Here is a 55,504-nt window from a genome sequence, read left to right as displayed (position 1 = left end):
TTCGCCATCTCCGCCCCGGTGTACGGGCCGGCAGGGACGTGGCGCGGCGTGCTGGTGGCCACCATCGCCTCCAACTCCACGCTGGGCTCGCTGCGGCTGGACGACCCGGGCGGCGTCAACCGCACCGCCATGCTGGTGGCACCCACGGACCGGCCCGCGCCGGACGAGGCAATTCCCTCGCGCGACACGTACACCGTCGTCGTCCACGAGCGGCTGGGGCGTGGAATGCCCGTCGCCCTGGGGGCGGAGACGGCGCGGCAGCTCGCGCGGGCCCTGCCACCGCCCACCGCCCACGAGGAGGAGCAGTTCCTGCTGCCGTCCGTGGAGGGCCGGGTGCTGGAGGGCTACCGGGACCCCGTGTCGAGCGAGCCGGGCACCTGGCTGGCGGCCTTCGCGCCGGTGGGCAACACGGGCTTCGCCGTCATCGTCCAGTCGCGGGAGAAGGCGGTGCTGGCCGTCAACGCCGTGCTGGCGCGCCGCATCGCCTGGTGGAGCCTGCCCTTCGCCGTGGGGGGCGGGCTGTTATGGCTCCTCTTCTGGCGGCTCCGCCAGCAGGCGCTGACGGAGGGGAAGGCCTAGGCCCGAGCGCCCGGCTTCAGGGCTCGTCCCACCGCACGTGCAGCGTGTACCCGCTGGCCTGGCGCTCCAGCACCACCACCTCCGGCTTCACGCGGGTGCGCCACAGCACGCCCTCCACCACGCCCGCCACGAAGTCCGGCAGCGGGTCCGGGTCCACGACGCGCACCCGCCACTCGCGCGACTGCACCGGCTCCAGCAGCATCTTCATGTCCTCGCGGCCCGCCCTGAGGTACGTGGGCAGCCGCGTCAGGCTGCGCTCGGCGCCCAGCAGCGGCGCGGCGGTGGCCAGCACGCGCCCCACCAGCGTCTGCGAGAAGCCCTCCACGTACCGGTGCCCCAGCGCGCGGTTGGCGGCCTCGGGCGGGTACCCCGCGAACACGAAGCGCCGGGCCACCCCCAGCGCCGCCCGCCACACCGACAGCGGGTATGACTGCTGTGAGACTTCCCCGTCGTAGCCGATGTCCTGGAGCGACTGGGCGAAGGCCCCCGTGGGCTTCAGCGCGTGGACGAACAGCCCCTCGAAGTTGCGTCGTGGCACCTGCACCGGGCTGGGAGGTGACTCCCGAAGCTCCTTCACCGGCTCGCTCAGCCCCCGCCATTCCATCGATTCCCCCCTCCGGCCCACTGGCAGACCGGGTCCGGCAGCCAGTGTAACAGCCCGAGGGGCTACCGATTCCTCCTCCACCGCGGATTCCTGCGGCCCCCCGATTCCTCCGCCACCGGAGAAAAGCTACGTCACTACACTTTTACAACAACAAGGCTCGTGTAACGATGACGGCTCGTTTGCAGAGGAGTGTCATGCGGGTCCTCATCGTCACCCAGGGAGGGGCGGACCTGGCGCCACTCGAGTCCCGCTTGCGGGCGCGAGGGCACACGGTGGTCACCGCCGCGCGGGACGCGGAGGTTCCTTCCGCGTGGCGCTCGGGCGCGTGCGCGCTCGTGGTGGTGGACACCCACGGACCGGCGGCGCCCGTCCCCCTGCTGCGCGCGTTGCGCAGCCTTCCCAACGGCCCGGAGGCGGTGGTGATGCTGCTGGGGCCGCGCGAGGCCCTGTCCAGCCTGCACTCCGGGCTGGAGGCCGGCGCGGACGACGTGCTGGCGTGGCCGCCGGACCCGCAGGAGCTGGAGCTGCGGCTGGACCTGGCCGAGCGGCGCTTCACCCGGCGCCACGGCCGCACCGGCGTGCCCTTCGGGGACGAGCTGCGCGACACCATGCTGTCCGTGTCGCCCGTGCCCACGTCGATTACCACGCTGACGGACGGCAAGGTGGTGGCGGCCAACGACGCTTACTTCCAGGCCTTCGGCTACACGCGCGAGGAGGTCATCGGGCGCACCACGGTGGACCTGCGCCTGTGGGAGCGGCCCTTCGACCGGGCCCAGGTGGTGGAGCGGCTGCGGCGGCACGGCTCGGTGCGGGGCGTGGACGCGCAGTACCACACGCGCCAGGGCGAGCTGCGGCACACGCTGCTCTTCATGGGGCTGGTGCCCTACGCGGGCGCGCCGCACATCATCTCCTTCTTCCCGGACATCACCCCGCTGAAGCGCGCGGAGGATGAGCTGCGGCGCTCGGAGGTGAGCTTCCGCACCCTCATCGAGAGCCTGCCGGACCTGGTGGCCGTCTTCAGCCGGGACGCGCGGGTGCGCTACGCCAACCTCAAGGTGGCCACGGCGCTGGGCTACGAGAACGTGGCGGAGTTGCTCGGCCGGCACATCTCCGAAATCATCCCTCCGGAGGACTTCGCGTCCGCGGACGCGCGCATGCACGAGGCGCTGCGCACGGGCCGGGCGGCGCTCCAGGAGCGGCGGCTCTTGAAGCGCGACGGCACCATCCTCCCGGTGGAGTCCACCACCTTCCCGCTGCCCTTCGCCGGCGAGGACGCCATCGTCTCGGTGTCGCACGACCTGACGGAGCGCCACCAGATGCAGGCGCGGCTGATGCTGGCCGAGCGGATGGCCTCGGTGGGCACGCTGGCGGCGGGCGTCGCGCACGAAATCAACAACCCGCTGGCGTACCTCACGGCCAACCTGTCCTTCGCGCGCGACGAGCTGAGCGCGCTGCTGGGCGAGGGCGCGCGGAGCGCCGAGGCGCGGCTGTCCCAGACGCTGGCGGCCGCGCAGTCCGCGCTCGCGGAGGCCCAGCAGGGCGCGGACCGGGTGCGCACCATCGTCCGCGACTTGAAGACGTTCAGCCGGGTGGACTCGGCGGACAACGCCGACGTGGACGTGCGGCAGGTGCTGGAGTCCACGCTGAACCTGGCGACCACGGAGATTCGCCACCGCGCGCGGCTGGTGAAGCAGTTCGACGAGGTGCCCCGGGTGCGCGCCAACGAGTCGCGGCTGGGGCAGGTGTTCCTCAACCTGCTCGTCAACGCCGCGCAGGCCATTCCGGGAGGAACCCCGGAGCGGCACGAGATTCGCGTCGCCACGCGCGTGGGCACCCAGAACCGGGTGGTGGTGGAGGTGGCGGACACCGGCATGGGCATCGCCGCCGAGCACCTGTCGCGCCTGTTCGACCCGTTCTTCACCACCAAGGAGCCCGGCGTGGGCACGGGGCTGGGGCTGTCCATCTGCCACAGCCTGGTGGCCTCGCTGGGCGGGGAAATCCACGTGGAGAGCGAGCCCGGCCGGGGCTCCACCTTCCGCGTGCTGCTGCCGGCCGCGCCCCCGGAGGAGAAGGCCCCCGTGGTGCCCACGCCCCCGCCGCCCTCCACGGAGAAGCGGGGCCGCCTGCTGGTGGTGGACGACGAGCCCCTGGTGTGCACGGCGCTGGGCCGCACCCTGCGGCCCCACCACGACGTGACGCTGTCCACCCGCGCCCAGGAGGCGCTGGAGCGAATCGAGGCCGGGGAGCGCTACGACCTCGTCTTCTGCGACTTGATGATGCCGGGCATGAGCGGCATGGACTTCTACTCGGCCCTCCAGCAGCGCTACCCCGAGCAGGCCCGGCGCGTGGTGTTCCTCACCGGCGGCGCCGTGACACAGCAGGCCCGCGCCTTCCTCGAGGCCGTCCCCAGCCCCCACCTGGAGAAGCCCTTCGCCGGCCGGGAGCTGCTGTCGCTCGTCCAGGAGCGGCTCGCGCACCCGTAGTGCGATGTCCACCTGTGGAAGATTTGGACAGCCCTGCTCGAAGGCTGTTCCTGATCTCCCCAGCCTCCGCCCACACCGGGCGGGAAGGCGGCCGTCCGTTCCCCTCCAACCCCGGCGCTGCTTGGAGCCACAACGGGCTGGAGAACCCAAACCACTGGAATCCCTCGGGATTCTGGCGAGGCCGTCCGGCGCATGACGCGCTGGTACGCAGGTTGCTGATGGCCTGACGCGCCGCACCGGGAGTGCAGGGGCGGCGCAGAGTCGGGCGGAGTCCGAAGGACCGGGGGGTCGTTCGACGTACCGGTCTATTCGGAGGCACCTGGACGTGAAGTCGCGGCGGAACAAGGCATGGAGCGCGTGGGTGTGCGCGGCGGTGGTGGCGTCGGCCACCGCGGCCAGCGCGCGCGCCGCCCCGGCGAAGCCCGCCGCCTCCGCGCGGGCCTTCCCCCCCGGCACCGTGGTGGAGCGTGCCCGGGCCCTGGCCGCCCGTCCCTACGTGGCGCCGAAGTCGACGCTGCCCGAGGCGTACCAGCAGCTCTCGTATGACGCGTACCGGGACATCCGCTACCGCGACGAGAAGGCGCTGTGGCGCGGGGACGGCCTGCCCTACCAGGCGCAGTTCTTCCACCCGGGCTTCCTCTACCCCGTCCCCGTCGCCGTCCACGTCGTGGAGCACGGGAAGGCGGAGCCGGTGCGCTTCTCGCCGGAGCTGTTCACCTACGGCGCGCTGGTGAAGCCGGGCCCGCTGGCGAAGGCCGACGGCTTCGCGGGCCTGAAGCTCACCCACCCGCTCAACCGGGCCGGGCACTTCGACGAGGTGCTGTCCTTCCTGGGCGCCAGCTACTTCCGCGCGCTGGGCCGGGGCACCGTGTACGGGCTGTCCGCGCGCGGCGTGGCCATCGACACCGCGCTGCCGCGCCCCGAGGAGTTCCCCTCCTTCCGCGAGCTGTGGCTGGAGCGCCCCGCCCCCGGCGCGGACCGCGTGGTGGTGCATGCGCTCATGGACGGGCCCAGCCTCACCGGCGCCTACCGCTTCACCGTCATCCCCGGCGCCAGCACGGTGATGGAGGTGGAGGCGACGCTCTTCGCGCGCAAGGCCGTGGAGCAGCTGGGCCTGGCCCCGCTCACCAGCATGTACCTCTTCGGGGAGAACGACCGGGGGACGTACGACGACTTCCGCCCGGAGGTGCATGACTCGGACGGCCTCTTCGTGTGGATGCGCGAGGGCGAGCAGCTCTGGCGACCGCTGCAGAACCCGTCGCGGGTGAGCGTCTCCAGCTTCCGCGCCGCCAGCCCGCGCGCCTTCGGCCTGCTGCAGCGGGACACCGCCTTCACCAGCTACGAGGACCTGGAGGCCCGCTACGAGCTGCGCCCCAGCGCGTGGGTGGAGCCCGTGGGCGACTGGGGCCCCGGCGCGGTGCGGCTGGTGGAGCTGCCCACGCCGCAGGAGGTGCACGACAACATCGTCGCCTTCTGGGTGCCGGACGCGCCGCTGACGCCGGGCGTGCCCCTGCGCGTGGCGTACCGGCTGCACTGGGGCGCGCAGGCGCCCTGGCCCCGGACGACCTCCGCCGTCACCGCCACGCGCATCGCCGCGGGCGACTCGGCGGGCGCGCGGCGCTTCGTCCTCGACTTCTCGCCCGAAGCCGGCGCGAGCAGGAGCGACGGGCCGGTGGACATCCTCATCACCGCCTCGAGGGGCCAGGTGCTGCACCGCACCGTCCGGCGCCACGAGCCCTCCGGCGGCTGGCGCGCCACCTTCGAGTGGGTGCCCGACGCCGGCGCCCCCAGTGAATTGCGCGCGTACCTGAGACGCGGTTCCGAGACCCTCACCGAGACCTGGAGCTACCTGTGGACCCCGTGACGACGCTGACCACCCGCCCCTCCGCTCCGCCCTCCGCGTGGGTCCTCCCAGCGACACGCGCCGCGCTCGACGCCTTCTTCCAGGGCTTCGGCTTCACGGCGGACGAGGACCTGTCCGCGCTGGCCCTCTGGGTGCTGGACAGCGACAGCGCGCACGGCGCCCAGCCGCGTGACGCCGTGGCCCTGGCCCGCGCGCGGATGGAGGCGTGGCTGGCGGAGGTGCTCGGCCAGGAGGCGGCGGGCACGCTGCTCACCCGGGGCCGCGCGGCCTTCGTGCTGTGTGACGGGGCCCGGCTGGGCGCGCGCCTGCTGACGCGGGGCTCGGTGCCGGAGGACTTCGCGCGGACGCTGCGCGCGGCGGTGCCCGTGCCGGCGCCGGCGCAGGTGGCCTCGGTGATGCCCGAGCAGCAGCTGGTACTGTGGCCCTTCGGCGAGCTGCTGCGCCGCGGCCGGCGCGCGGTGCTGCCGGACGTGTCCATCTCCCGCTAGCGCCCTTCTCCCGGAGCCACTCTTCCATGCACGCCCATTCGTTCTCCCCCGAGAGCGCCGGGCCGAGGCGCGCTTGCGTCCTGGGCCTGGCCGCCGCGTCCACCCTGCTGGGGACGTGGCAGATGCACCGCCTGCTCAGCGTGCGCGGCACCACCGTGCCGGAAGTCGTCCTGCTCGCGCTCTTCGCCCTGTGCTTCGGGTGGATTGCCCTGTCCTTCTGGACGGCGGTGGCCGGGTTCCTCCAGCTCGCGCTCGGGGGCCGGCTGCCCGGGCTGCGCTGGCCCACGGCCCAGGAGGAGGCGTCGCGCCTCACGTCCCGCACGTCCGTGGTGATGCCCATCCACAACGAGGACCCGGCCGCCGTCTTCGCCAACGTGCAGGCGACGTACGAGTCGGTGGCCGCCACCGGGCACCTGGACGCGTTCGACTTCTATGTGCTCAGTGACTCCACGCGCGCGGAGGCGTGGGTGGCGGAGGAGCTGGCGTGGGCGGAGCTGTGCCGCCGCGTGGGCGGACAGGGGCGCATCTTCTACCGGCGCCGCACGGACAACACCGGGAAGAAGGCCGGCAACCTCCAGGACTTCTGCGAGCGCTGGGGCCGGCACTACGACTTCACCATCGTCCTGGACGCGGACAGCCTGATGGACGGCCGCACGCTGGTGAAGATGGCGCGGCTGATGGAGCTCAACCCGCGCACGGGCATCATCCAGGCGCCGCCGCTGTGCGTGGGCCGGAGCACGCTGTTCGCGCGGCTCCAGCAGTTCGCCGGCCGCGTCTACGGGCCCGTGGTGGCCGCGGGCGCGGCGGCCTGGCAGTTGGGCGAGTCCAACTACTGGGGCCACAACGCCATCCTCCGCACGTCGGCGTTCATCGAGCACTGCGGGCTGCCGGTGCTGCCGGGACAGCAGCCCTTCGGCGGGCACATCCTCAGCCACGACTTCGTGGAGGCGGCGCTGATGCGGCGCGCGGGCTACACGGTGTGGCTGGTGCCGGAGCTGGGTGGCAGCTACGAGCAGCCGCCGCCGAACCTGCTGGCGTATGCGCAGCGGGACAGGCGCTGGTGCCAGGGCAACCTCCAGCACCTGAGCCTGGTGGCGGCTGGCGGGCTGCACCCCATCAGCCGGGGCCACTTCCTGATGGGCGTCATGTCCTACGCGGCCTCGCCGCTGTGGCTGCTGTTCCTGCTGTCGGGGCTGGTGGCGGCGCTGCATGACGGGTGGCTGATGGGCTCGGCGGAGCCGCTGCCGTTCGATGCGCGGGGGGCGCTGGTGCTGACGGCCACGTCCATGGGGATGCTGCTGGCGCCGAAGCTGCTGGGGCTGGTGCTGGCCCTGGCTCGCGGGCAGGACGCGGCGCGCATGGGCGGCCGGGTGCGGCTGGTGCTGAGCGTGCTGGTGGAGAGCGTGCTGGCCACGCTGCTGGCGCCGGTGATGATGCTGTTCCAGTCGCACTTCGTCTTCGGGACGCTGCTGGGCTACCGCGTGTCCTGGACGAGCCAGCAGCGCGAGGACGCAGACCTGCCCTGGGCCGAGGCAGCGCGGCGGCATGCCGTGCACACCGGCGTGGGCGTGGCGCTGGCAGTGGCCGCCTTCCTGCTGTCCCCCGGGCTGCTGGCGTGGATGGCGCCCGTGGTGGCGGGGCTGCTGCTGTCGATTCCCCTCTCCGTGTTCACCGCGCGGGCGTCGCTGGGCCTGTGGGCGGAGCGCCTGGGGCTGTTCCTCATTCCGGAGGAGACGGAGCCCCCCGAGGTGCTGGAGCGGGCGCAGGGCGTCGAGGAGGAGCACGCGGTGGCGCCCGTGACGGACGCCGTGGACCATGTCCTCACGGACGCCCGCGCGCACGCGCTGCACCTGGCGCTGCTGGAGGCGCAGCCGGGGCTGGCGGCGGTGCCCGCGGCGCTGGCGTCCGCGCGGAAGAAGCTGCTGGGCGGGGCGCCCGAGCCCCTGTCCGCACCGGAGAAGGCCGCCGTCCTGCTGGATGCGGGCACGCTGGCGGAAGCGCGGGAGCAGCGGCTGCTTCGCGCGCTCTCGTGAGTCGTCCGTCCCGGGTGCCGTGACGTACGGCGCACCCGGGTGGCACCAGGCGCTCGAGGGAGTGCCTGGTGCCGCAAGCGCGCTACGCGAACAGCTGGCGCAGCACGGCCACCATCTTCTCCACGTCGGATGCGCAGGCCATCTCGCGGATGGAGTGCATGGACAGCATGGGGTTGCCCACGTCCACCGTGCGGATGCCGAGCTGGCCCGCCGTAATCGGTCCAATCGTGCTGCCGCACCCCAGGTCCGTGCGCGTGACGAAGTGCTGCGGCGTGACACCGGCCTCCCGGCACAGCGACGCGAAGTACGCCCACGTCTCGCCGTCCGTCGCGTAGGACTGGTTCACGTTGGACTTGATGACCGGGCCCAGGCCCATCTGCGGCTGGTGCTTCGGCTCGTGCAGCGACGCATAGTTGGGATGCACCGCGTGCGCCATGTCCGCACTCACCAGGAACGAGTTGGCGATGGCCCGGTGGAACGCGTCCGGCTTCCCGTCCGAGTGCGCCAGCGTGAAGCGCTCCAGCAGCGTGCGCAGGAACGGGGACGCAGCGCCCTGCGCGCTCCGGCTGCCCACCTCCTCGTGGTCGAACAGGATGACGCCGCTCGTCGCCTCGCGCTTCTCGTTGCCGGACAGCAGCGCCGTCAGCGCGGAGTGACAGCTCGCCAGGTTGTCCAGGCGCGGCGCATGGAGGAACTCGCCGTGCACACCCGAGCGCGTGGGCGGCTGCAAGTCGTAGAGGCACAGGTCGTAGCCGAGGATGTCCCCCGCCTCCGCCTTCACCCCGCCCTTCGCCAGCTCCTGCACCAGCAGCGCGCGCAGGTCCACCGCGCCCGCGCTCTCCAGGCCCAGCACCGGCACCATGTGCTCCTGCGGGTTCAGCTTCAGCCCGTCCGTGTTCACCCCGCGGTTGAGGTGGATGGCCAGGTTGGGCACGCGCAGCAGCGGCCGGCGGAAGTCCACCAGGTGCCCCTGGGTCTTCCCTCCCGCCATCAGCATGATGCGGCCGGCGAGCGACAAGTCGCGGTCCGTCCAGGTGTGCAGCAGCACCCCGCCGTAGATTTCGACGCCGAGCTGCTGGTACCCGTTCTTCGACACCGGCGCGTTCGGCTTCAGCCGCAGGTTCGGCGAGTCCGTGTGGGAGCCGACCAGGCGGAAGCCCGCCCGGTCCACCGGGGAGGTGCCGAGCTGGAAGGCGGCGATGCTCGTGTCCCCGCGGATGACGAAGACGCGCTCGCCCGGCTTCAGCGTCCAGGACTCGCGCTCGTCCAGCTGCCGGTAGCCGGCCTGGGTGAGGCGGCGGGCCGACTCGCGCACCGCATGGTACGGCGTGGGCGAGGCTTCGATGTAGGCGAGGAGGTCTTGGGCCAGGGCGTCGGTATCGGTCGGGCTCATAAGGGCGCCCCAAGCTAACGCCGTCCAGCCCCTCCGCCACTCCCGAAAGTCGCCTCCCCGCCCGCCGGGCGGGCCCCCGGTGCCCCCGCCGGAAGGACGGTGGAGGAGGCCCGCGCCCCCGGCGCCGCGTCCAGGAACGTCCCCAGCAGCACCCAGCGGCGGCACGTGGCCTCCGCGCCGCGCCGCGCCACCACCGGCGTCGTGTAGTGCCAGAAGGGCAGCCGGTACACCGTGATGCCGCCCACGGTGCTCACCCGCGTCATCTCGGAGAAGTGCCCGTCCTTCGCGTACACGAGGTACTGGTGGTCCACGCCCGGCATCGTCAGGCTGACGTGCATGTCCACGTAGCCGTCGCGGGCCTCGGGCTCCTCGGGGTGGTGGTCGTTGTGGGGGCCCGAGTAGTCCCCCGGGCCGTAGCACAGCACCTGGATGCCCCACTTGCGCCGCAGGGCCCGGCCCGTCACCGCGGCGGCGAAGGCGGCGAAGCTGTCCGAGCGCATCATGTCCGTGAGGCCCACCGCCTCCGCCGCGCGGTAGGAGCGGGAGCGCCGGTTCTCCAGCAGCGCCGTCCGGTTGCGCACCGTCTTGGGCAGCAGCTCCATGTAGTTCATCGTCATGCCGGAGATGGAGTCATGGGGGATGGGGTCCTCCATGGGCACCAGCGTGTCGCGCAGCGCCACGTCCAGCGCGTCCCGGCAGGCCGTGGCCCGGCGCACGTCGACGACGCCCTGGAGCGCCACGAAGGGCCGCTCCGGGTCCAGCAGCGCACCCGTCACCTCGCGGTCCTTCCCCTCCAGGATGCGGCGTCCCTTGGGGGTGAGCAGGTCGGCGAACTCGGCGGGAAAGGTCTTCATGGGCGGGAAGATAGCGGCCCCGCCCGGGAGTGCACGGGCCTTGGGAGCGGCCGGACGCAACGTTTGGCCCGCTTCCGGCGATAATGGCCCGATAAGCCGTATTCCGGAGCCCCCGTCCATGGACCCCATCCGCAGCCGCCCCCGCGCCCTCTCGACTCCGACCTCCTCCACCCGGCCCCAGGCGAGCACGCAGCAGGCGGCTGCCCCGGCCCGGGCGAACGCGGTGGGCCACTCCCAGCTCAACACCTTCCAGGGCACGGCGCCCGTCCGCGCGGCCCCCGCCCAGCCCACGCCGGGCGCCTGGCGTGGCGGCCCGGACACCGAGGTCGGCAAGGCCGTCCAGGCCATGTGGGACCGGATGCAGCAGATGCCGGGCAACGACATCAGCATCAAGGGTGACACCCCCGCCAGCCTGATGGGCCGGGCCATCCTCGACAGCAAGCACGTGACGAACGAGCAGCTCATCGCCATGTCCAAGGTGAAGCTGGAGCAGCTCGCCACCGACCCCGCCTCGCGGGAGAAGGTGCTGAAGAAGGTCCCCAACGCGCGCGAGCTGCCGGTACACAAGTTCACGGTGGCCATGCTGTCCGCCGCCACCGGCATCGACCCGCAGAAGCTGTCCGAGGCCTGCCCGGACCTGGGCCTGACGGGCGCGCCCAACACGCCGCTGCTCTACGCCGCCAAGGGCGAGGGCATGCAGCGCTCCACCGCGCTGCACGACTTCACGGACTACCTGCGCGGCGCCGGCATCAAGGGCCTCAACAAGGCCGTGTGGGGCGTGGAGAACCGCATCCTCTCCGCCCTCGTCTCCGCCGTGGGCGGCGGGCGCTACTGAGCAGCGACACCGCCTCGCGGTGAGCTTCCCCGGGCCGTGGCCTTCTCCCGAAGGTCACGGCTCGTTGCTTTTCCGGGCGAGCCCCGCTGCCGGGGCAGGGCCCTTCGACTGGCGCTACCTGTCGCCGTCCACTCCGGCGCCCGTCGTCCGCTGCCTCGCGGCCTCCAGCCGCTTCGCACGCACCTTGCCCGCGATGCCCAGCAGGCGCCTGTCGCGCTCCCACCGCTCGCGCGTCGTCGCGTCGACCTGGGCCCATAGCGGCTCGCACCGCTCCACGGTCCGCTTCGCCAGCTCCAGCGCCCCGCCGAGCGCCAGGTGCGTGGCCGCATCCGACGGGTCCGCCTGGGCCAGCCCGCGCATCATCACCGCCAGGGCCAGCAGCTCCTCGCGCACGGGCTCCGGCCAGCCGCTCCGGCGGGCCACCTGCACCAGCCACCCGAGCAGCGCCAGGTGCACGTGGCAGTCCTCCACCGTGCGGAACGGCTTGAGGTAGCGCGCGTACCCGTCACCGGGCAGGACCTCCTCCGCCGCCACGACCACGGCCTCCAGGGCGAGCTCCGCGTGGGGGACTTCCGGGATGAAGGGCAGCTCCGGCAGCGCGGTGACGCGGACGCCCGGGCGCTTCGCGTCCACCACCACCATCCTCAGCCGGTTGCGGCCCTGCGCGTCCTGGCCCTCGGTGGCCACCACCAGCAGCAGCTCCGCCCGGGTGCCCAGCGTGACGAACGTCTTGTCACCGCTCAGCCTCGGGCCCGAGCCGGTGTCCTCCAAGCGCGTCTGGATGGCGGACGGATGCGCCCCGCTGGGCTCGGTGGCGCAGAGCGCACAGGGCCGGTCCGCCGGCAGCATGGGGAACAGGAAGCGATGCGCGGCGTGGTAGCCGGAGGCGAAGGCGTACCCCAGCCGGTCCGCACGGAAGCCCCCCGCCAACGCCAGGTCCGCGGGCGCGGGGAAGCGCGACTGCAGCGCCAGGTGGCGCCCCCACCACGCGTCGACGGAGTCAAGGGGCGGTGTCTCGGGAGACTCGGAGAGTAGGAAGCGGAGGACGTCGTTCACGTCCAGCACTCTAGGACAGCGTCCGCCGCGGCACGCAATCCGATGATGGAAGGACGAATCCGGGAGTGTTCACGCCCACCTGCACCGGTGCCCGGCTTCAGCGGCCATCCGCCGCGCCGCGCGCGCCCCCGCAGCGGGTCGTCCGCACCCCGCGCCGTGCGCTTCCCGACTCATGGCGAGGCCCCGAAGGGCCGACGTACCCTCGTGGAGGTTCCCCCCCTCGCGGCTCATGTCCCCGTCCCTCCACGTCCGCCTCCGCCGCACCGTGCTCGCGCTCCTGCGCTGCGCGCTGCTGCTCGGCGCGCCCGGGGCCTTCGCGACGTCGGGGTACGAGCGCGCGGTGGAGCTCACCACCGCGGTGTCCAGCGGAGACGCGACGCACATGGAGCGGCTCCTCGACGCCGGCCATGACGTGAACTCCCGCACCAGCGACAACAGCACGACGCTGCACGCGGCGGCGGGGTACGGGCGGCTGGACATGGTCCGCCGCCTGCTGGAGAAGGGCGCGGATCCGCTGCTGGAAGACGACGCGGGGCGCACGGCCCGCGACATCGCGCGGGACTGGGGACACACCGACGTGGTGGCGCTGCTCGAGGTGGCCGAACGGAGCCAGTCTCGCCTCCTGCTCCGCGCCCATCACCACGAGCCACCGCCCCGCCTCCAGCGCGGAGTGGAGCCTCGCACGGCCATGGCCTGGAGCGCCCCCACCCGTCCCGCCGCCCGGCGCGAGGCGGGCACCACCACCCGGCAGTTGGCACCCCGGGAGCTCAGGCCCACCGGCGTCAGTCCCCGCGGCGGCATGTGGACGGGCCGCTTCGCCCATGGCACGGGCCGGGTGCGCTTCACGCTGGATTCGAGCGGTCGCACCCTCTCCGGCGTCGAGCTCGAGGGCACCCTCCGCTGCGCCGGGGGCGACACGGCCCGCGCCTCCGGACGCGGCGCCACGTTCGTCATCGACCGCGGCGCCTTCAACGGCACGTTCCACGACGTGAAGGCCGGTGTGCAGTGGCACGTCGAGGGCCACTTCCTCGCCACCGGGAACGCAGTGGGACAGGTGCGCGTCCGCACGCGCACCGGCACCTGCGACACCGGCCCGCTGAGGTGGACGGCGAGCCCGTAGCGTCAGGCGCCCCAGGCTCGGAGCTCGGAGCTCGGAGCTCGGAGCTCGGAGCTCGGAGCCCGGAGCCCGGAGGTTGCCCGGCTCAGCCCGCGCGCTTGCGGCCGGCCGTCTTCGTCCGCTTCGCGGCCTTGCTGGAGGAGGGCTTCTTCGCCGTCCCCTGCTTGCCTCGCGAGTCCTTGCCACGGGCCTTCGACTTGGACTTCGTCCTGGCCGGGGCCTTCTTCCGGGCAGGCGCCTTCTTCACGGGCGCGAGGATGGTGCCCCGGCACTTCGGCGAGCCGCAGCGGCAGACATAGAGCGCGTCGGACTCCGGGCCCATGCCCTCGGTGCGCTCGTAGGCGTAGTCGTAGACCAGCTCCTCCTCGGGCTCGATGGTGCGCAGCGCGTAGATGTAGATGTGGCCCTTGTCGATGAGGGCCTCGCAGTTGGGCTCACACGAGTGGTTGATGTAGCGCGACTCGTTGTGGAGCGTGCCTGCGTCCAGCACCGCGCCGTCTTCCAGGTTGAAGAGGAAGGTGTGGTGCCGCTCCATCGTCTCGTCGTCGTAGCGAAGGTCGGCTTCTTCCTGGGAGATGCGCTCGCCGACGTACTCGATGATGCGCGTGCCCTTGCGGATGCGGCGCGTGGCGAAGGCACCCGTGCCCTGGATGGCAGACGGGCGCAGCTCGAAGGGAATCGGCTTCGGGGAAGGAATCAGGGTGGGTGAGGTCATTCGGAAGGGTGCGGCCCGGGAGTGCACGTCGGCCAGGACGCTGTGCCTGCGGCGGTGTAGCGTGCACCAGACGGACTTCTGATGAAAGGCACTCGATGATGCGGTGGTTCCTGGTCCTCGGTGCGGTGAACGCTTTTCTCTCCGTGGCGGCGGGGGCCTTCGGAGCGCATGCCCTGCGCGCCCGGCTTCCCGTGGACCTCCAGGTCATCTTCGAGACTGGAGCGCGCTACCACATGTACCACGCGCTCGGGCTCGTGGCCGTGGGCCTGCTGGGGCACCTGCGCCCCTCCCCGCTGCTGGCCGGCGCCGGGTGGTCGATGCTGGCGGGCATCATCCTCTTCTCCGGCAGCCTCTATGCGCTGGCCCTGTCCGGCGTGCGCGTGCTGGGCGCCATCACCCCGCTGGGCGGGGTGGGCTTCCTCGCCGGGTGGCTCCTGTTCGCCATGGCGGCGTGGCGCACCACCCAGTGAGCGCGTCACGGCCCGGTGTCACTCCTTCAGAGGCAGCGGAGGAGGCATCGGGTAGACGGTGTCCATCTCCCGGTGGTTGCGCAGACCACACGCCTCGCGCTGCACCATGAGGTTCCACCGCTGCCGCTCGGCCTCCTTGCGGATTTCGCGGTAGCGGAGGAGCGGCGCGGTGCGGTCAGTCCCGGTTCGGGCCAGCACCTCGCGCTCGGCCAGGGCCAGGTCCTTCAGGAGTCCTTCCAGCTTGTCGCCCGTCCTGCGCAGGGCGACACCCTTCTCCTTCTGGAACTCGACCTCCACGGGCAGCAGCGCATTGACGCGGTCGTCGCGAGCCATGGCCTCCATCTAACAATCGTGCCCGCCTGGCGCTGGCCCGGGACACGCGGCCTGCCTCCCTGCCCCGTGTACGGCGAAGTGGCCGCCGCCCCGGCCGCGCGCCATCATCTCCGCCATGCGCGCCCTGCCCCTCGTTGCCGTCACGCTGGCCCTCGCGGTCTCCCTGCCCGGCTCCGCCCAGCCCACCGCCACGCCCCCTCCGCCCACGGCGCCCAAGTCGTACCTGCTGCGCCCCGCGCGCGTCTTCGACGGCGTCACCGCGAAGCCCCACACGGGCTGGGTGGTGCTCGTCACGGGTGAGCGAATCGCGGCAGCCGGCCCCGAGGCCCAGGTGAAGGCCCCCGAGGGCGCGGAGGTGGTGGACCTGTCCGGCGCCACGCTGCTGCCGGGGCTCATCGAGGGCCACTCTCACATGTTCCTCCACCCGTACAACGAGGCGTCGTGGAACGACCAGGTGCTGAAGGAGTCGCTCGCGCTGCGCGTCGTGCGCGCGACGAACCATGCACGCGCCACGCTGATGGCGGGCTTCACCACCGCCCGGGACCTGGGCACCGAGGGCGCGGCGGACGCGGACGTGGGACTGAAGCAGGCCATCGACCAGGGCCTCATCCCCGGCCCCCGGCTGCTGGTGACGACGCGCGCCATCGTCGCCACCGGCAGCTACGGCCCCAAGGGCTTCGCCCCCGAGTGGTCCGTGCCGCAGGGCGCGGAGGAGGCGGACGGCGTGGACGCCCTGGTGCGGGTGGTGCGTGGCCAGATTGGCCGGGGCGCGGACTGGATAAAGGTGTACGGCGACTACCGCTGGGGCCCCCAGGGCGAGGCGCGCCCCACCTTCTCCCTGGAGGAGATGAAGCTCATCGTCGACACGGCGAAGGGCAGCGGTCGCCCGGTGGGGGTCCACGCCAGCACGCCGGAGGGCATGCGCCGCGCGGTGCTCGCGGGCGCGGAGAGCATCGAGCACGGTGACGACGGCACGCCCGAGGTGTTCCGGCTGATGGCCCAGCGCGGCGTCTTCTTCTGCCCCACCCTGGCGGCGGGGGACTCGATGCTCCAGTACCGCGGCTGGAAGCGGGGCGTGGACCCGGAGCCGGCCTCCCTCCAGGCGAAGCGCGCCAGCTTCAAGGCGGCCGTGGCCGCGGGAGTGCCCATGTGCGTGGGCGGGGACTCGGGCGTCTTCGCGCACGGGGAGAACGCGCGCGAGCTGGAGCTGATGGTGGACTACGGGATGACGCCCGCGCAGGTGCTCCAGGCCGCGACCTCCGGCAACGCGCGCATGCTGCACCGCGAGGACCGGCTGGGGCAGGTGAAGGCGGGGCTGCTCGCGGACCTCGTCGCCGTGGACGGTGACCCGACGCGGGACATCTCCGCGGTGCGCAAGGTGCGCTGGGTGATGAAGGGCGGCACCGTCCACCGCCGCTGAGGCGTCAGCGCCCCTCGCCAGCCTCCGCCGGCGCGTCCTGCGTCCCCCGCGCGGAGGCACCATCCAGCGAGGCCGCGCTCCGCCACGCCTCCCGCGCCAGCGCGAAGCCCGCGGCCAGCAGCAGGCCATTGCGCACCAGCAGCAGCATGGCGTGCAGCGGGCCGATGCCCGTCCCGTACGTGCTGCCAGCGAAGATGCCCCGGGTGATGACCGCCGCCACGAAGATGGCGATGGGCGCCCACCGCGAGCCGGAGAGCAGCGCCAGTCCAGCCACGCCGGTGAGCCACACGAGGTACTGCGGGCTGAGCACCGGGTTGAGGACGACGAAGGCGACGAGCGGCAGCAGCGCCAGCCGCGCCAGGTCCTCCACCCGCTCGGGCGCCCGGCGGCGCACGGCCCACAGGCCCACCGCCGCGGACGCCAGCGAGCCCACCACCCACGTCCACCGCGTCGCGTCCTTCACCCACTCCGCCGCCGCGCCATGCAGCTCGAAGGCGGCCGTCGCGTGGACCCACGCCACGTCCCGCACCCACCCCAGCAGGTGCAGGGCCCACAGCAGGGACGCGCCCAGTGACTCCACCTGGAGCCCCCGCTCCACATGGAAGGACGCGAAGCCCCACCAGGGCCAGAAGGCGCTCAGCGGCACCAGCGGCAGCACCCCCAGGGCCAGCCCCAGCACCAGCCGACGCGCCGCGCCCCACGAGCCCCGCCGCCAGCACACGGCCAGCGCCAGCGGCACCAGCACCACGGGGTACAGCTTCGTGACGATTCCCACCGAGAGCGCGAGCCCCGCCAGCACGTCGCGCCGGCGCGACAACGCCACCAGCGCGGCCAGCGTGAAGGTGGCGGGGATGAGGTCGTACCGCTTGAGGTAGTGGACGCTCTGTATCCAGCTCGCCACCGAGTACACGGCGAAGGGCAGCCACGCGCGCGCCGAGCGGCCCCAGCGCCGCGTCCCCTCCGACAGCAGCAGCCACTTGCTGAAGGCGTCGAAGAGCGTGAGCTGCAGGCCGAAGAGGGGGACGAAGGCCTTCAGCGTCCCGCCCAGCCAGGCCGCGGGGACGAACCACAGCAGCGCATAGGGCGGGTACTCGAAGCGGAAGTCCTGGTTGGGCGTGGCGCCCGCGAGGAAGGAGCGGGCCGTGTTGAAGTACAGCTCCAGGTCCTTCACCCGGGAGGAGAAGGCATAGAGCGCCAGGGGCGCCACGCTCACCGCGAGCGCGCCCCAGTGCCAGGGGCCCAGGCGGGAAGCGGAAGGCTCGGGAGGGCTCGGGGCGGACACGTGTGGGGACTCTGTCCGGACCTAGACGGGCACCGGCCGCACGAGGGCGTGCAGCCGCTCCACGTCCGCGCGATGGCACAGGTCCGTGCCCTGCGACAGGAGCGCGCCCGTGCCCGAGGCGATGCCCCAGCGCAGCGCCTCCTCGGGGGACTGGCCCCGGGCGAGGGACAGTGTCAGGCCGGCCACGAAGCTGTCACCCGCGCCCACGGAGCTGTGCGTCTCCACCGGCGGCGGCGACGCGCGAAGCTGCCTGTCCTTCGTCGTCAGCAGGGCGCCATCCGCGCCCATGGACACCGCCAGCAGCTCCACGCTGCCTCGCGCCACCAGCTCACGGGCCGCGGCGGCCTGGGCGGCCAGGTCCTCGGTGCTCATGCCAGTGAGGTCCCTCAGCTCGCGCCGGTTGGGCTTGGCCAGGAACACGCCCTCCTCCAGGGCGGCCCGGAGCGGAGGCCCGTTGGTGTCCACCACCACGCGCACGCCCTGGCGCTTCGCCTGCCGCGCCACGCGGGCATAGAAGTCCTCCGGCACACCAGGCGCCAGGCTGCCGCTGGCCACGATGAACGCGGCGCCCACGGACACCTCGGCCACCGCGGCCAGACAGCGCTGCCACTCGCGCTCGGACAGCGTGGGCCCTGGCAGGATGAAGCGGTACTCGCGCGCGCTGGTGCCCTCCGCCACCGTGAAGCTCTCCCGGGTGTAGCCCTCCACCGGGATGGAGCGGCGCAGCAGGCCCTTCTCCTCCAGCAGGTGCTCCAGCAGGTGCCCGGTGGGGCCGCCCCGGGTGTAGATGGCGATGGACTCGCCGCCCAGCTCCCGCACCACCCGCGCCACGTTGATGCCGCCGCCCCCCGGGTCTCTGCGGACGGAGCCACAGCGCAGCTTGTGCTCGGGCGTCACCTCCGGCACCGACGTGGCGATGTCGATGGCGGGGTTGAGCGTCAGCGTCACGATGTGTGCCATCTCGGGCGTCCTCCAGGAAGGTCAGTGCCGCTGTCTCCACGGCCTACAGCGGAAGCGCGCCGAGCCTGCCCCACCCGGAGCGACTCCGCCAGCAGGGCGAGCAGCCAGCCATGCCCTGCCCGGCAGCGGACACCCCACCTGACGCATCCGGTGGGTCCCTGTTGCCTTCCGGGGTAGGCCCGCGAGAATCCCACGGCCATGACACCGCCCCGCAAGCCCACGCGCGAGGAGCTGGCCGCCGCCACGGGCCGCACCATGCCGGACCTCATCGCGCCACGGCTGCGCGTCCTCTTCTGCGGCATCAACCCCAGCCTCTATTCGGTGGTGGTGGGCTTCCACTTCGCGAGGCCGGGCAACCGCTTCTGGCCCACGCTGCACGCCGCCAGAATCACCCCGCGCCAGCTCCTCCCCTCGGAGCAGGGAGAGCTGCTCGCCCTGGGCTACGGCATCACCAACGTGGCGGACCGCGCCACGGCCACCGCGGACATGCTGGATGACTCGGAGCTGGCCGAGGGCGGCAAGTCCCTGGAGGCGAAGGTGCGGCGCTACCGGCCGCGCTTCCTCGCGGTGCTGGGCGTGGGCGCGTACCGGACCGCCTTCGAGCGGCCCAGGGCCCAGCCCGGACTCCAGCCGGAGACGCTGGGCATGACGCGGCTGTGGGTGCTGCCCAACCCGAGCGGGCTCAACGCGCACTACCAGCTGGACGACCTGGCGCGCCTGTTCGGCGAGCTGCGCCATGCGGTGGAGACCGGGCCGTGAGCGCGGGCGCGGCCCCTTGCACTACTTGATGATGCCGGCCTCGCGAGCGAAGCGGGCCACCACCGGCTGCACCTGCGAGAAGGCGGCGGCGTTGCAGGCCAGCAGGCCGCGGTGGTTCTGCAGCTCCGAGCCGTCGTACGAATACGGGGTGCCGCCCAGGTCCGTGAGGATGCCGCCCGCGGCGCGCAGCAGCGCCTCCGGCGCGCAGTTGTCCCAGCGGTAGCTCTTGTTGCTGGTGTGGATGTAGAGGTCGGCGGTGGCCTCGGCCAGCAGGCCGCACTTGAGGCCCACCGAGCCGGACTCCTTCTCGCGGGTGATGCCCAGCCGCTGCGCCACCGCGCTCGTCAGCCGGGAGCGATGCGAGCGCGACACCACCAGCCGCAGCGCCGCCGGCTCCGCCACGTCCGAGACACGCAGGGCCCTTCGCTCACCTGCCTCTTCCAGGAAGGCCCCCTGCCCCACCACGCCCGAGTACAGCTTGTCCCCCACCGGCCGGTAGACGACGCCCAGCCGGGCCTCCCCGCCGATGGCCAGCCCCACGTGGATGGCGAACTCGCCGTTGCGGTTGACGAACTCCTGGGTGCCGTCCATCGGGTCCACGTACCAGCAGCGCTCGAAGCGCTTGCCCGCGGCGCTGTTGTCGGACTCCTCGGCCACCACGCCGTCACCGGGAAAGGCCTTGCGCAGCTCACCGACGATGAACGCGTTGGCGCGCTGGTCCGCCTCCGTGACGGGGCCCATGCCACCAGCCTTGTCCTGGACGGCGAAGTTCGTGGCGTAGACCGCCAGGAGGATGTCCGCCGCCTGGCGGGCGATGCGTCGCGCGGTGTCGAGCTCGGCGTCGAGTGGACTCATGAGGTGGAAACAGTCTGCCCCGGCAGGTGCCTGCCCGGGGGTGAAAAGGGTCCGCGAGTTGGCGGGTCGCCACCCTGGGACTGTTGGACAGGTTGCGCGGCAAGCCTCGCGAGTGATGGCGGAAACGGAGTGCCCGTCCGCCCGAGCAGGGCACTGCTACGCTCCCGCGCCTTGCAAGGAGCCGTTCGATGCCCGTCACCCTCCGCCCCGCGAAGCCCTCGGACGCGCCTGCCTTGGGCCGCATGGGCGCGGCGCTGGCCCGCCAGCACCACGACTTCGACCCCCAGCGCTTCATGCTCCCGGACGACGTGGAGTCCGGCTACCGCTGGTGGCTGGGCAAGGAGGCGCAGAACAAGAAGGCCGTCGTCATCGTCGCCGAGCTCGACGGCGAGGTCGTCGGCTATGCCTACGGCCGCATCGAGGAGGTGGACTGGAACATGCTTTTGGACCGCTGCGGCGGCTTCCACGACATCTGGGTCGACGAGAAGGTCCGCCGCGTTGGCGTGGGCGTGCTGCTCGCGGAGGAGCTGATGAAGCGCCTCACCGCCCTGGGCGTGCCCCGCGTGGTGCTGCACACCGCCGCGAGGAACGAGGCCGCCCAACGCATGTTCGCGAAGCTCGGCTGGCGCCCCACCATGGTGGAGATGACGCGCGAAGCCCCCGCCGACGCCAGCAAGTCCTCATAGTACCCGTGCGGCACCCGCTCCTTCTGGAACGCAGCCACCTGGAGCGCCTCGCAGCGAAGCCAACACCTCAGAGCCGCCCGTGCGGCACCCGCCCCTGCTGGAACGCGTCCACCTGGAGGAAGGTGAAGGGCTGGTCATACAGGAGCCGGTCCTGCTGCCGCGTGCGGAACAGGTCCACGATGAGGTTCATCCGGTCGCTCAGGCTTCCCCAGTCGCGCGCCGCGCTGCCCGCCGTGTCGTCCGGCGTGCGGTCCAGCTCCGCCATGAGGGCCACCAGCTCCGGGTGCTTCAGCTTCAGCAACAGCGGAGGGAAGTCCCGCTCCGACGTGAGCGCGGGAATGTCCTCGCCCAACCGCAACGTCACGTCCGGCAGCTCCATCCGCATCAGCGTGCGGGTGGCCAGCTCGCGCCAGATGCGCTCCAGCCGGGTGGCCAGCGGAGAGAAGGCGCCACGCAGGCCCCACTCGGGCGTGTCCCGCACGCGCCGGTTCGGGTCCGCGCGGGCAAACTCCACCAGGTTGTCCAGGAACAGCTCCCGCAGGGGTGCATTCAGCGCGGCGGAGACCGGGCCCTGCAGCCGCGTCTGCTCGTGGTAGCCCACCAGCGAGTTGGCCAGGAACATCAGCTCCGCCCGGGCCTTCCGCTCCTCGGTGAAGATGGCCTCGAAGTACGCCCGCACCGCGCGGATGAGCAGGTCCTGCCCGCCCTCCTCCACCGGGCCGGGGGCCAGCCGTGACAGCACCCGCTCCAGCCGGGACGTGTCAGGCGTGGTGAGGCCGGAGAACTGCTCCAGCAGGTCCGTGTAGAGCGGGGCCAGCTCCTGGAAGACGATGAAGTTGCCGCGCGAGGTGTGGCGGGCGACCTCGTCGGTGATGCCCTCCAGCGTGCGCGCCAGCACGAACTGGACGCCCACCGAGGCGCCCCACGCGCCGAGCAGCCGGTCCTGCAGCTCGGCGATGCTGCGAGTCACCGCGTCCGCGCGCTCCAGCAGCTCGCCCAGCAGGCTCGGCAGCACGTCCTTGCGGATGAAGGCGCCCGCCGTCTTGGACGCCCACGTCGCGAAGCCGCACCAGTTGACGTCCTCCTCGCCGAGCACGTCGGTGAGGGCCACCTTCAGCACGTGGTACGTCTGGGTGATGTGGAGGTTGCGGAGGACGGGGTCCTCCATGCGGATGATGGCGTCCACCTGCGCCTGGGTGGGCGGCGGCCACAAGCGAGGGAGCGTGCCGCAGGCCATGACGCGTACGCCTCCTGGGAAGGCCGGGGCGGGATGTCCCCGACCTGACAGGAGGAGTGGGTCGTCCGCCGGTGTGATTCAACCGCCCGGCGCCACGTGCCTGGCCGGGTGTCTCCTTCCCAGGTCCGGGGCGGACGACAGACGGAGCGCATGTGCAAGCGGGCCAGGGCGGGGGCTATGCTTCCAGCATGGTGCCCCTGACCGACCGAGCCGGACTGTCTCCCGCGCAGCGCGCCTCGCTGGAGCGGGAGCTCGCGCCCCTCGGCATGCTCCAGGACGTGGTGCGCTGGGGCTTCGCGCACACGCCGCCCCGCGACGTGGCGGAGGTGGTGGTCCAGGACGAGTTCACCCATGACGTGGTGGTGCCCTGGGAAGACGGGCGATACCTCGTCTTCGACACCACCTGACTGGGCGGGGTGAACGCGGTCTCCGTGTGGGACCACCAACCCAAAGCCGATGAAATCCTGGATGCCCGGCTCGCCGCGGGGTGGACGCCCACCCCTACGAGCACCGTCGATGGGGACGTCATCCTCGGCCATGCCGCGTGCCGGGTGACACCCACGCAGTCCCGGCAGGGCGGCGGCTAGGACACACGTTCGTGCCCCAACCCTGGCCGGGACTCCCGGTGCTGCTTCCACTCAAGTGGAAGCAAGAACCTGAGAATTTGAGTGCTGCTCCCACTTGAGTGGGAGTGAGGGCCTGGGGCGTCGTGCCCTCGCCCACGCCCACCCGAGTTGAAACAAGAGGTTGAAGAGTCGCGACCGGCGCTGCTTCCACTCAAGTGGAAGCAAGAGGCAGGGGCGGCCCGGACCTGCCCGGGGTGCTGGTTCCACTCAAGTGGAACCAGGGAGCCCGCGGCACCGACCTGCCTCACTCCCACTCAAGTGGGAGCAGACCACCCTGGTTCCACTCGAGTGGAACCAGAATGCCTGCGGCACCGGAGCGCTTTGCTCCCACTCAAGTGGGAGCAGACTGCCTTGGTTCCACTTGAGTGGAACCAGGACGCCTGCGGCACCGACGCGCCCTGCTCCCACTCAAGTGGGAGCAGCGGGGCCCTACTTCCCCTTCGCCTGCTCCTTCGTCCACGAATCCTTCAACGTCACGGTACGGTTGAAGACGGGCTTGCCGGGCTGGGAGTCCTTCGGGTCCACGTAGAAGTAGCCCTGGCGCTCGAACTGGAAGCGCGACTCCGCGGGGGCGTCGGCCAGCATCGGCTCCACGCGCGCGTCGCGGAGGACCTGGAGGCTGCTCGGGTTGAGGAAGGTGGTGAACTCCTTCGACTCATCCGCGTCCGGGTTCTCCACGGAGAAGAGCCTGTCATACAGGCGCACCTCGGCGGTGGGCGCATTGCCCGGCACCCAGTGCAGCGTGCCCTTCACCTTGCGGCCATCCGGCGCGTTGCCACCCCGGGTCGCCGGGTCATACGAGCAGCGCAGCTCCACCACGTTGCCCGAGGCGTCCTTGATGACCTTCTCGCACTTGATGAAGTACGCCGAGCGCAGGCGCACCTCCTTGCCCGGCGCCAGCCGGAAGAAGCCCTTCGGCGGGTCCTCCGCGAAGTCGTCCGCCTCGATGTAGAGCTCGCGCATGAAGGGCACCTGGCGCGTCCCCATCTCCGGCTTCTGCGGATGGTTCTGCACCTCCAGCTGCTCCACCTGGCCTTCCGGGTAGTTCTCCAGCACCACCTTCAGCGGGCGGAGCACGCCCATGGCGCGCGGCGCCGTCTCGTTGAGGTCCTCGCGGATGCACAGCTCCAGCACGCCCATGTCGATGAGCTGCTGCGTCTTGCTCACGCCCACGCGCGTCGCGAAGTCGCGCAGCGACGCCGGGGTGAAGCCGCGCCGGCGCAGGCCGGAGATGGTCATCATGCGCGGGTCGTCCCAGCCGGACACCAGCCCCTCATTCACCAGCTTGAGCAGCTTGCGCTTGCTCATCACCGTGTAGTTGAGGTTGAGCCGGGAGAACTCGTACTGGTACGGCCGGTCGCCCTTGATGAGGTTGTCGACAATCCAGTCGTACAGCACGCGCCGGTTCTCGAACTCCAGCGTGCAGACGGAGTGGGTGATTCCCTCAATCGCGTCCGACAGGCAGTGCGCGAAGTCGTAGAGCGGGTAGATGGGCCACGCGTCGCCGGTGCGGTGGTGGTGCGCGTGGCGGATGCGGTAGATGGGCGGGTCCCTGAGCACCGGGTTGGGCGACGTCATGTCGATTTTCGCCCGGAGGGTGTGCTTGCCGTCGGGGAACTCGCCCATGCGCATCCGGTTGAAGAGGTCCAGGTTCTCTTCCACGGAGCGGCTGCGGTACGGGCTGTCGCGGCCCGGCGTGGTGAAGTCGCCGCGGTACTCGCGAATCTCGTCCGCCGTCAGGCTGCACACGTACGCCTTGCCCTGCTTGATGAGCTCCACGGCGAAGTCGTAGAGCTTCGGGAAGTAGTCGGACGCGAAGAACTTGCGGTCCTCCCACTCGAAGCCCAGCCACTTCACGTCCCGCTGGATGGACTCGACATAGTCGGTGTCCTCGGTGACGGGGTTGGTGTCGTCGAAGCGCAGGTTGCACTTGCCCCCGAACTGCTGCGCCAGCCCGAAGTTCAGGCAGATGGACTTGGCGTGGCCGATGTGGAGGTAGCCGTTGGGCTCGGGCGGGAAGCGGGTGTGCACGCGGCCCGCGTGCTTTCCCGTGCGCCGGTCTTCCTCGATGATCTCCTGGAGGAAGTTCAGGCCCTGCGTCTCGTTCGTCGTCGTCATGATGGAGGCGAATCCTGTTGAAGCCGCCCGGGGCGGGCAAGGGATTCCTTGCCTCAACCACCGTCCCGGGAGAGGCACCCGAGGAAGGGGCCTCGGGAAACAACACCTCTGGAGGGCCTTCTACATCCCCCCGCCCGGGAAGTGGGGGCCCGAGTGGCCGCCCCCCCTCAGAGCGTCGACAGCAGGGACTCCCAGGCCCCCAGGGCCCTGTCGGCGGACAGCTCGTCCGCGCGGCGCCGGGCCCGGGTGGACAAGTCCCTGCGCCAGGGCTCCTCGCGGACCACCCGCCCCAGCGCCTCCGCCAGGGCCTGGGGGTCCTCCATGGGCACCAGGACGCCATGCTTCCCGTGCTCCAGCACCTCCCCGGGGCCCGAGGGGCAGTCGGTGCTGACGACGGGGCAGCCCAGCGCGAGCGCCTCCAGCAGCACCATGGGCAGCCCCTCGAAGCGCGAGGACATGGCGAACACGGCCGCCCGCTGCATCAGCGCGTGGGGGTTGGGGGTGAACCCCGGCATGAAGACGGAGTCCTCCACGCCCAGCGACTTCACCAGCGCCTTCAGCTCGCCCTCGAGCGAGCCCTCACCCAGGATGAGCAGGTGGTGGTCGCTGCCGGCCGCGCGCATCAGGGCATGGCTCCGGATGAGCACGTCGAAGGCCTTCTGGTGCTCCAGCCGGCCCACGGCGATGACCACCGGCTTGCGGTAGATGGGCTCCGCCCAGTCGGGGAGCGGCTGCTCGCCGGCGGCGCGGACCTTGTCGCCGTCCACGAAGTTGGGGATGACCTGGAGCTTGTCCGGCTTGATTCGCACCAGCTCCTGGAAGGCCTTCGCCGAGTCGTGGCCGCACGCGACGATGCGGCGCATGCTCGGGTAGAGGAAGCGCAGGCCCCAGAGCTGGCGCCGGGGCTGCTCGCGGCGGAAGGCGCCCCAGTCGAAGTGGATCATCCCCACCACGGGCTTGCCGAGCAGCCGGCCGGCCAGGCAGGCGAGCAGCGCGGCCCGGCCCTCCTGCCCCGCGACGATGACGTCCGCCTCGCGCGCCTCCTGGATGAGCCGCCAGAGGAACCGCGGCAGCATCTTCCGGTTGTAGACGAAGGCATCCGTTCCCCAGACCACCTCGGTGTCCCGGGGGATGCGGTCCTGCTGGCTCTTGGGGTGCGGCCGGTGGTGGAAGAACATCTTGGTGGCGAAGCGCCGGGTATCCAGCCCCGCCAGCACATTGCACACCGAGCGTTCGATGCCTCCCGAGCCCAGAAACACCAGCGTGAACAGCACGCGCTTCCTGGCGGGGGGTTCGGTCGCTTCACGCTGTCGCGGCACGAGCATCAGCCCCACTCCCAGGAGGCAGCGGCACCGTAGCCCAGGCAATGGGGAGCGCCAAGACAACCCCTAGCGCCCGACCTCTCGTGAAGCAACCGACTTGGGGTGGAGTCACCTCCACGTGGGTCGGCTACGCTTCCCTGGTCCCCGTGATTCCCACCTCCTCCGTCAAAACGCGCTTCCGTCGCTTCCTTGCCATCCTTGTCGGGGCCCTGTTGCTCGTGGTGCTCGCGGCCGGTGGCTACCGGGTGGTCAGCGGCTACCGCATCGGCCAGGGCCTGCTGCACCCGCCCCAGGTGCGGGCGGAGCGCCCTGCGGCCACGGGCGAGCTGGCGGGCCTGGAGGACGTCGCCTTCACCACCGCGGACGGGCTGACGCTGCGCGGCTGGTACGTGCCGTCTCGCAACCGGGCCGCGGTGGTGCTGGTGCATGGCTTCGCGGGCAATCGCGCGCAGCTGCTCTTCGAGGCGCGCGCGCTGGCCGGCGCGGGCTTCGGCGTGCTGGTGTTCGACTCGCGAGCGCACGGCGAGAGCGACGGTGACCGCGTGACATGGGGCGACGGTGAGCGGCGCGACGTGACGGCGGCGCTGGACTTCGTCTCCGCGCGCCCGGACGTGGACCCGGCGAGGCTGGGGCTGTTCGGCTTCTCCATGGGGGGCACCACCGCGCTGCTGGTGGCCAGCGCGGACCCACGCGTGAAGGCGGTGGCGGCGGCGGGGGCCTATCCCGCGCTCGAGGCGGACGTGTACTCGGGCTATGGGCGCTGGGGAGCGCTGAGCGCGGAGCCCGTGCTGTGGACGCTGCGCCGCGCGGGCGTGGACGTGGACGCGGTGCGCCCCATCGACGGGATGTGCCGGCTGCAGGGGCGGCCGCTGCTGCTCATCAACGGCGACGTGGACCCGGACGCGCCGGCGAAGCTGCAGGCCAGCCTCTTCCGCTCGGCCTGCGAGCCCAAGGCGCTGTGGGTGGTTGAGGGCGCGGGGCATGGCGAGTACGCGAAGGTGGCACCCGAGGAGTATGCGCGCCGGCTGCGTGAGCACTTCAGCCAGGCGCTTCTCCGTGTGGACTGACCCGCCTGGACCCACTCGCCCTTCGAGGCCCGAGGGGCGCTCGCGCCGGACGCGGTAACGCTCAGGGCTCGCCGGACTCGGAAGGCGCGGGCACCCACCGGGGAGGAGCATCCAGCGCGGGGCGCTCCTCCAGCAGCTCATGCGGACGGAAGCCGCCCTTGTAGCGGAGCGACGCGCACGCGAGCACGCGGTAGCCCAGGTACACGTGGGGGATGCCGCGCGCCTTCGCCAGCTCCACCTGGAACACGACGTTGGCGGTGCCGAGCGACAGGTCCGCGTAGGCCGGGTCATAGAAGAAGTACACCGCGCTCCACGCCCGCGGCGTCTCGTCGCAGATGCCCACGCCCACCAGCCGGGGCCCGCCCTCGGCGGCGTCGTCGTACCAGGCCACCTCGCGCGCGGACGGGTGCGGAAAGGAGAACTGGAGCGAGTACTCGCGCACGGTGATGGGTGACGGCCCCCACTCGCGGGACACCTCCCGCTCCGCATGCCACGCCCGGTACAGCGCCAGCCGCGTCGCGTCCACGCGGGGCGTCCCCACCTCCACGCGCAGGTGCGCGCACGCGGCGCGGGCCCGGCGCTGGCTCCGGTTGGGGCGGAAGCCGTCCACGGGGAGGCGCAGCGACACGCACGCGTTGCAGTCGGCACAGGCGGGCCGGAAGTACACCGGCCCGAAGCGGCGCCACCCCCGCACCAGCAGGTGCTCGTACTCCTCCGCGGTGACGTCCTGCATCACCAGGTTCTCCAGGGACGCCTGCCGCTCCGGCAGATAGCTGCAGGGCCGGGGTTCCTCGATGTCGTGTGCCAGGAGCAGGGCCATGTGCACCTTCGTTCCTGTCCGCCGGCACGTTCCGCGTCAAGTCGGACATGGCTGCCCGGGTGCTGCGCGTCCGGGAGGCCTCGCGCGGCCCGGGGACCACGCCCAGGCCCCGCTGATCGGGGTATTGGACCGGAGGTCGGGCTGGCACGCCAACTGCAAAACATCTCGGAGTAGCCCCTGGGGGGGCAGGAGGATGCAGATGGCCCGTGACAGCATGCAGCCCTGGCTGGACCGCATTTCCTACGGGGAACTCGAGACGTCGGGGGCCTCTCCCCGCTCTGTGGTGGGAGGGTGGGACTGGGATGGCGGCAGCGGCTCCACCGGCTCCCGCGCGTACGGGCGCTCAGAAAACCAGGACATCCAGGCCATACCCGCCATGAATGACAAAGCGGTCAGCAGCGACTCGGATGAAGTCGTGGATGACTTCGATTCCTGGATTGCCAGCTACTGACGCCACCGGAGTCCGCGTCCCGGGGTGACGGCACCGCGTCAGCCCCGGACGCGTGCAGAACCTGCGCGAAACCCCGCGCGCGGACGCAGGATTCGCAGAGGCCGGCAGCCGGCAGGCAGGCGCGCGGGCGCCGCCCCGGAGCATGCAGGCACGCGGGTTCCACGACAGGGAACGCGGCTTCTCAGCCCCGGGCGCCACCGCGTATAAGTCCGGCATGTCCGTGATTGATGTCTCGGTGGTGATGCCCACCCACAAGCGAGAGAAGGAAGTGCTGGAGGCCATCCGCTCGGTGCTCCAGCAGCAGGGGGTGAGCGTCGAGGTCCTCGTCCTGGATGACACGCCCGAGGGCACGGCACGCGCGGCGGTGGAGGGGCTGGGGGACGCGCGGGTGCGCTACCTGGTGAACGACCCGCCCTCGAAGGGCCGCCCGGCGGTGGTGCGCAACCACGGGGCCACACTGGCCCGGGGCCGCTACCTGCACTTCCTGGACGACGACGACATGCTGGCCGAGGGCGCGCTGCACGCCATGGTGAGCGCGCTGGACGCGCGGCCCGACGCGGGCGTCGCGGTGGGCTGGGTGGTGCCCTTCGGTGACGACGCGGACTGGCTGAAGGACAAGAGCGAGTACTTCCAGTGGGCGGCCAAGGTGGGCGCCACCACGCCCAACAGCGCGTGGACGGTGGCGCACATCCTCTTCCGCGGCACGCTGTATGTGAACTCCGCGTGCATGGTGCGCCGCGAGCACTTCGCGCCGCTGGGCGGCTTCGACGCCACCATCCCCGTCTACGAGGACGTGGACTTCTACCTGCGCGCCATCCGCGCGTACGGCCACGTGTACGTGGACCGCCCCATCCTCCACTACCGCACGGGCCGGCCCTCGCTGATGCACAACCTGGGCAAGGACGGCACGCTGGTGATGCAGTCCAACGAGATGATTCACGGCAAGTACCGGAAGACGAACGGCATGCTGGAGTACCGCGCCCTGCAGCTGCTGATGCGCGCGCTCCCGTTCGACGTCGCCAAGAAGCTGCCGCTGCGGCTGCCGAAGCAGGGGCGCGCGTCGTGAGCCTCAAGAGCCGCCTCGTCGGCACCGCCAAGCGGCAGGTGAAGGAGACGCTGCGCCCGGTGCTCCAGAAGGCCATGGCGCCCGCCCGCACCTCCGTGCCCGCGTCGCACTGGAGGCTGGAGGAGAAGCCCGGCCAGGGCCTGTGCCTGGAGGGCGTGCCCCTCAAGGAGCTGGTGGCGCGGTGGGGCTCGCCACTGCACGTGGTGCACCTGGCGGCGCTGCGCCGCAACGCGGAGGCCTTCCTCGCGGTGCCGCCGGGCCGGACGGGCGGCTGCGAGGTGTACTACTCGTACAAGACGAACCCGGTGCCCGGCGTGCTGTCCTTCCTGCACGGCCTGGGCGTGGGCGCGGAGGTCATCTCCGCCTATGAGCTGTGGCTGGCGCTGAAGCTGGGCGTGGCCCCCGAGCGCATCGTCTACAACGGCCCGGTGAAGTCGGAAGCCTCCGTGCGCGAGTCCATCTCCCGCGGAATCCAGCTGCTGGCCGCCAACCACGCGGAGGAGCTGGCCGTCTTCGCGCGCCTGGCCGCGGAGCTGGACCGCCGCCCGCGCGTGGCCGTGCGGGTGACGGCGAACAGCGGCTGGACGGCGCAGTTCGGCACCCCCATCGCCGGGGGCGCGGCCCTGCGGGCCTACCAGCAGGCGCGCGCGTCCAAGCACCTGGACGTGGTGGGCCTGCACGCGCACCGCGGTGAAACCATCCGCACCGAGGGAGACTTCACCGGCTTCGTGGAGTCGGTGCTCGCCTTCACGGACACGCTGCACCAGGAGCTGGGGCTGGATTTGGAGGTCCTCGACCTGGGCGGCAGCCTGTGCACGCCGACGGTGGAGCACATCGCCGAGCGTGACTGGCGGCTCAACCTCACCTTCTTCCGGGACGTGCCGGCGCCGGACCCGGCGGCCTCGCTGTCCATTGAGCGCTACGTGGCGCTCGCGGTGGAGATGGTGGAGTCGCACTACGCGCGCCGGGGCCGCCAGCGCCCGCGCATCTTCCTGGAGCCGGGCCGCGCCATGACGGGCGACACGCAGCTCTTGCTGGGCCGCGTGCACGCGCTCAAGGCGGGGGAAGACAGGACGTGGGCGGTGCTGGACGCCGGCATCAACCATGCCGAGTGCGTGCGCAACGAGTACCACCAGCTCTTCCACGTGGACCGGCCGGACGCGCCGGCCTCGCGCGTGTACACGGTGGTGGGCCCCATCTGCACGCCGGGCGACACGCTCTACAACGCGAAGCGGCTGCCGGACCTCGCCGTCGGCGACACGCTGGCCATCATGGACGCGGGCGCGTACTTCGTGCCCTTCGCCACGTCCTTCTCCTATCCGCAGCCGGCCATCATCGCGCTGGACGGCGGGAAGGAGCAGCTGCTGCGCCGCGCGGAGACGTTCGACGACCTGGTGACGTTCGACGCGCCGACGGCGGGCGGTGCGGCGAATCCGAAGCCCGAGGCCGCCTGAGCGGCCTCGGGAAGCCCGGGCCGCCCGGCCGCGGCCCTCAGCGGTTGAGCACCATGGAGCGCACGAAGGCGCGCGGGTGGCGGGCGGAGAAGTAGAGAATCTGCGCCAGCTCCACGGCGGTGGGCACCAGGTCATCCGAGTCGATGAGCGGGTCCACCGAGCTTTGCCGGTGCGACTCCAGCCAGCGCCGCCACTGGCGCGCCTCGTCCACCGGGAGCGCGCCCGACAGCCGCTGGAGGTTGAGCAGCATCTCCAGGGCGATGCGGTTGCAGAACACCTCGCCGCGGCCCTGCCACTCACGCGCCGCCTTCACCTCGCGCAAGAGCGCGTCCCTGTCTCCCAGCGCCGCGTGGTACGCCAGCAGCGGCAGGGGCAGGCCCCGGGCGATGTCGAAGCCCATCTGCCCGTAGTAGCGGGGGTTGAAGTCGATGAGGAGGAAGTCGTCCTTCGTCTGGATGAACTCCACCTCGAAGACGCCGTGGTAGCCCAGCCGCTGGCACAGCCGCCGCAGGCCCTGGGCCAAATCGTCACGCACGGGGGCGGACTCGAAGCACACGCCCACGCCCAGGCGCCTGGGGCGCTGCAGCACCTTCATGGCGCCGCGCACCTCGAACAGCTCGCCCGTCTCGTCCACGAAGCCGGACAGGCTGTAGATGCCCTGGGCCGCCTCCGGGTGGAACTCCTGCACCATGGGGCGCGTCACCGCCGGGTCGAAGCGCACCAGCATGCTCGCGTAGCCGTCGCGCGAGAAGGCGCGGTACTCCTCGGCCAGCTGGGACGGCTCGGCCACCGGGTGGCCCTTGCGGTGGGTGGAGTAGAGAATCTGCGTGGTGGGCTTGATGAGGACGGGGAAGCGCGCCTCGCGCGACACCCGGTCCAGGTCCGCCTCGGACTCGGGGAACCAGGTGCGCGGCAGCCGCAGCCCCACCTCCTGGCCCACCTCGAAGAGCTTGCGCTTGTTGAGCAGCCCGTAGACGGCGTCCACCCCCGGGTCATAGAGGTGGAAGGACTCCGCCAGCGCGTCGCGGTGGACGGAGACGAGCCACGCCAGCTCGTCGCTCGTCGGGTAGAGCACGTGCTGCATCGGCTCGCGCCGGCCGAAGTCGAGCAGCCACTCGACGAACTCCTCGGCCCGGGACTCGGGTGGACACTGGACGCGGCGGCCCACGAAGCGGGACCAGCTCGCGGGGCCGATGCGGGTGGGGTCCGCCACCGTGACGTCGATGCCGTTGCGCCCGAAGCAGCGCGCGGCCGCGAGCGTGCCGTAGAAGCCCGCCGAGAAGAGCAGCACGGACGGCCGACCCTCCACGCGCGCCCGGGGTGCCTGCTCCACCATGGCTTCCTCTTCCTCCTCTGCTGCGTGGGCGTCCGCGACGCCGTCGGATGAATGCGGCGCAGGATAGCCGCCCGCCCCCCACTTTTCGCCTCCCGTCTTCACCTCGACTTCTCGGAGCGTGGGAAGCACGGGAGCGCGGCACACCCACCGCCCGCCTGCCTGTCAGGTGTACCGGGCCACCCCTTCTCAGACGCTGACGCCCCCCGGGGGACGCCACAGGAGGAAGCCCTGGTCCCAGAGCCAGGGGTCGTCCTCGAGGCCCTCCGTCCGGGTCGCCAGGCGCAGAGCGGCCTCGCGGAAGGCGTCGGGCGGTGCGTCATGGCCCCTGGCGCGGGCCTCCCGCCAGGCCTCGACCCACTCGGAGAAGAAGGCCTGGATGGGCTCTCCGGGGCGGACGCGGCGGCGCAAATCCCGGGGCAGCCAGTCGCGGAAGAGCAGCGGCGCGAAGCCCTGGGTGAAGTCGGTGTGGAAGAGCAGCGCCTCGCGCACGGGTGGCGCGTCCACCGGCCCGGGCCCCCGACGCAGCAGGTGCGCGGTGAGGACGGAACCCGTCGGGTCCGCGCTGCCCTCCACCAGCAGGCCGCCCGGCAGCAGGTAGCGGGCCAGCGTCTGGTGGACCTCGGGCACGCGCTCGGGCGGGCCCTGGCGCAGCAGGTTCATGGCGCGCACCACGCGTGCGGGTTCGTCCGCCCCCAGCGGCAGCTCGAAGCCGCCCTGGCGGAAGTGCGTGTGGGCATCGGCATGGGCCCCGGCGGCGCGGGCGCGCTCGGCGTCCAGCTCCACGCCGATGACGGGGAGGCCCGGGTGGAGGGCCCGGAAGGCCTCGGCGCTCTCCAGCGTCGTCCAGGGGTGCTCGCCGAAGCCCACGTCGACGAAGGCGGCGCGGGCCCACGGGCCGTCCTGGCGGGTGAGCAGCTCGCGCTCGCGGTGGCACAGGTACGCGTCGAGTGCGCGCAGCCGGCCGCGCGAGGTCCGCCCCCGCGTCTTCGTGTCCAGCGACGACATGGCCGGGTGCTCATCGGCGAGTGGCGTCCAGTCGTCAAGCATCGGCGGGTGGCGGCAGCCCCGGATTCCCTCCAGTGGACACGGGCCGGTAGGCTGCGGGCACCGTGGACTCCTCCCCCGCCGCCCCCACCTGTCTCCGCTGTCATGCCCCGCGCGCCCCGGCTCCGGAGTGCCCCCGGTGCGGCATCATCTACGCCAAGGCAGAGGCCCGGGCCGCCCGGCAGGCGATGCAGGCACTGGCACCGGCACCGGCACCGGCCGAGGCGGCGGTCGTGGAGCCGGAGACGCAGCCCCTCATCGACCCCGCGTGGCTGGCGCCTCCGCCGGAGCTGCGCTCGGACGTGCTGCCCGAGCGGACGCCGGACGTGAATGGAGACGCCGAGGAGGCGCTCTTCGAGCTGAAGCTGCGCACGTGGGTGCTGCCCGCGTCGCTGCTGGTGGCCTACCTGAGCGTGTCGAGCGCCTTCGGGTTCGTGGTGCGGCTGTTCACCATGCCGCTCCACGAGCTGGGCCATGCCCTCACCGCGTGGTTCTGTGGTTTCAGCGCGGTCCCCACGCTGTGGAAGACGCTGGTCTTCGAGCGCTCGTACGGGCTCGCCGCGCTGGCGGCCGCGGGGCTGGGCGCGCTGGCGTGGCAGGGGTGGAAGCGCAAGCGCCTGGGGTGGGTGGCAGCGGGCGGAGGGCTGCTGTTCCTCCAGCTCATCGGGACCCTGCTCCTGTCCCATCGCACGGGGCAGATGCTCATCTCCTTCGGCGGCGACGCGGGGATGATGGTGCTGGGCACCGGGCTGATGACGACCTTCTATTCGCGCCCGGGCAGCTACATGCACGAGCACGGCCTGCGCTGGGGCTTCGTCGTCATCGGCGCCATGAGCTTCATGGACGGCTTCAACACGTGGTGGAAGGCGAAGCGGGACATGGCGGACATCCCCTTCGGCCAGAACGAGGGCGTGGGGCTGAGCGACGCGAGCACGCTGGTGGACCGCTACGGCTGGGACGAGCGGGACCTCATCCGCCGCTACCTGGTGCTGGGCACGCTGTGCCTCATCTTCCTCGCCGTCCTCTACACCGCGCAGCTGCTGCGCGGCCGGGCCCGCCTGCTCGAGAAGGCGTGAGCCGCGCTCCGGGCCTCATCAGCCCACCGAGCCGAACGGCCACACGAAGCCGGGGGAGCGCACCACCTCCGGCTTCTTCCGTCCCAGCCACCGCAGGGCCTCACCGGGCCGCAGCAGCAGCGCCTGGGGCCCGTGCCCCACGTCCTTCCGCACCTCGGCCAGCCGCTCCGGGTACGGGTCCGCGTCGGGGTTCTCGTCCAGCTGGCTCGCGCCGCTGACGGGCTGGCCCGGGTAGCCGGCGTACCGGGGCCCCATGCCCTCGCGCCAGTACCAGGGCGCCCCGCCATCCGCGCACGGCACCACGTAGCGCGCGCCCAGCAGCTCGCCGTAGCGCAGCGCCTCCTCCGGCCCGGCCATGAGCTGCTGCGGCTTCGTCAGCGCGGCGCGCGGCACGTTGACGAGGAAGGCGTCGAGCGTGGTGAAGCCGAAGAAGATGGGCGCCAGCCGGAAGCCGCGCACGCCGCAGAAGAGCACGTCCACCGGGCCCTCCTCCCGCAGCGCCCGCCGGCACACCGCGTCCATGTCCCCGCGCACGTCATGCCCCGAGTCCGCGAAGAAGGCCGAGGAGAACCCCGGCGCGCGCACCAGCCACGCGTTGCCCTCGTTGAAGAGGTCCGGGTACGGGCCCTTCTCGTCGGTGGGCTGCTCGCCATGGAAGGGCAGCGCGCGCACGGTGACGTCGCCCACCTGCCGGGACTCGCCCCAGCGCAGCGGCTCCACGCGCGTGAAGCCGAGCTGCGAAAGCCGCAGCGCGCAGTCGGTGGAGAACAGGCTCTCACGCGCCACCGCCGGCACGAAGATGCGCGTGTCGCGCGGCAGCGGCAGCAGCGAGCCCAGGTGGAAGTGGTCCCCGTGCGAGTGGGTAATCACCACCGCGTCCACCCGTCCCACGTCGCGAGGCTGCATGGGCTGGTAGACCGGAGCGTCCGCCACGCCCGCCGGCCGGAAGTACGGGTCCACCAGGACGCGCGCCTCGCGCCCTGCCACCAGCACGGTGTTGTGGCCCACGAAGAGCGCCCCCGGCGAGGGCACCTCCACCGGCCCGTCATGCCGCACGAGCCAGCCCGCCTGCCCCAGGTCCGCCAGCAGCCCCGCCACCACGGGCCCGGCGGACAGCGCGCGCAGCTCCGAGCGGGTGGCGCCCCGGGCGAGCGTGGCGAAGAGGTCCGCCACCGCCGGCCACTCGGACGCGCGCACGGGCACGTCCAGGCCCAGCTCCTCCTGGCGCAGGTGCAGCACGCGCGGGCGGTGGCGCGTGGCGTCGGGGAAGAGCACGTCACGGCGCAGCACCCGCCGGCCGAGCCGGCGCCGGCCGTCCTCGCACAGCGCGGCGTAGCGAGGCGTCTCCTCCAGCCAGCGCACCAGGGCGTCCGCCTCGCGCAGCGTGCCCTCGCGGCCCAGCGAGGCGATGTGCCGCTTGAGGGGCAGGTGGGCGCGGCGCACGGGGCGCGCGGTGGGGCCCTGGATGCTGCAGCCCAGGTCCTCGTGGTGGTCGGCTTCGGTCCGGGCCGAGGCGAGCACGGCCAGGCTGACGCCGCGGTGCAGGGTGAGTCGCATGGGCGGCGGATGTTAATGCCGCGCCGCGTGACAGGGGGCAGGCAGACGGAAGAATCGCGCGGGCGCTTCCCGGGCCCTACCCGACGGCGTGGGTTGTGACAGCCAGGGGGAAGGCCGGTACCCTTCGGCGCGCATGGCACACCCCGCCCCTTCCCTGCCCCCGTCCCCCACGCCCACTCCGGGGGCTTCCGCCTCCGAGCTCGTCCAGCCGCGCTTCGGCTGGCTGCCTCCGGTGGGAACGTGGAAGTACCACCTGCTGCTGAGCGCGGTGGCGCTCTTCGTCCTCGGCCCGCTGGGCGGCATCTCCGCTTCGTACATGAACTTCAGCGTCGGCTTCTTCGTGGGTGGGCAGGTGCTGGCGGGCATCCTCGGCAGCGCCGTCACCTACGGCTACGGGGCGGAGGGCAAGCACGGCGCCAACTACATGCAGACGATGGCGGCCTCGGTGGCGTCGCTGTGCGCCATGTCCGTGCTCATCCAGGCCATGGTGTGGCTGGGCATGGAGATGCCGCCCGCGTGGCACCTGATGCTCTTCGTGGGCTGCGTGGGCATGTTCGCGGTGGGCGTGGGCATGCTCTACACGCCCCTGCTGGTGGACAAGCTGCAGCTGGACTACCCGTCGGGCCTGGCGGTCGCCAACATCCTGCGCGCCCTCACGGACAAGCGCCTCCTCAAGGTCTCCATCTCCAAGCTCGGCGGCGGCACGCTGCTGGGCGCGGTGGTGGCCTGGACGACGGAGAAGGTGCAGTGGGTGGCGCAGCTCGGCACCAGCGCCGCCACGCTGGGCGCGGGCATGATTGTGGGCAGCCGCATCACCGTGCCCGCGGTGGTGATGGCCGTCTTCGGCGCGGCGCTGACGCCGTACTTGCGTGAGATTGGCTGGATGGGGCCCAACGACCCGTTCCGCAAGATTGGCTTCCTGCTGGGTCTGGCGATGATTTGCGGCGCGGCGGCGGTGGACCTCTCGCTGCTGGCAGTGCAGGCCGCGAAGCGCATCAGCGCGCGGTCCACGGTGCAGGCCGGCGCCGAGGAGGAGGCCTGGAAGAAGGTCAACATGACCCGGCTGGTAGCCTGGGTGGTGGTGTGGGGCGCGGCGACGGTGCTGGTGGGGACGCTGGTGCTGGGTCAGCCGCTGGGCTGGCTCGTGTTCGGCCTCGCGCTGGCGCTGCTGTTCGTGCTCATCAACGGCATCTCCTACGGAATCACCGACCAGAACCCCATCTCCAGCGCGTTCGTCATCTCGGTGATGTTGATGTCGCTGATGGGGCTGACCAACCCGCTGGTGGGGCTGATGGCGGCCACCATCCTGCTCATCTCCACGTCGGTGGGCTGTGACATGCAGCAGGACCGCTCCACCGGCTGGCGGCTGGGGACCAACCGCGTCATCCAGTTCCGCTACCAGGTGCTGGGCGTCGTCATGGGCGCGCTGCTGTGCGTGGGGCTCGCGCGCGTCTTCATGGCCGCGTACCCGGCGCTGACCATCAACCAGCTCGACAACCCCAAGGCCGAGGTGGGCCAGTGGGGCTCCGCCATGACGTTCAAGCTGGTGGGCGCCATCCGCGGGCTGGGCTCGCTGTCGGACTCCACGGTGAAGCTGCTGCTCATCGGCCTGGCCGTCGGCTTCGTCATCCAGGCGCTGCGCAAGGTGGTGAAGGCGAACGAGGGCTACCAGAACTACGTGAAGAGCTCGCGCACGGGTTTCGCGGTGGGCTGGGCGATGGACTCGCTGGTGCTGGCCAGCCCCTACGCCTCGTCCTTCGGCGGCTTCGTGGCCTTCCCGGTGGCGCTGTGGTTCGGCGCGGGCGGCGTGGTGGCGTCGCTGTTCAACACGGCGGCGCAGCGCGGCCAGAAGTCGCACAGCGCGGGCAGTCCGGGTGAGGGTGAGGCCCTGCCCGAGGACATGAGCAGCATGTCTCTCGTTGGCGGCGGCCTCATCGCCGGTGAGTCCCTCTTCTTCCTCATCGCCGGGATGATTGGCCTGGTGTCGCTGCTGGCGTGAGGGCAGACCGCACGGGGACAGCTCGGAGAGACGGGAGAGACTGGGGTACATTGAGCAGTCTCACTCCCTTGTCCGAGGTGTCCCATGAAGCGCTCTCTCGTCGTGATGGCGGCGTTCGTCGGTCTCTCCCTCTTTGGATGCGGGGGTGAACCCCTCAGCGCCGAGCCGGTTTCCGAAGCGGGGGAGCCCGCGACGGTCTCCCAGTTCGGGACCTGTACGGCGGCCTGTGCTGGAGGACAGTCGGTGTCCTGCACGGGCGCCACCTGCTCCTCGACTGACTACCAGGGCGTGACGTGCGACGGCGCCTTCACCGCCTGTCCCTCGACCACCTCGTGCAGCGGTCTTCCGCTGTGCAGCAGCCTCGAGAACCGTACCTGCCTCAACCTGGGTGCGACGCAGTCCTGCTGCAGACGGAACCGCACCGACATCCTCGTCTGCTCCCCCACGGGAGGCTCGGGTACGGAGGGCAAGTGGCTCTATTACTGAGGAGCCGGCGCGCGCGAGCGCGTCAACTCCGGGAGCCGTCGCGAAGTGCCCGCGCGACGTCACAGGCACGGCGGACCTGACAGCCGCCGCGCCCCGCCTTCTCCGTGCACATGGAAGCAACCCTGCCCGGAAGGTCGACTTGACTTTCCGTGCACAGGCTTGCACCTTGTTCACCGTGAGCTTCGTCATCAACACCACCACGCACACCACCACGACTCGCTTCGGCGGGCGTGGAGCGGTGCGCGTCGCGTGGTGAGCTGACGAACGCACGGTTCCCTGCCCCGCCTTCACCGGCCGGGGCAACCGTGCGCTCGCTCAGCGCTCCGTCCGGAATGGCTTTTCACCTCTTCCGAACACGGAGACGAAGCAATGCTCGACGAACATGACCACCGCGCGCTGGGCCAGCGTCTGGACCTCTTCCACCTGCAGGAGGAGGCGCCCGGCATGGTGTTCTGGCACCCCCGCGGCTTCAGGCTGTACCAGCTGCTGGAGGAGCAGGTCCGCCAGCGGATGCGGCGCGAGGGCTACCTCGAAGTCCGTACGCCCCAAATCTACGCGCAGCCCCTCTGGGAGCGCAGCGGCCACTGGGAGAACTTCCGGGAGAACATGTTCCTGGTGGACGACGGCGGCCGGCAGCTCGCGGTGAAGCCGGTGAGCTGCCCGGGCCACATCGAGCTCGTGCAGCGGATGGCGCCCAGCTACCGGGACCTGCCCCTGCGGCTGTGCGAGTTCGGCCTGGTGCACCGCAGCGAGCCGGGCGGCGCGTTGCACGGCCTGTTCCGGCTGCGCCAGTTCACGCAGGACGACGGCCACATCTTCTGTGCCGAGGAGCAGGTGCAGGAAGAGGTGGTCCGCTTCGCGCAGTCGCTGCGCGAGTTCTACGCGAGCTTCGGCTTCGACGCGGTGCAGGTGGCCTTCTCCAGCCGTCCGCCAGTCCGCGCGGGCGCCGACGACGTCTGGGACAAGGCCGAGTCCTGGCTGCTGTCCGCGGCGAAGGAGGCGGGACTCGACTGCCTGATGCAGCCGGGCCAGGGCGCGTTCTACGGGCCGAAGCTGGAGTTCGTGCTCAAAGACAGGCTGGGCCGCGAGTGGCAGTGCGGGACGATTCAGCTCGACCTGGTGCTGCCGGAGCGCTTCGACCTGCGCTACGTGGACGCCTCGGGTGCGAAGGTGCGTCCGGTGATGCTTCACCGCGCGCTGCTGGGCAGCCTGGAGCGCTTCATCGGCGTGCTGCTGGAGCACCACGGCGGCGCGCTGCCGGCGTGGCTGGCACCGGAGCAGGTGGTGGTGGCGTCGGTGGGTGAGGCGGCCCAGGAGTACGCGCAGCGCTTCGCGGCGAAGCTGCGCGAGGCGGGCTGTCGGGCGAGCGCGGACGTGCGGAGCGAGTCGCTGTCCCGGAGGATTGTCGACGCGCACGGCGCCGGAGTGCCGTGGCTGGTGGTGGTGGGAGCCCGCGAGGTGGAGGCCGGCGCCGTCCGGCTGCGCCAGCGGGACGGCGCCCAGCGCGACCTGCCGTGGGACGAGGCGGTGGCGGAGCTGGTCGCCGCGTGCCGCCGGGCCTCGGACGCCTGAGTCGGGGCTGAGACGGCCCGCTCCCTGTCACGAGGAGCGGGCCGTCGGCCTTCAGGGCAGCGCGCAGAGGCCAGGGCGCGACGTCATCCGCGGACGGGAAGTCCCATCGGCCCGTGCAGCAGAAGCATCCAGGACTGGAGGCCCCCGCCCGCACGGAGGGCAGGCGGGCAGGAGTGAGGGTGGGTGCTAACCCTGTCCCGGGGTGGCGTGGAGCACGGTCTCCGGAACGGTGGCCAGGTCATCCCAGCTGAGGATGCCCACGGGTCGCCGCTCCGAGTCGACGACGACGAGGCGGCGCACCATCTGGTCCTCCATCAGCTTCTCGGCGGCATCGAGCGTGGCATCCGGCTCGCAGGTGACGACGTTGGGAGTCATGGCCTCGCGGACGAGGGTGGAGTTGGGGTCCTGGCCCATGGCGGTGCAGCGCACGGTGATGTCCCGGTCGGTGAGCATGCCCACGAGCTTCCCGCCGTCCATGACAGGGAGTGACCCGATGTTGCAGGTACGCATCCTCAGAGCCGCGGTGCGTACGGCCTCGCCGGCCTCGATGGTCTCCAGGTTCTTGGTCATCAGCTCGCCAATGCGCATCTGTCCCTCCTCGGGTGGATGTCTCGTCACCTTACGTGGGAGTGATGCGCGTCAGGGGTTTTAAGAAGCCCCAGGCTGCAAGGAGAGCCGGACAGTGGACAGGGGGGTGCACTTCCGGCTGCCCTCCAGGCGCGACGTCCGGGCAGGATGCGCATCTGAGAGACACTCGGCCCTTCGAGGGCCTGAAAGGAGCATGAAGCCATGGTGGACAAGCTCACCCTCAGCGACGACGAGTGGCGCAAGCGCCTGAGCCCCGAGGAGTACGACGTGCTGCGCAAGCACGGCACGGAGCGTCCGGGCACGGGCTGTTTCCTGGGGACGAAGACGCCGGGCACGTACGTGTGTGCGGGCTGCGGCAACCCGCTGTTCAAGGCGGGGACGAAGTTCGAGTCGGGCACGGGGTGGCCGTCCTTCACGCAGCCGCTGACGGCGGACTCCCTGACGGAAATCCAGGACCGCTCGTACGGCATGGTGCGTACGGAGGTGCGCTGCGCGCGCTGTGACGGGCACCTGGGCCACGTCTTCCCGGACGGCCCGCCGCCCACGGGGCTGCGCTACTGCATGAACTCGGTGGCGATGAAGCACGTGCCGGAGGGGCAGCCCCTGGAGCTGGTGAAGGCGTAGCCACGACCTCCGGAGGGTGGGCGGGCCTCACGTGAGGGGCCGCCCCCGCCCTACCCCAGCCACGCCCGCGCATTCCGGAAGATGCGCATCCACGGCCCGTCATCGCCCCACTCGCGAGGCCGCCACGAGTGCTGCACGGAGCGGTGCACGCGCTCCGGGTGCGGCATCGAAATCGTGAAGCGCCCGTCCCGGGACGTCACACCGGCAATGCCAAACGGCGAGCCATTCGGATTCGCGGGGTACTTCTCCGCCACGCGCCCATGGTTGTCCACGAACCGCGTGGTGACGAACCCCAACCCGTTGACGCGAGCCGCCTCCTCCGAGCTGACGAACTCCGCCCGCCCCTCGCCGTGCGACGCGACGATGAGCATCCGGCTGCCGGCCATGCCCCGGTAGAACAGGGACGGCGTCTCCGCCACCTCCACCGTGACGAGCCGCGCCTCGAACTGCTCGGAGGCATTGCGGACGAAGCGAGGGAAGTGCTCGGCCCCCGGAATCAGGTCCTTCAGCTGCGCCATCATCTGGCAGCCGTTGCACGCCCCCAGGCCGAAGCTGTCCGGCCGCGCGAAGAACGCGGCGAACTCATCCCGGGCCCGCGGGTTGAACAGGATGGACTTCGCCCACCCACCACCGGCCCCCAGCACGTCGCCGTACGAGAAGCCGCCGCACGCCAGCACGCCCTGGAAGTCCTTCAGCGACACGCGCCCGGCGAGCAGGTCGCTCATGTGCACGTCCACCGCGCTGAAGCCCGCGCGGGTGAAGGCCGCCGCCATCTCCTGCTGGCTGTTGACGCCCTGCTCGCGCAGCACGGCCACGCGAGGCTTCGCGCCCTTGCCGATGAACGGCGCGGCCACGTCCCGGGTCGGGTCGAACGTGAGCACCGGAGACAGCCCCGGGTCCGCCGCGTCGCACCTGGCGGCGTACTCCTGCTCGGCGCACACGGGGTTGTCTCGCAGCAGCTGCATCTCGTAGCTGACGCGGGACCAGGTGCGGCGCAGGGCCATGGTGTCCTCGGCCAGCAGGACGCCACCGGCGTGCCGCACGCGGACCTGGAGCACGGCCTGGGGCCGGCCCAGCTCATGGCAGTGCGTCGCCAGGCCGTGCTGTCCCAGCACCTCGCGCACGCGTGCCACGTCGGCGGCGCGCACCTGCACCACCGCGCCCAGCTCCTCGTTGAACAGGGCCGCCACGGCGTCGGAGCCCAGCGCGGACACGTCCACGTCCAGGCCGCAGTGGCCCGCGAAGGCCATCTCGCACAGCGTGGCCCACAGGCCGCCGTCGGAGCGGTCGTGGTAGGCCAGCAGCCGCCCTTCCACGTTGAGGGCCTGCACCGCCGCGAAGAAGCCGCGCAGCAGCGCGGGGTCCTCCACGTCGGGGCACTCGGGGCCCACCTGCCCGTGGACATGCGCCGCCACGGAGCCGCCCAGCCGCTGCTTCCCGCGCGCCAGGTCGATGAACAGGAGCCGCGAGTCCTCCGCCACGTCCACCAGTTGCGGCGTCAGCGACTGGCGCACATCCAGCACGGGCGCGAAGGCGGAGATGATGAGCGACACCGGAGCCGTCACGGCCTTGCGCGCCCCGCGCTCCTCCCAGACGGTGCGCATGGACATGGAGTCCTTGCCCACGGGGATGGTGAGACCCAGGGCCGGGCACAGCTCCATGCCCACGGCCTGCACGGCGGCGAAGAGGTTGGCGTCCTCACCGGGGCTGCCGGCGGCGGCCATCCAGTTGGCGGACAGCTTCACGTCGGACAGCTTGCCGATGCGGGCGGCGGCGATGTTGGTGACGGCCTCGCCCACGGCCATGCGCGCGGAGGCGGCGGCGTCGACGATGGCCAGCGGCGTGCGCTCGCCCATGGCCATGGCCTCGCCGGTGTCGCTCGTCACGGTGGACAGCGTCACCGCGCAGTCGGCCACGGGGACCTGCCACGGGCCCACCATCTGGTCGCGGCTGACGAGCCCGCCCACGGTGCGGTCGCCGATGGTGATGAGGAAGGACTTGTCCGCCACCGTCGGGTGGCCCAGCACGCGCTCGGCCAGGTCCTTCAGCGGGACGTCCAGCTTCAGCGGCGGCAGCGCCAGCGGGCGGGACTTCACGTCGCGGTGCATGCGCGGCGGCTTGCCGAACAGCACGTCCATCGGCAGGTCGATGGGCGCGTTGCCGAACTGCGAGTCCCCCAGCGTCAGCACCTGCTCGGAGGTGGCGTCACCCAGCACGGCGAAGGGGGCGCGCTCGCGCTCGCACAGGGCGGAGAAGCGGGCCAGGTCCTCGGGAGCCACGCCCAGGACGTAGCGCTCCTGCGCCTCGTTGCACCAGATTTCCACCGGCGCCATGCCGGGCTCCGCGTTGGGCACCGCGCGCAGCTCCAGGCGGCCTCCCAGCTCGTTGTCGTGCGCCAGCTCGGGCACGGCGTTGGAGAGGCCGCCCGCGCCCACGTCGTGGATGGAGCGGATGGGGTTGGCGTCGCCCATGGCCCAGCAGCGGTCGATGACCTCCTGGCAGCGCCGCTCCATCTCCGCGTTGTCGCGCTGCACGGAGGCGAAGTCGAGGTCGGCCGCGCTCGCGCCCTGCGCCATGGAGGACGCGGCGCCGCCGCCCAGGCCGATGAGCATGGCGGGCCCGCCCAGGACGATGAGCTTGTCGCCCGCCTGGAGGCGGCCCTTCTGCACGTGCGGCGCGCGGATGTTGCCCAGGCCGCCGGCAATCATGATGGGCTTGTGGTAGCCGCGGACCTCCACGCCCTCCGGCGTGGGCACCTGCGCCTCGAAGCTGCGGAAGTAGCCGGCGAGGTTGGGGCGGCCGAACTCGTTGTTGAAGGCGGCGCCGCCCAGCGGGCCATCAATCATGATGTCGAGCGCGGAGACGATGCGGTCCGGCTTGCCGTAGGGCTGCTCCCACGGGCGCTCGAAGCCGGGGATGCGCAGGTGGCTGACGGTGAAGCCGGTGAGGCCCGCCTTGGGCTTGGCGCCGCGGCCGGTGGCACCCTCGTCGCGAATCTCTCCGCCCGCGCCGGTGGCGGCGCCCGGGTACGGCGAAATCGCCGTCGGGTGGTTGTGCGTCTCGACCTTGATCATGATGTGCGCGGGCTCACGCACGGCGCCCCACTCGCCCGTGGTCGGGTCGGGGAAGAAGCGGTCCACCTCGAAGCCCTCGATGACGGCGGCGTTGTCCTTGTAGGCGGACAGCACGCCTTCCTTGTTCAGGGCGTAGGTGTTCTTGATGGCCTGGAAGAGCGAGCGCTCCTGGGGCTTCCCGTCGATGGCCCAGGTCGCGTTGAAGATTTTGTGCCGGCAGTGCTCGCTGTTGGCCTGCGCGAACATCATCAGCTCGACGTCGGACGGGTTGCGCTTCAGCTCGGTGAAGCGGGCCACCAGGTAGTCGATTTCGTCGTCGGCCAGGGCGAGGCCCAGGTCGCGGTTGGCGCTGGCCAGGGCAGCGCGGCCTCCACCGAGCACGTCCACGGTGGTGAGGGGCCGGGGCGTGTGCGCCTCGAAGAGGACGGCGGCGTCCTCCAGGCGCGGCAGCACGGCCTGCGTCATCCGGTCATGGAGCACCGGCGCGAGCCGCGCCAGCTCGGCGGGCTCCAGCGCGCGGCCGCCGGGGCCGGCGACGAAGAACGCGGTGCCGCGCTCCATGCGGCGCACCTTCGCGCCCAGGCCGCAGTTGTGGGCGATGTCGGTGGCCTTGGAGGACCAGGGAGAAATCGTGCCCGGGCGGGGGACGACCAGCAACAGGCTGCCTGCCCGCTCTCCGGCCGCGACGCGGGGGCCGTACTCGAGGAGGCGGCCGAGCATGGCCTGCTCCTCCTCGGGGAGGAAGGCCGGGACGTCGATGAAGTGCACGAACTCCGCGTAGACGGACGACGCGGAGGGCACCTGCTCGCGGCACCGGGCGAGGAGCTTGGTGAGCCGGAATTCGGAGAGGGCCGGGGCCCCACGCAGGATGTGCATGCTGGACATGGGAATGGGTGGCTCTGGGTAACAGCCGGGGCGTCCTTATCACTGTGCGTCGGGGCAGCGAGTGAAGAGTTGACGCCGGGTCGCCTGCCGCACGGGCGGTCAGGAGCCACGGTAGGAGCCGCCCGCACGTCGGAGCCTTCGAGGCGCTCGCGACAGCCCGGAAAGCGCTGCGAGCGGACTCAGCGCCGCCCGACATGAAGCTCCCGGCCGGCCCACGGAGTCACCCACCGTGGGCCCCGCCGCTCAACTCACCCGCCCTTGCCAGCAGCCGCCGGAGCCGGAGTGGCTGGAGCCGTCCCGCCGGCCTGCGCCTTGGCCCACTGCCCCAGCAGCTCCGTCTCACGCTCCGGAGGCAGGCCCGCGCGCAGCTTGCTCCGGCGCTCCTCGGGCAGGCCCTTGAAGTACGCCAGGGTGTCGCGGACGGTGACGTCCACCGGGCGGAACTTCAGCCCGGCCTTCACGGCCTTGGCGTTGCTGCGCAGGTGCGTGCCGGCGCTGGTGCCCGCGGGCGGCATGTAGATGGGGAGGCGGACATCGCCCGTCTCGCCCTGCTTCTCCAGCCAGTCCGCCGGCACCCACGTCACCTTCGTGTCCTTGCCCGACACCTTCCGGCACGTGTCCAGCATGGCGCCCATCGTCCACGCGTGCCCCGGCCCCACGGCGTTGAAGACGCCATTCGTGTTGCCCTCGATGAGCAGCACCAGCCACTCGGCCAGGTCGCGCACGTCGATGATCTGCAGCGGGTCGTTGGGCGTGCCGGGGGCCAGCATCTCGCCGCCGCGGTCGAAGCGCACCGGCCAGTACGTGAAGCGGTCCGAGCGGTCCTCGGGGCCGACGATGTACCCGGGCCGGACGTTGGCGGTGCGTCCGGGGAAGGAGGCCTCGGCGGCCTCCTCGCACAGGCGCTTGAGCGCGCCATAGAACTCGTAGTCCTTCCCCATGGTCTCCAGCGTGGGGTCGGCCATCTTCGCGGTGGGGCCGCTCTCGTCCTCGTGGGGCGTCTTGTCGCTGGCGTACGCGGAGACGCTGGAGATGAAGAGGTACTGCTTCACGTTGGGCGCGAGCAGCTCGGCGGAGGCGCGGACGATGCGCGGGTAGTAGCCGGACGTGTCGACGACGGCGTCGAACTTGCGGCCCTTCAGCGCCTTGAGGCCCTCACCCTTGTCCGGGTCCCTGTCCCCGCGCAGCTTCTCCACGTTGGGGAACAGCTCCGGGCGCGTCTTGCCCCGGTTGAAGAGGGTCAGCGAGTGGCCGCGGGCCTGCGCGGCCTGCACCACGGCGGGGCCGAGGAAGCCGGTGCCCCCGAGGATGAGGATCTTCTTCTTCGCCCCCTTCTTCGGCGCCGCGCCCTTGCCACCGGAGGCGGCCAGCGCGTCGGGGCCGAGCGCGAGCAGCGAGGCGCCCGCGAGGGAGTACTGCAGGAACTTCCTGCGAGACGAGGACATGTGTGGCAGCTCCAGGGGGACACGGAGCACTCGGGGGGGAGCAGGCACGGAACCCCGCGCCCCGGATTCCATTCCCGAGCCGTCACCGGTCGCCCAGCGCCACCCCGACTCCCACGGTGAAGGAGACGCCATGTCCCCAGGCCGCGCCAGGTGGGCGCAGCCCCTGGTAGAGCACCTCGGTGCTGGCGACGAAGGGGCCGCCCAGGGACGCATGGGCGCGCAGCCCCACCGGGACGCCGACGCGGCTGCCGCCCTCCCAGGAGACGAGCCCCACGCCCAGCGAGGCGCGCAGGTCCACGCCCACCGAGTACCCCGGCCGCCACGCCCACAGGGGTGGAGACTGCACGGCCAGCGCCCACCCGCCCCGGGGCCGCATGGGCCCGCTTCCCACCCCTCGCGTCCAGTCCACGGACAGCCCCAGGGCGTGGGGCAGCGGGAGCGCGGCGCGCAGGCCCGCCACGGGCGCCGAGCCCCGGGCATCGCGATTCACGCCGCCCAGCAACTGGAGCGACAGCTCGGGAGGAGGCCGGAAGCCGCGCAGCGCCAGGCCCGGCGCGCCGGGGGCGGAGACCTCGGCGAAGCGCTGCGCCGCCCACGTGAGGAACGCGCGCGTATACGCCACCGCCGCGGCCGCGCGGGCATCCATGAACGCGGAGGCCACCGCCGCGTCGACACGGCGCGAGCGGCCCTGCCAGCGCACCTCGGCCAGCCCGAACGAGTTGCCCACGGGGCCGTACGCCCCGAAGGCGCCGGGCGAGCGCGAGTCGGGCTCGGCCCAGAAGGCGCTCCATGGAATGAACGTTCCTTCCACCGTCGTGAGCGCCTGGGAGCGCACCACCTCCAGCGTCTCGCGAGCGAGCGCGTGGTGGGCCTCCACGCCGGAGAGCGGCGCCACCTCGCGCGGGGGCAGCCGCGTCAGCGCGCCGCCGAGGCCCTGGCCCTCGAAGCGGTCGGTGAAGCTGTGATTCACGGGGACCACGTGGGGTGGCGACGCCATGTCCTCCAGGTGGTGCGCCAGGTGGCCCGCGCGGTCCCACGCGCGCGTCATGTCGCCATGGCGGGCGGCCTCCAGCGCCTCGTCCCACAAGTCCCGCACGCGCGAGTCCGAGCCCTGGCGAAGCACCGAGTCGAGCCGTCCCTCCGGCCGGTAGAAGTGGTGCCAGCCGGTCCACTTCACGTGGAGGTTGAGGTCCTCGGCGGTGGCGCCGTGCAGCACCGCCTCCCGGTGCTCCGCCAGCCCGGGCGCCGCGCCCGAGGAGACCGCCGCGTCGACCGCGGCTGCGGTGAGGGCACGGTGGTCCTCGACGGAGAAGGCGGCCGCGCCCGAGGGGAGCCCCAGGACCAGGAACAGCACACAGGCGAGCAGGGTCCGCGTCACACAGCGCATCGTAGAGGCGGGGAACGCCTGGCGGCGAATCTCCGTTCCACGGGCCCTCCGCTCGCGCCCTCGCCCGCCCCCTTGCCGGGGCGCAACGCCCCTCCCCTTCGCTCAGTGCGCGGTGGTGAAGCGGCCCTTCGCGAGGAAGATGTGCGCATCGTCGATGATGACCTCGGTGCCCTCCTGCGCGCGCCACACGGAGATGAGCTCGGCGATGCGCTCGGGGGGCACGGGCTGGATGTTGCCCAGGGGCGGCTTCTCCACCAGCACGTAGTCGTAGACGAGGGTGTTCTCGGGCTGGGGCCCGCCGATGGTGTAGAGCTCGTCGCGGGTGGCCAGGGGCGTGACGAGGTTGCCGCCCAGCAGGGCCCGGCCCTCGCGGTGGGTGAGCAGGTAGTCCACGCCGCGCTGCACGCCGGCCAGCCGCTCCGGGTTGCCGGGGCACATCTGCGGATACGTGGACGGTGACGCGAACGTGAGCCGCAGCTGCTTGATGTTGGACTCGTTGGTGGTGACGAGCAGCACGCCGGTGGTGACGAGCACCCACGCGGGAATCCGGCGGCGCGCGAAGAAGATGGGCAGCAGGCCCATCACCGCGGCGGTGACGAGCGGCGCGCCGTACTGGTGCCGCCACGCCATGCCGAGGAAGCGGATGCCCAGCATGGGCAGCAGCACCAGCATCCACCGCCAGTCGGGCTTGAGCCGCTCGCGCCAGGCCCAGATGGACAGCGGGAGGAACAGCAGCATCAGCGTGCCGATGCGCGACAGCTGGCGCGGCGAGAAGCGGTCCAGGAGGAACGGGACGGGCCCCTCGGCCAGGCCGCGCCGCAGCCGCTCGTTGTAGTCGATGGTCGGGCCCATCCAGTAGGGCCGCCACACGTTGACCAGGCCGAGCCACGCCACCGACAGCACCAGCACGCCCACGGCGAGCCGGCGGTCTCCGCGCAGCCACAGGGCGACGGCGAGCATGATGCCGGCGAAGGGGAACTCCTCCTTGCAGGCGAACAGCAGCACCAGCGACACCAGCAGCAGCCCGTTCTTCCGCAGGTGCCACGCCACGCCGAGCAGCACCCACGGCAGCATGGACCAGGTGGTGGGGTGCACCGGGAACATGATGGCGTCGAGCGCGCTGGGGCCCAGCAGCAGCACCGCGCACAGCAGCGCCGTGGCGCGGCGGTCCAGGCGTCCCTTGACGTGCAGCCACAGCAGCGGGGCCATGGAGAGCAGCACGAAGAGGGCCTCGGCCACGAGCGCGGCCCACATGGGCGACAGCACCGACACCAGCGGCCTGGCCAGCCACAGGATGGGGTCGAAGTGGTCGTTGAAGATCTTGACCTGCCGGGCGCTGAGCCACGGGTTCGGGTCATCGAACGACAGGCGCGCCAGGGCCTGGACGTAGATGCCCAGGTCGTAGTGCGAAAAGCAGCCATGCAGGCTCTGCAGCCACATGGGGGGCACCACGAAGACGCCCCAGATGAGGAACGGCAGGGCGAGTCCGAGCACGCCGACCCAGCGATGCGCGGGTCCGGCTTCAGGTTCAGCGGCGGGTGACGTCATGAGTCCAGGGATGGGAGGCGGCGGCGGACACCACCACGCCCCCCGGGGCCACGGCAAGCCCGGGCGACCCGGCGCGTCAATCCCACTCTCACACGTTTGGCATGATTGGCTGTAAATTCAAGCTAAGTAGACATTAACCGGAACGCGGGGACTCACTCCAGAGCGCCCCTTCCTCCGGAGAGGAGCTGTCCATGAGCACGTTCATGCGAGCGATGGCGGTGTTGGGCGCGAGCCTGGCGATGGCGGCCTGTGGTGGAGACCTGGCGTCGGAGGAGCCGCTGGCGCCCGAGGCGGCGGCGCTGGCGCAGACGGAGGCGGAGCTGGGAGCCTGCACCGCCTGGTCCGAGTGGACGGCCACCGGCTATTACTACTGCCTCACCCACCTCAACTGCGGCGGCACGTGGCAGTGCATTCCCGAGCTGCGGAACGGAGGCGATACCACGAGCCTGCAGGGCCAGGACGGGGAGCCGGACGAGTTCATCCCCGAGTGCCCCCCCGGGACCGTGCTCACCCGGGTGCTCAACCCGAGCCGGACCGACGAGCAGATGAGCTACCGCGTGTGCTTCAACGAGGCCGGCACCTACACGCATACGGAGCGCCAGTACCGGAACTTCACCGCCGCCTGCGGCTGCTGAGCCGCCGTGCCTCCGCGGCCCGCGGGGTTCGCACTCCGTGGGCCGTGGTGGAAGTCACCGCCCGCCATCCGGCACACCGGCCGTGGGGCTCTGCATGGGCGGGTGACGGCGGCAGCGGGCGGGCCGCGGCTCCGCCTCCATCCGGGTGACGATGAGCCCCGAGTAGGTGTCCGCGTGCGCGGCGAGGTATGCGACGAGGTCCACCTCCACGACCTCCCCGGCGAAGTGGTCACCGACAATCCACCGGCCGCCTCCGCTGTAGAGCCCCGTGTGCCAGACCCAGACGGGCCGGCCCTGGAGCTCGCCGATGGAGGGCTCGGCGGGGTTGGGCGAGAAGCCCACCAGCCACAGCACGTCACCGGCGCGCAGCCGCGACACGTCGAGCGCGGACGAGGCCACGGGCGCCATGCCGGGCACGGCGGCGCCCAGCTCACCGGACGGCACCGAGACGGTGGGCAGCACCGAGAAGGACTTCCAGCCGCACCGCCCCACCCGCTCTGCGGCGTAGAACAGGACGCCCTGGCAGTCGATGCCCTCGCCCGGCTGGCGCAGCCGGCCGCCGAGGAGGTACGGCACCCCGAGCACCTCGCGAGCCGCGGCCACGAAGCGCTCGGGCAGCGGAGCCCGCGAGCCACGGCGAGTTCCCTCCTGCGCGCCCGCCGCGCCTCCGAGGAGGACGCCGCCCAGAAGGACTCCGAGAACCGTGCTCCGTCGCATGACGGCATCCTCGCGCATCCCGACCTCGACGGCACCCGGAGTCCCGAGCGGGTACACTCCCGGCCCTCACCACGCCGGCCCTGAAGTTCCAGGGCGGCGCAATCACCTGCTCCGCTCAGCCCTGATGCGAAGGGAGCCTTGCTACGACCGTCAAGGGACGTGGCACGCCCAGATGCCATTGGACAGGCACGTGCAGGGGTACTGATACCCTTCGTAGCAACAGGAGGTCGTTCTGCCAGGCCGGCACGACTGACCGTTCACGCCCGCGCACTCCTGCAGAGTGCTGCTGCAGAACCCCACCATGGCGCTGTGCGTGTCCTCCGCCTCAGCTGGAGGCGCCTCTGGAGGTGCCTCCACTCCACCGCATGCCGCGAGCCCGAAGGTGAACAGCAACGCCGCGAGGGTACGTCGCATGAGTGCCTCCTGTACCGGTGAAGCCCCAGGATAGCCACCGGCGCCACGAGGCGTCCATGGACAGACGGAGGGTGCCTCTGGGAAGAATGCGCGCCGGCCGGGCACACCCCACCCCGGCCTTCCTGGGGGGACCTGTCACATGAGCGACGAGCGCGTCATCTTCGGCAACACGGTGGACAGCCTGTATGGCAGGACGCTGGATGGCGACCTGACGCCGGAGCTCAAGGCCCGGCTGAAGGCGCTGGGCCTGGACCTGGACGCGCCGCTGCAAGCGGCCTACCCGCACGCCGTCTGGGTGCGCTGCCTGGACGAGACGGGCCGCACCTTGCACCCGGACGTGCCGCTGGACGAGGCACGCAGGCGGCTCGCCCGGCGGATGATTGAGGGCTACGCGCAGACGCTGATGGGCGCTTCGGTGCTCGCCATGGCCCGCGTTCTCGGCACCATGCGCTCGCTGGGGCGGATGACGCACAACTTCCGCAGCGGCAACAACTTCACGGAGACGCGGCTCGAGGTCGTCAGCCCCAACGCCGCGGACCTCTGGTTCAACGAGCCCGAGGCCACCGAGGGCTTCGTGGAGGGTGTGCTGGAGGAAGGCCTCCAGCGCATCGGCGTGAAGGGGCTCGTCATCACCCGCACCCGCCAGGGCCCCGACTCCTGCACCTACCGCGTCCAGTGGGACGACACCGCCGCGAGCTGAACTCCCAGAGAGCCCACCATGCCCCGCCTCCTCGACACCCTCCCCCAGCTCTACCGCGAGCTGCTCCCCGACTTCTTCCGCCAGGACGTCCCGGACGAGACGAAGGCCACCTGCTCGGCCTGCGCCATGTGCCGGGAGAACGTCCCCAACGCGGTGGAGTCCGTGGACGGGGTGAATCGCTTCTTCCGGCCGGACACCAAGTGCTGCACGTACTCGCCGCGCCTGCCCAACTACCTCGTGGGCGCGCTCCTGTCGGACGACCGCCCGGAGCTGGCGGAGGGGCGGCGGCGCATGGAGGAGAAGCTGGCCAGCCGCGTGGGCGTGACGCCGCAGTGGGTGCGGCCGCCGGCGAAGTTCCACTTCCTCTACAAGAACGGGCACCAGTTCTTCGGCCGGACGGCGTCGCTGCGCTGCCCGTACTTCGCGGTGGACAGCGGCGGCTGCACCATCTGGCCGTACCGCGAGGCGGTCTGCTCCACCTTCTTCTGCAAGTACGTGGCGGGCGCGGACGGGCGCAAGTTCTACATGTCGATGAAGACGTACCTCACGCTGGCGGAAATCCAGCTCTCGCGGTGGACGGCGCTCCAGCTGCTCCCCGACTACATCCTGTCCGGGAAGGACCGCGCGGAGACGCAGGCCGCGCCGCTCAGCGTGGAGGCCCTGGACGACACCGCGCCGCCCGCCAGGGCCTACGCCGAGCTGTGGAAGGAGTACGTGGGCCGCGAGGCCGACTACTACCGCGCCTGCTACCGCCTGGTGCGGGAGCTGCCTCCGGACGGGCTGGAGAAGCTGCTGGGCCTGGACGGCACCATCGAGCTGAAGACGCTGGAGAAGCTGCACGACACCGCCGTGTCGCCGAAGCTGCCGCGCACCCTCAAGCTCAACCCGGACGCCACCGTGCAGTGGCTGCCGGACGGCGGCGTGGCGCTGGGGGCGTACAGCGAGTTCGACGCCCTGGCGCTCCCGGGCGAGGCGTACGGCCTGCTGGTGGAGTTCACCGGCCGCGAGCCCGTGGAGGCGGTGCGCCAGCACCTGCGCGAGCACAAGCAGGCGGACCTTTCAGAGGACGTGCTGCTGGAGCTGTACCGGCACCGCGTGCTCGTGGAGGCGTGAGCGCTACGGCTGGCCCGACAGCGCGCCCAGCTCACGCAGCAGGCGGACGGCGGCGTGGGCCTGGCGCCAGGGGAAGACGGTGCTGGCGAGGTGCTCGGCCAGCCAGGTGACGAAGCCCGGGTCCCCCGCGTTGAGCCACGCGGCGGACTCGCCCAGCTCCGCCTCCGCGGCCTCCCACGCGCGGCGGTAGGCGCTGGCGGCGGCCATCACCTCGGACACCGCGTGGGTGAAGGCATCCACCGCGGCGCGCAGCTCCAGCGGCGCGCCCGGCTCGCCCGCGCGAGACTCGCGCAGCCGGCCCACGTGGACCAGGAGGCCCTGCTCCAGCGCGGCGGCGGTGCCTAGCCGGGCCTGCGCCCCGCGCAGCAGCAACTGCAGGTCCTCGCCCAGCTCGCGCAGCAGCTCCTCGTGGGAGCGGGCCACGGGGCGGCCCAGGCGCGTGCAGACGGCCTGCCACAGGTTGCTGTAGCCCAGCAGCTCCGCGACGCTCCGGCGCACGTGCGGGGGGATGCGGTCCAGGAAGTCGAGCGCGCGGAGGCGGGCCGCGCTCGCCAGGGTGCCCGCGTCGGCGCCGGCCTTGGTGAGCTGAAGCACGCGCCAGGCCCACTGGAGGGCGGTATCGGTGGAGCGGAACAGCGCCTCGCAGCCCGCGCTCAGCGTGCCCGCGTGGCTGGCGTCCATCAGCGCGCCGGAGGCCACGGCCCGGGGAGCCTCCGTCCGGGGCGCGGCCACGGGCTCGGGCGTGGAGGGCTCGGACGACTCGGCGGGCTCGACGGGCTCGGCGACACGGTCGTCCGCGCGCCGATCACTCCCGGAGCCCGAATCGCGTCCCGATGAACCGCCGTCCAGCCACATTCCACGCCTCCTGGAGCCTCATTGGCAGGCTCCTGGTATCGCATGCCGCTCCTACAACCTCCAGACCCCCTACCCCACCGGGAGGGCGGCGCTGGCGGGTCATCCCGGAGCGGTGCCGGGCTCCGACGTGGGAGCCGGCGTGGCATTCAATGGCGGACCCCGGGAGCGGCCACGCCCCCCCCAGGCCTGGCTGGCTGCCGGGGGGGCGGGCGCTCGGGCCCGACCTGACGGGTCGTCCCGCTCAGTGCAGGGTGCGCTTGAGGCGGCTCATCCGCTCGTGGGTGCGCTTCTGGGCGGGCAGCAGCTCCGTCTTCACGAAGCGGCGGGCCTCGCCGTGGACCTGGTCCGCGTCACGCTGGTAGTCGTTGAGCCCGTGGTCCTCGCCTTCTTCCAGGGCCAGGATGGCGGTCTTCTCACCCAGCAGGTCGGCGCCCCCCTGGACCAGCTTCGAGAACGTGCCCCACACGCCCGAGCTCTCCGCGGGCTCGCCCCCGAGCTTCCGGATGCGCTCGCGCAGCTCCCCCACGCGGTGCTCGTGGTCGTGCTGGCACTCCTCCAGCGTCCCACGCAGCCGGTCGTCTGAAACATGCCCGAGCGCCTGGCGATACGTCTCCACGGCGGAGATCTCCCCGCGGAGGAAGGAATTCAGTGTCTCGATATCGCTACCGGTCTGCGCCATGGACGGCCTCCTTCGAGAGGATTGCTGAGCGCAAAGGTGGTGCTCCGCCCTCTGCCATCCAGGGCCGCCCTCTCGCCCGTCCCCCCTCCTGGGGCACCTGGAGCGTCGGTCTCCCGGCCGTGTCGTCGAGCGTGCTTCACCAGGGGGGAGAACACCCCGGACCGGATTTCAGTGTCAGCACGATTTTGGACAATGCCCCGGAAGATGGGATTCTGGAGACCGCATGTCCGGCACCTTTGAAACCACGAGCAACCATCCGCGAAGCCTGTATCGCCGGTGTCAAACAAGCGGCTCGCGCGGGATGAAAGCCCGCTGCTGAGCGCACGCTGAGCAAGACCTGCGGGTGGCATGGCCACCTGCTGCTGTAGCGAGGGGGCGAGTGACCGCATGTCCAGGCGGACTCAACAACCCCGTCAAGTTCCTTCACCATGGCCCGCCCCGCGCTGCTGACGCGCTGGGCTGGCAGCTCTCATGCCCCTCGGGCCCTGCGGCTCGCGGCGGGGCTTCTGGAGTGTGTGTATGAGTGGCGGCAAGAAGAACCTCGACAAGCTGACCCCGAAGCAGCGCGCGCTCTACGAGCTGCTGCTCAAGGAGAAGAAGGGGCAGCTGCAGGAGGCCTCCACGAAGGCCGTCGAGCGCACCATCCCGAAGCGCCAGGGCCCGGGCCCTGCGCCAGCGTCCTTCCCTCAGCAGCGACTGTGGGTGGTGGACCAGCTCGAGGGTGGGCGGGCGTTCGCCTACAACGTGCACATCACGGTGCAGTTCACCGGCGTGCTGGACATCGCGCTGCTGGAGCGGTGCGTGAATGGCGTGGTGCGCCGGC

The 55,504-nt window shown here is 71.8% G+C and carries 50 protein-coding genes (1 of these 50 cut by a window edge); 26 read left to right on the top strand and 24 right to left on the bottom strand.

Translation table 11 applies throughout. The annotated features are described in order from the left end of the window. Positions 1–579, top strand: partial view of a protein kinase domain-containing protein gene (locus tag LXT23_RS45905; protein WP_253986867.1) — the end only. The gene continues 1,470 nt to the left of window position 1, outside the view; only the last 579 of its 2,049 coding nucleotides appear in the window; its start codon lies off the left edge, out of view; it ends in the stop codon at positions 577–579. Between the two features lie 16 nt (positions 580–595). On the opposite strand, the gene LXT23_RS45900 is transcribed toward LXT23_RS45905, so the two are convergent. Then, positions 596–1,183 carry a DUF2378 family protein gene (locus LXT23_RS45900; protein WP_253986866.1) on the bottom strand — a complete coding sequence of 196 codons (588 nt, stop codon included), beginning with the start codon at positions 1,181–1,183 and terminating at the stop codon, positions 596–598. 194 nt (positions 1,184–1,377) lie between these two features. Between LXT23_RS45900 and LXT23_RS45895 the strand changes: the two genes are divergently transcribed. From LXT23_RS45895 to mdoH, 4 genes are all read left to right on the top strand, one after another. Then, positions 1,378–3,666 carry a PAS domain S-box protein gene (locus LXT23_RS45895; RefSeq protein ID WP_253986865.1) on the top strand — a complete coding sequence of 763 codons (2,289 nt, stop codon included), beginning with the start codon at positions 1,378–1,380 and terminating at the stop codon, positions 3,664–3,666. A 325-nt stretch (positions 3,667–3,991) separates the two neighbouring features. Continuing rightward, positions 3,992–5,530, top strand: coding sequence for a glucan biosynthesis protein (locus LXT23_RS45890; RefSeq protein WP_253986864.1), 1,539 nt, complete (start codon positions 3,992–3,994; stop codon positions 5,528–5,530). After that, entirely contained in the window at positions 5,527–6,018 is a 492-nt protein-coding gene (locus LXT23_RS45885) for a hypothetical protein (RefSeq protein WP_253986863.1), read from the top strand. Before LXT23_RS45890 ends, LXT23_RS45885 begins: the two co-directional genes overlap by 4 nt. A 26-nt stretch (positions 6,019–6,044) precedes the next feature. After that, positions 6,045–8,051, top strand: a complete 2,007-nt coding sequence (gene mdoH / locus LXT23_RS45880; protein WP_253986862.1) for a glucans biosynthesis glucosyltransferase MdoH — start codon at positions 6,045–6,047, stop codon at positions 8,049–8,051. Between the two features lie 82 nt (positions 8,052–8,133). On the opposite strand, the gene LXT23_RS45875 is transcribed toward mdoH, so the two are convergent. After that, positions 8,134–9,444: a M18 family aminopeptidase gene (locus LXT23_RS45875; protein WP_253986861.1), complete on the bottom strand. Its 1,311-nt coding sequence runs from the start codon at positions 9,442–9,444 to the stop codon at positions 8,134–8,136. A 14-nt stretch (positions 9,445–9,458) separates the two neighbouring features. Beyond that, entirely contained in the window at positions 9,459–10,298 is an 840-nt protein-coding gene (locus tag LXT23_RS45870; RefSeq protein ID WP_253986860.1) for a hypothetical protein, read from the bottom strand. Between the two features lie 118 nt (positions 10,299–10,416). On the opposite strand from LXT23_RS45870, the gene LXT23_RS45865 reads away from it, so the two are divergent. Further along, positions 10,417–11,133, top strand: coding sequence for a hypothetical protein (locus LXT23_RS45865; protein WP_253986859.1), 717 nt, complete (start codon positions 10,417–10,419; stop codon positions 11,131–11,133). A gap of 114 nt (positions 11,134–11,247) precedes the next feature. Here the strand turns inward: LXT23_RS45865 and LXT23_RS45860 are convergent, their stop codons facing one another. Continuing rightward, a complete protein-coding gene (locus LXT23_RS45860) occupies positions 11,248–12,189 on the bottom strand; it encodes an acyl-CoA dehydrogenase family protein (protein ID WP_253986858.1) in 942 nt (313 codons plus the stop codon). Positions 12,190–12,418: 229 nt separating this feature from the next. Between LXT23_RS45860 and LXT23_RS45855 the strand changes: the two genes are divergently transcribed. Continuing rightward, entirely contained in the window at positions 12,419–13,309 is an 891-nt protein-coding gene (locus tag LXT23_RS45855) for an ankyrin repeat domain-containing protein (protein ID WP_253986857.1), read from the top strand. 82 nt (positions 13,310–13,391) lie between these two features. Here the strand turns inward: LXT23_RS45855 and LXT23_RS45850 are convergent, their stop codons facing one another. Beyond that, complete coding sequence (locus LXT23_RS45850; RefSeq protein WP_253986856.1) at positions 13,392–14,021, bottom strand: SET domain-containing protein; 630 nt, start codon at positions 14,019–14,021, stop codon at positions 13,392–13,394. A 95-nt stretch (positions 14,022–14,116) separates the two neighbouring features. Here LXT23_RS45850 and LXT23_RS45845 point away from each other — a divergent pair, with 95 nt between their 5' ends. Then, on the top strand, positions 14,117–14,491 hold the full coding sequence (locus LXT23_RS45845; RefSeq protein WP_253986855.1) for a DUF423 domain-containing protein: 375 nt from the start codon (positions 14,117–14,119) through the stop codon (positions 14,489–14,491). Between the two features lie 18 nt (positions 14,492–14,509). Here the strand turns inward: LXT23_RS45845 and LXT23_RS45840 are convergent, their stop codons facing one another. After that, on the bottom strand, positions 14,510–14,824 hold the full coding sequence (locus tag LXT23_RS45840; protein WP_253986854.1) for a hypothetical protein: 315 nt from the start codon (positions 14,822–14,824) through the stop codon (positions 14,510–14,512). Between the two features lie 115 nt (positions 14,825–14,939). On the opposite strand from LXT23_RS45840, the gene LXT23_RS45835 reads away from it, so the two are divergent. Next, entirely contained in the window at positions 14,940–16,244 is a 1,305-nt protein-coding gene (locus tag LXT23_RS45835; protein ID WP_253986853.1) for a metal-dependent hydrolase family protein, read from the top strand. A 4-nt stretch (positions 16,245–16,248) separates the two neighbouring features. Here LXT23_RS45835 and LXT23_RS45830 read toward each other — a convergent pair whose 3' ends face one another. Together LXT23_RS45830 and LXT23_RS45825 are read right to left on the bottom strand one after the other, a co-directional pair. After that, positions 16,249–17,526, bottom strand: coding sequence for a glycosyltransferase 87 family protein (locus LXT23_RS45830; RefSeq protein ID WP_253986852.1), 1,278 nt, complete (start codon positions 17,524–17,526; stop codon positions 16,249–16,251). A gap of 21 nt (positions 17,527–17,547) precedes the next feature. Continuing rightward, the gene (locus LXT23_RS45825) at positions 17,548–18,486 is read right to left on the bottom strand and encodes a 1-phosphofructokinase family hexose kinase (RefSeq protein WP_253986851.1); all 939 of its coding nucleotides are present in this window, start codon (positions 18,484–18,486) and stop codon (positions 17,548–17,550) included. Positions 18,487–18,741: 255 nt separating this feature from the next. Between LXT23_RS45825 and mug the strand changes: the two genes are divergently transcribed. After that, complete coding sequence (gene mug, locus LXT23_RS45820) at positions 18,742–19,245, top strand: G/U mismatch-specific DNA glycosylase (protein WP_253986921.1); 504 nt, start codon at positions 18,742–18,744, stop codon at positions 19,243–19,245. Positions 19,246–19,266: 21 nt separating this feature from the next. Here mug and LXT23_RS45815 read toward each other — a convergent pair whose 3' ends face one another. Next, positions 19,267–20,100 (bottom strand): 3'(2'),5'-bisphosphate nucleotidase CysQ family protein, encoded by an 834-nt coding sequence (locus LXT23_RS45815; protein WP_253986850.1) that lies wholly within the window; start codon positions 20,098–20,100, stop codon positions 19,267–19,269. 188 nt (positions 20,101–20,288) lie between these two features. Between LXT23_RS45815 and LXT23_RS45810 the strand changes: the two genes are divergently transcribed. Beyond that, positions 20,289–20,786, top strand: a complete 498-nt coding sequence (locus tag LXT23_RS45810) for a GNAT family N-acetyltransferase (RefSeq protein ID WP_253986849.1) — start codon at positions 20,289–20,291, stop codon at positions 20,784–20,786. Between the two features lie 67 nt (positions 20,787–20,853). On the opposite strand, the gene LXT23_RS45805 is transcribed toward LXT23_RS45810, so the two are convergent. After that, the gene (locus LXT23_RS45805) at positions 20,854–22,023 is read right to left on the bottom strand and encodes a hypothetical protein (RefSeq protein ID WP_253986848.1); all 1,170 of its coding nucleotides are present in this window, start codon (positions 22,021–22,023) and stop codon (positions 20,854–20,856) included. A 188-nt stretch (positions 22,024–22,211) separates the two neighbouring features. Here LXT23_RS45805 and LXT23_RS45800 point away from each other — a divergent pair, with 188 nt between their 5' ends. Next, positions 22,212–22,430: a hypothetical protein gene (locus LXT23_RS45800; protein WP_253986847.1), complete on the top strand. Its 219-nt coding sequence runs from the start codon at positions 22,212–22,214 to the stop codon at positions 22,428–22,430. Positions 22,431–22,439: 9 nt separating this feature from the next. Further along, positions 22,440–22,610 (top strand): hypothetical protein, encoded by a 171-nt coding sequence (locus LXT23_RS45795; RefSeq protein WP_253986846.1) that lies wholly within the window; start codon positions 22,440–22,442, stop codon positions 22,608–22,610. Between the two features lie 468 nt (positions 22,611–23,078). Here the strand turns inward: LXT23_RS45795 and LXT23_RS45790 are convergent, their stop codons facing one another. After that, a complete protein-coding gene (locus tag LXT23_RS45790; RefSeq protein ID WP_253986845.1) occupies positions 23,079–24,767 on the bottom strand; it encodes a glutamine--tRNA ligase/YqeY domain fusion protein in 1,689 nt (562 codons plus the stop codon). Positions 24,768–24,934: 167 nt separating this feature from the next. Continuing rightward, the gene (locus tag LXT23_RS45785) at positions 24,935–26,092 is read right to left on the bottom strand and encodes a glycosyltransferase (RefSeq protein ID WP_253986844.1); all 1,158 of its coding nucleotides are present in this window, start codon (positions 26,090–26,092) and stop codon (positions 24,935–24,937) included. Between the two features lie 143 nt (positions 26,093–26,235). Between LXT23_RS45785 and LXT23_RS45780 the strand changes: the two genes are divergently transcribed. Further along, positions 26,236–27,156: an alpha/beta hydrolase gene (locus tag LXT23_RS45780; protein ID WP_253986843.1), complete on the top strand. Its 921-nt coding sequence runs from the start codon at positions 26,236–26,238 to the stop codon at positions 27,154–27,156. A gap of 61 nt (positions 27,157–27,217) precedes the next feature. Here the strand turns inward: LXT23_RS45780 and LXT23_RS45775 are convergent, their stop codons facing one another. Further along, positions 27,218–27,976, bottom strand: a complete 759-nt coding sequence (locus tag LXT23_RS45775; RefSeq protein ID WP_253986842.1) for an arginyltransferase — start codon at positions 27,974–27,976, stop codon at positions 27,218–27,220. A 199-nt stretch (positions 27,977–28,175) separates the two neighbouring features. On the opposite strand from LXT23_RS45775, the gene LXT23_RS45770 reads away from it, so the two are divergent. From LXT23_RS45770 to LXT23_RS45760, 3 genes are all read left to right on the top strand, one after another. Next, positions 28,176–28,427: a hypothetical protein gene (locus tag LXT23_RS45770; protein ID WP_253986841.1), complete on the top strand. Its 252-nt coding sequence runs from the start codon at positions 28,176–28,178 to the stop codon at positions 28,425–28,427. A gap of 214 nt (positions 28,428–28,641) precedes the next feature. Then, positions 28,642–29,493 carry a glycosyltransferase family 2 protein gene (locus tag LXT23_RS45765; RefSeq protein ID WP_253986840.1) on the top strand — a complete coding sequence of 284 codons (852 nt, stop codon included), beginning with the start codon at positions 28,642–28,644 and terminating at the stop codon, positions 29,491–29,493. Beyond that, the gene (locus LXT23_RS45760) at positions 29,490–30,947 is read left to right on the top strand and encodes a type III PLP-dependent enzyme domain-containing protein (RefSeq protein WP_253986839.1); all 1,458 of its coding nucleotides are present in this window, start codon (positions 29,490–29,492) and stop codon (positions 30,945–30,947) included. The genes LXT23_RS45765 and LXT23_RS45760 overlap by 4 nt, the downstream gene beginning before the upstream one ends. 37 nt (positions 30,948–30,984) lie before the next feature. Here LXT23_RS45760 and LXT23_RS45755 read toward each other — a convergent pair whose 3' ends face one another. After that, positions 30,985–32,283, bottom strand: a complete 1,299-nt coding sequence (locus LXT23_RS45755) for a carboxylate--amine ligase (protein ID WP_253986838.1) — start codon at positions 32,281–32,283, stop codon at positions 30,985–30,987. Positions 32,284–32,469: 186 nt separating this feature from the next. After that, on the bottom strand, positions 32,470–33,288 hold the full coding sequence (locus LXT23_RS45750) for a methylase (protein ID WP_253986837.1): 819 nt from the start codon (positions 33,286–33,288) through the stop codon (positions 32,470–32,472). A 104-nt stretch (positions 33,289–33,392) separates the two neighbouring features. Between LXT23_RS45750 and LXT23_RS45745 the strand changes: the two genes are divergently transcribed. Then, positions 33,393–34,403, top strand: a complete 1,011-nt coding sequence (locus tag LXT23_RS45745; protein ID WP_253986836.1) for a hypothetical protein — start codon at positions 33,393–33,395, stop codon at positions 34,401–34,403. Between the two features lie 18 nt (positions 34,404–34,421). Here LXT23_RS45745 and LXT23_RS45740 read toward each other — a convergent pair whose 3' ends face one another. Continuing rightward, on the bottom strand, positions 34,422–35,960 hold the full coding sequence (locus tag LXT23_RS45740) for an MBL fold metallo-hydrolase (protein ID WP_253986835.1): 1,539 nt from the start codon (positions 35,958–35,960) through the stop codon (positions 34,422–34,424). 133 nt (positions 35,961–36,093) lie between these two features. Between LXT23_RS45740 and LXT23_RS45735 the strand changes: the two genes are divergently transcribed. From LXT23_RS45735 to thrS, 3 genes are all read left to right on the top strand, one after another. Continuing rightward, positions 36,094–37,959: an OPT/YSL family transporter gene (locus tag LXT23_RS45735; protein WP_253986834.1), complete on the top strand. Its 1,866-nt coding sequence runs from the start codon at positions 36,094–36,096 to the stop codon at positions 37,957–37,959. A 243-nt stretch (positions 37,960–38,202) separates the two neighbouring features. Further along, positions 38,203–38,445, top strand: coding sequence for a hypothetical protein (locus tag LXT23_RS45730; RefSeq protein WP_253986833.1), 243 nt, complete (start codon positions 38,203–38,205; stop codon positions 38,443–38,445). A 369-nt stretch (positions 38,446–38,814) separates the two neighbouring features. Continuing rightward, on the top strand, positions 38,815–40,017 hold the full coding sequence (gene thrS, locus LXT23_RS45725; protein WP_253986832.1) for a threonine--tRNA ligase: 1,203 nt from the start codon (positions 38,815–38,817) through the stop codon (positions 40,015–40,017). A 186-nt stretch (positions 40,018–40,203) separates the two neighbouring features. Here the strand turns inward: thrS and LXT23_RS45720 are convergent, their stop codons facing one another. Then, a complete protein-coding gene (locus LXT23_RS45720) occupies positions 40,204–40,605 on the bottom strand; it encodes a CBS domain-containing protein (protein ID WP_253986831.1) in 402 nt (133 codons plus the stop codon). A 201-nt stretch (positions 40,606–40,806) separates the two neighbouring features. On the opposite strand from LXT23_RS45720, the gene msrB reads away from it, so the two are divergent. Then, on the top strand, positions 40,807–41,229 hold the full coding sequence (msrB, locus tag LXT23_RS45715; protein ID WP_253986830.1) for a peptide-methionine (R)-S-oxide reductase MsrB: 423 nt from the start codon (positions 40,807–40,809) through the stop codon (positions 41,227–41,229). A gap of 50 nt (positions 41,230–41,279) precedes the next feature. On the opposite strand, the gene purL is transcribed toward msrB, so the two are convergent. The 4 genes from purL to LXT23_RS45695 form a co-directional block, all read right to left on the bottom strand. Beyond that, positions 41,280–45,188 (bottom strand): phosphoribosylformylglycinamidine synthase, encoded by a 3,909-nt coding sequence (gene purL, locus LXT23_RS45710; protein WP_253986829.1) that lies wholly within the window; start codon positions 45,186–45,188, stop codon positions 41,280–41,282. Positions 45,189–45,436: 248 nt separating this feature from the next. Continuing rightward, positions 45,437–46,633, bottom strand: a complete 1,197-nt coding sequence (locus LXT23_RS45705) for an NAD-dependent epimerase/dehydratase family protein (protein ID WP_253986828.1) — start codon at positions 46,631–46,633, stop codon at positions 45,437–45,439. Between the two features lie 82 nt (positions 46,634–46,715). Next, positions 46,716–48,011, bottom strand: coding sequence for a phospholipase C/P1 nuclease family protein (locus LXT23_RS45700; protein WP_253986827.1), 1,296 nt, complete (start codon positions 48,009–48,011; stop codon positions 46,716–46,718). A 111-nt stretch (positions 48,012–48,122) separates the two neighbouring features. Beyond that, on the bottom strand, positions 48,123–49,514 hold the full coding sequence (locus tag LXT23_RS45695; protein ID WP_253986826.1) for a DUF2079 domain-containing protein: 1,392 nt from the start codon (positions 49,512–49,514) through the stop codon (positions 48,123–48,125). A 245-nt stretch (positions 49,515–49,759) separates the two neighbouring features. On the opposite strand from LXT23_RS45695, the gene LXT23_RS45690 reads away from it, so the two are divergent. After that, entirely contained in the window at positions 49,760–50,203 is a 444-nt protein-coding gene (locus LXT23_RS45690; protein ID WP_253986825.1) for a hypothetical protein, read from the top strand. A 54-nt stretch (positions 50,204–50,257) separates the two neighbouring features. Here LXT23_RS45690 and LXT23_RS45685 read toward each other — a convergent pair whose 3' ends face one another. Beyond that, on the bottom strand, positions 50,258–50,920 hold the full coding sequence (locus LXT23_RS45685) for an NlpC/P60 family protein (protein ID WP_253986824.1): 663 nt from the start codon (positions 50,918–50,920) through the stop codon (positions 50,258–50,260). Positions 50,921–51,473: 553 nt separating this feature from the next. On the opposite strand from LXT23_RS45685, the gene LXT23_RS45680 reads away from it, so the two are divergent. Continuing rightward, positions 51,474–52,034 (top strand): DUF2378 family protein, encoded by a 561-nt coding sequence (locus tag LXT23_RS45680; RefSeq protein WP_253986823.1) that lies wholly within the window; start codon positions 51,474–51,476, stop codon positions 52,032–52,034. Positions 52,035–52,052: 18 nt separating this feature from the next. Next, the gene (locus LXT23_RS45675) at positions 52,053–53,147 is read left to right on the top strand and encodes a hypothetical protein (protein ID WP_253986822.1); all 1,095 of its coding nucleotides are present in this window, start codon (positions 52,053–52,055) and stop codon (positions 53,145–53,147) included. 3 nt (positions 53,148–53,150) lie between these two features. Here the strand turns inward: LXT23_RS45675 and LXT23_RS45670 are convergent, their stop codons facing one another. Then, entirely contained in the window at positions 53,151–54,002 is an 852-nt protein-coding gene (locus LXT23_RS45670; protein WP_253986821.1) for a hypothetical protein, read from the bottom strand. A gap of 241 nt (positions 54,003–54,243) precedes the next feature. Further along, the gene (locus LXT23_RS45665) at positions 54,244–54,681 is read right to left on the bottom strand and encodes a DUF2383 domain-containing protein (protein ID WP_253986820.1); all 438 of its coding nucleotides are present in this window, start codon (positions 54,679–54,681) and stop codon (positions 54,244–54,246) included. Positions 54,682–55,200: 519 nt separating this feature from the next. Here LXT23_RS45665 and LXT23_RS45660 point away from each other — a divergent pair. Continuing rightward, positions 55,201–55,504: hypothetical protein (locus LXT23_RS45660; RefSeq protein ID WP_253986819.1), on the top strand; the 304-nt coding region annotated here is incomplete at its 3' end.

This window comes from Pyxidicoccus xibeiensis, assembly GCF_024198175.1.
In the GTDB taxonomy this organism is placed as follows: Bacteria; Myxococcota; Myxococcia; order Myxococcales; family Myxococcaceae; genus Myxococcus; species Myxococcus xibeiensis.
The sequence above is the reverse complement of the archived record's forward strand: the minus strand, read 5'-3'. Positions and strand labels throughout refer to the sequence as shown.

What these genes read in the sequence shown, in the direction of transcription:
- LXT23_RS45815 (WP_253986850.1), bottom strand. Translation starts at nt 20,100, where the DNA reads ATGAGTCCACTCGACGCCGAGCTCGACACCGCGCGACGCATCGCCCGC.
- LXT23_RS45895 (WP_253986865.1), top strand. Translation starts at nt 1,378, where the DNA reads ATGCGGGTCCTCATCGTCACCCAGGGAGGGGCGGACCTGGCGCCACTC.
- LXT23_RS45775 (WP_253986842.1), bottom strand. Translation starts at nt 27,976, where the DNA reads ATGGCCCTGCTCCTGGCACACGACATCGAGGAACCCCGGCCCTGCAGC.
- LXT23_RS45825 (WP_253986851.1), bottom strand. Translation starts at nt 18,486, where the DNA reads ATGGCACACATCGTGACGCTGACGCTCAACCCCGCCATCGACATCGCC.
- LXT23_RS45855 (WP_253986857.1), top strand. Translation starts at nt 12,419, where the DNA reads ATGTCCCCGTCCCTCCACGTCCGCCTCCGCCGCACCGTGCTCGCGCTC.
- mug (WP_253986921.1), top strand. Translation starts at nt 18,742, where the DNA reads ATGCCGGACCTCATCGCGCCACGGCTGCGCGTCCTCTTCTGCGGCATC.
- LXT23_RS45800 (WP_253986847.1), top strand. Translation starts at nt 22,212, where the DNA reads ATGGTGCCCCTGACCGACCGAGCCGGACTGTCTCCCGCGCAGCGCGCC.
- LXT23_RS45870 (WP_253986860.1), bottom strand. Translation starts at nt 10,298, where the DNA reads ATGAAGACCTTTCCCGCCGAGTTCGCCGACCTGCTCACCCCCAAGGGA.
- LXT23_RS45740 (WP_253986835.1), bottom strand. Translation starts at nt 35,960, where the DNA reads ATGCGACTCACCCTGCACCGCGGCGTCAGCCTGGCCGTGCTCGCCTCG.
- msrB (WP_253986830.1), top strand. Translation starts at nt 40,807, where the DNA reads ATGGTGGACAAGCTCACCCTCAGCGACGACGAGTGGCGCAAGCGCCTG.
- LXT23_RS45670 (WP_253986821.1), bottom strand. Translation starts at nt 54,002, where the DNA reads ATGTGGCTGGACGGCGGTTCATCGGGACGCGATTCGGGCTCCGGGAGT.
- LXT23_RS45790 (WP_253986845.1), bottom strand. Translation starts at nt 24,767, where the DNA reads ATGACGACGACGAACGAGACGCAGGGCCTGAACTTCCTCCAGGAGATC.
- LXT23_RS45900 (WP_253986866.1), bottom strand. Translation starts at nt 1,183, where the DNA reads ATGGAATGGCGGGGGCTGAGCGAGCCGGTGAAGGAGCTTCGGGAGTCA.
- LXT23_RS45685 (WP_253986824.1), bottom strand. Translation starts at nt 50,920, where the DNA reads ATGCGACGGAGCACGGTTCTCGGAGTCCTTCTGGGCGGCGTCCTCCTC.
- LXT23_RS45875 (WP_253986861.1), bottom strand. Translation starts at nt 9,444, where the DNA reads ATGAGCCCGACCGATACCGACGCCCTGGCCCAAGACCTCCTCGCCTAC.
- LXT23_RS45680 (WP_253986823.1), top strand. Translation starts at nt 51,474, where the DNA reads ATGAGCGACGAGCGCGTCATCTTCGGCAACACGGTGGACAGCCTGTAT.
- LXT23_RS45690 (WP_253986825.1), top strand. Translation starts at nt 49,760, where the DNA reads ATGAGCACGTTCATGCGAGCGATGGCGGTGTTGGGCGCGAGCCTGGCG.
- LXT23_RS45770 (WP_253986841.1), top strand. Translation starts at nt 28,176, where the DNA reads ATGGCCCGTGACAGCATGCAGCCCTGGCTGGACCGCATTTCCTACGGG.
- LXT23_RS45865 (WP_253986859.1), top strand. Translation starts at nt 10,417, where the DNA reads ATGGACCCCATCCGCAGCCGCCCCCGCGCCCTCTCGACTCCGACCTCC.
- mdoH (WP_253986862.1), top strand. Translation starts at nt 6,045, where the DNA reads ATGCACGCCCATTCGTTCTCCCCCGAGAGCGCCGGGCCGAGGCGCGCT.
- LXT23_RS45850 (WP_253986856.1), bottom strand. Translation starts at nt 14,021, where the DNA reads ATGACCTCACCCACCCTGATTCCTTCCCCGAAGCCGATTCCCTTCGAG.
- LXT23_RS45765 (WP_253986840.1), top strand. Translation starts at nt 28,642, where the DNA reads ATGTCCGTGATTGATGTCTCGGTGGTGATGCCCACCCACAAGCGAGAG.
- LXT23_RS45735 (WP_253986834.1), top strand. Translation starts at nt 36,094, where the DNA reads ATGGCACACCCCGCCCCTTCCCTGCCCCCGTCCCCCACGCCCACTCCG.
- LXT23_RS45720 (WP_253986831.1), bottom strand. Translation starts at nt 40,605, where the DNA reads ATGCGCATTGGCGAGCTGATGACCAAGAACCTGGAGACCATCGAGGCC.
- purL (WP_253986829.1), bottom strand. Translation starts at nt 45,188, where the DNA reads ATGTCCAGCATGCACATCCTGCGTGGGGCCCCGGCCCTCTCCGAATTC.
- LXT23_RS45750 (WP_253986837.1), bottom strand. Translation starts at nt 33,288, where the DNA reads ATGTCGTCGCTGGACACGAAGACGCGGGGGCGGACCTCGCGCGGCCGG.
- LXT23_RS45705 (WP_253986828.1), bottom strand. Translation starts at nt 46,633, where the DNA reads ATGTCCTCGTCTCGCAGGAAGTTCCTGCAGTACTCCCTCGCGGGCGCC.
- LXT23_RS45755 (WP_253986838.1), bottom strand. Translation starts at nt 32,283, where the DNA reads ATGGTGGAGCAGGCACCCCGGGCGCGCGTGGAGGGTCGGCCGTCCGTG.
- thrS (WP_253986832.1), top strand. Translation starts at nt 38,815, where the DNA reads ATGCTCGACGAACATGACCACCGCGCGCTGGGCCAGCGTCTGGACCTC.
- LXT23_RS45675 (WP_253986822.1), top strand. Translation starts at nt 52,053, where the DNA reads ATGCCCCGCCTCCTCGACACCCTCCCCCAGCTCTACCGCGAGCTGCTC.
- LXT23_RS45840 (WP_253986854.1), bottom strand. Translation starts at nt 14,824, where the DNA reads ATGGCTCGCGACGACCGCGTCAATGCGCTGCTGCCCGTGGAGGTCGAG.
- LXT23_RS45845 (WP_253986855.1), top strand. Translation starts at nt 14,117, where the DNA reads ATGATGCGGTGGTTCCTGGTCCTCGGTGCGGTGAACGCTTTTCTCTCC.
- LXT23_RS45835 (WP_253986853.1), top strand. Translation starts at nt 14,940, where the DNA reads ATGCGCGCCCTGCCCCTCGTTGCCGTCACGCTGGCCCTCGCGGTCTCC.
- LXT23_RS45785 (WP_253986844.1), bottom strand. Translation starts at nt 26,092, where the DNA reads ATGCTCGTGCCGCGACAGCGTGAAGCGACCGAACCCCCCGCCAGGAAG.
- LXT23_RS45665 (WP_253986820.1), bottom strand. Translation starts at nt 54,681, where the DNA reads ATGGCGCAGACCGGTAGCGATATCGAGACACTGAATTCCTTCCTCCGC.
- LXT23_RS45810 (WP_253986849.1), top strand. Translation starts at nt 20,289, where the DNA reads ATGCCCGTCACCCTCCGCCCCGCGAAGCCCTCGGACGCGCCTGCCTTG.
- LXT23_RS45805 (WP_253986848.1), bottom strand. Translation starts at nt 22,023, where the DNA reads ATGGCCTGCGGCACGCTCCCTCGCTTGTGGCCGCCGCCCACCCAGGCG.